The sequence below is a fragment of the Plesiomonas sp. ZOR0011 genome, assembly GCF_000800945.1.
Taxonomy (GTDB): Bacteria; Pseudomonadota; Gammaproteobacteria; order Enterobacterales; family CAMTGL01; genus Plesiomonas; species Plesiomonas shigelloides.
In genome coordinates this window covers 57,672-115,342 of record NZ_JRKB01000072.1, presented here as the reverse complement: position 1 = coordinate 115,342, position 57,671 = coordinate 57,672, and the positions used below count along the sequence as shown (strand labels likewise).

Sequence of the window (57,671 nt, the reverse complement as noted above, 5' to 3'; positions counted from 1 at the left end):
CCAATACCGGCTGCGGGAATGACAGCAACAAAAGAGGCCTGCGCCTCACTCTCGGGATGGGTCATCATTGTGTATTTGTCGGTTTATCCGCCGGCAACAGGCGGTAGAAGGTTTCTCCCGGTTTCACCATACCAAGTTCATCACGGGCACGCTCTTCAATCGCTTCCAGACCACTGGAAAGATCATCGATTTCAGCAAACAACTGTTCGTTGCGGCTTTTTAATTTGGCGTTGCTTGCTTCTTGTGTCGCGACTTCTTGCTGGATACGGGTATAAGTATGGATACCATTTTTACCCAGCCACAGGCTGTACTGTAACCAGCCCAATATCACGAGTAAAAGTATGCTCAGTTTACTCATCTTATCCCCCCAGAAAAACCCGGCTATCATCCCATATCTGCTGGTTTTCTACCACTGCCATAACAGTCTGGCTCTTGAGGGGAAAACTGTAAAATAATCACGACGCTGCCGGTTTACGTTATCAGCGTTTTACGACGCTCATTTTATGCCCACTGATGCTTAAATTAGTACGGTGACACGGCATCCATAACGGCTATTTTTTAATCCTGAGAATTCATACCACTTGTTAATAGCTGCGTGGTAACACAGACCTTTATGCCGGCAAACGGGCAAAAAAAAGCCGCCCAATGGGCGGCTTTTCTGCATCAGACTTTACGGCACCAAACAATGCCGTAAAGGGGTTTCAAGCTAAAGCGGCAATTAAGCCTGGCCTTTCACTTCTTTCAGACCGTTGTATGGTGCTTTTTCGCCCAGCGCTTCTTCGATACGGATCAGCTGGTTGTACTTAGCAACACGGTCAGAACGGCTCATAGAACCGGTCTTGATTTGGCCAGCCGCAGTACCTACAGCCAGGTCAGCGATGGTCGCATCTTCAGTTTCACCAGAGCGGTGAGAGATAACTGCAGTGTAGCCAGCGTCTTTCGCCATCTTGATAGCAGCCAGAGTTTCGGTCAGAGAACCGATCTGGTTGAACTTGATCAGGATGGAGTTAGCGATACCGTTGTCGATACCACGCTTCAGGATCTTGGTGTTAGTTACGAACAGGTCGTCACCAACCAGTTGGATCTTGTCGCCCAGGATCTTGGTCTGATAAGCAAAACCTTCCCAGTCAGACTCGTCCAAACCGTCTTCGATAGAAACGATTGGGAACTTGGTGGTCAGCTCAGCCAGGTAGTCAGAGAAAGCGTTCGCGCTGAACACTTTGCCTTCGCCTTTCAGGTTGTACTCTTTCTTCTCTGCGTCGTAGAACTCAGAAGCTGCGCAGTCCATCGCCAGAGTCACGTCTTTACCCAGAACATAACCTGCAGCAGCAACAGCTTCTGCGATCACTTCCAGTGCTTCAGCGTTAGACTTCAGGTTTGGCGCGAAACCACCTTCGTCACCAACTGCAGTGTTGTAGCCTTTAGACTTCAGTACCTTAGCCAGGTTGTGGAACACTTCAGAACCCATACGTACGGCTTCTTTCAGAGTCTTCGCGCCAACTGGCTGGATCATGAACTCTTGGATATCAACGTTGTTATCAGCGTGCTCACCACCGTTGATGATGTTCATCATTGGCAGAGGCATAGAGTACACGCCTGGAGTGCCGTTCAGTTCAGCGATGTGCGCGAACAGTGGCATACCTTTAGCAGCAGCTGCTGCTTTGGCGTTCGCCAGAGATACCGCCAGGATAGCGTTCGCACCAAAGTTAGACTTGTTCTCAGTACCGTCCAGATCGATCATGATCTGATCGATTTCAGCTTGCTGCTTAGCATCTTTGCCCAGCAGAGCTTCAGCGATTGGACCATTAACAGCACCAACAGCTTTCAGAACGCCTTTGCCCATGAAACGTGACTTGTCACCGTCACGCAGTTCCAGTGCTTCACGGGAACCGGTAGATGCACCAGACGGCGCAGCAGCCATACCTACAAAGCCGCCTTCCAGGTGTACTTCGGCTTCAACGGTAGGGTTACCACGGGAGTCGATGATTTCACGAGCCAGTACTTTAACGATCTTGGACATAACTTTTCTTCCTATTAAAAGTGAGCCTGAACTTTAAGCTGAAACACCAAAGTGTGCCGCATCAACAGCGGATACCGCACACTCCATGATTTTCGTTACTTAATCTGGCGCGCCTGATAATCCCCTGCGGCTTTCACAAAGCCTTCGAACAGTGGGTGGCCATCACGCGGCGTTGAAGTAAACTCTGGGTGGAATTGGCAAGCCACAAACCATGGATGGTTAGGCACTTCAACAATCTCAACCAGTTGTTTGTCCGCTGAACGACCCGTTACACGCATACCGGCTTTCTCAATCTGCGGCAGCAGATAGTTGTTGACCTCGTAGCGGTGACGGTGACGTTCATGAATTGTCGGCTGACCATACAGTTTACGTGCGGTGCTGCCTTCTTCCAGGTGGCACAGCTGTGCACCCAGACGCATGGTACCGCCCAGATCAGACGCTTCAGTACGAACTTCAACGTTGCCTTCTTCATCTTTCCACTCAGTGATCAGCGCAACAACAGGGAATTTGCTGTTGGCATCAAACTCGGTGGAGTTGGCACCTGTCATACCGGCTACGTTGCGCGCGTATTCGATCATCGCAACTTGCATGCCCAGACAGATCCCCAGATACGGAATATTGTTTTCACGTGCGTAGCGGGCCGCCATAATCTTGCCTTCTACGCCACGGTTGCCGAAGCCACCCGGAACCAGGATTGCATCCAGGCCTTTCAGCAGGTCAGTACCTTTGCTTTCCACATCCTGCGAATCAATATAGCGGATGTGAACAGTCAGACGGTTTTTCAGGCCGCCGTGCTTGAGCGCTTCGTTCACGGACTTATACGCATCCGGCAGCTCAATGTACTTACCGACCATACCGATGGTCACTTCACCGGTCGGATTGGCTTCTTCGTAAATCACCTGTTCCCATTCAGACAAGTCAGCTTCCGGACAGTTCACACCGAAACGCTTACAAATGTACTGATCCAGGCCCTGTGATTTCAGCAGAGCAGGGATTTTATAGATGGAATCCACATCTTTCAGTGAGATAACCGCCTTTTCTGGCACATTACAGAACAAAGCGATCTTCGCACGTTCGTTGGCCGGAATAACACGGTCAGAACGGCAAATCAGGATATCTGGCTGAATACCGATAGACAGCAGCTCTTTTACAGAGTGCTGAGTCGGTTTGGTTTTCACTTCACCGGCAGCGGCCATGTATGGCACTAAAGTCAGGTGCATGAACAGCGTGTGCTCACGGCCTACTTCAACCGCCAGCTGACGGATAGCTTCCAAGAATGGCAGGGATTCGATATCGCCCACGGTACCGCCGATTTCAACGATAACGACGTCGTGGCCTTCGGCACCGGCGATAACACGCTCTTTGATCGCATTAGTAATATGCGGAATAACCTGAATGGTCGCCCCTAAGTAATCACCACGGCGCTCTTTGCGCAGCACGTCGGCGTATACGCGACCGGTAGTGAAGTTGTTGCGGCGGGTCATCTTAGTGCGAATAAAACGCTCATAGTGGCCCAAATCAAGGTCTGTTTCCGCACCGTCTTCCGTTACGAATACTTCACCGTGCTGGATTGGGCTCATGGTGCCCGGATCCACGTTGATGTAAGGGTCCAGTTTCATGATGGTGACATTGAGGCCACGCGCTTCGAGAATCGCGGCCAGTGATGCTGCTGCAATGCCTTTACCTAGCGAGGATACAACCCCACCGGTCACAAAAATATAATTTGTTGTCATGCTGAACCTGAGAGTTAGGTTTATGGGAGAAAAGGAAGAACAAAGACGGGATAATAGTATACCAGAGCTCCCCCCCGACCACAAACGGGAAGCGAGCCGGTTATCCCGACGCCATGTTGTTCTTTACTTCTCTCGGCAACGCACTGCCAGTATCTACTGCTCGCTTAAGAGGGCTCGCGGCGCTTGATCTCTTGCCACAATGCTTCCATCTCTTCCAGCGACGTTTCGCTCATCAACGCCCCTCTCGCCGCAACAGCCTGTTCAATTTGACGGAACCGCCGTTCAAATTTGTCACACGCCTGTTGCAGTGCCAACTCAGGACGATGCCCAAGGTGACGACTGAGGTTTACGGTAGCGAAAAGCAGATCTCCGATTTCTTCCGCTAATTTTACCTCATTTTTTGTCACCTGACACGCTTCAGCTAGCACTTCATCGATCTCTTCGTGCACTTTTTCGACAACTGGGCCCAAAGTATCCCAATCAAAGCCCACTGTTGCACAACGTTTCTGCATTTTATAGGCCCGCATCAAAGCCGGTTGCGCTTTCGGAATGTCATCCAGCACCGACGTTTGCGCTTTAGCCGCACGCTCTTGCTGCTTGATAGTCTCCCAACGCTCGCTGACCGTCTCCGGCGCAATGGCCTCAGTGGTGAGCGCATCTGCCGGCACCACCGCTTCACTATCACGATTATCTTGAGCTTGGTTAGCTTGATCTTGGTTATCCTGATCTTGGTGATCTTGGCCCGCAAACACGTGCGGATGACGCCGCTCTAATTTGTCGCTGATGGCGGCGCAGATATCGTGAAAATCAAACAAACCTTGCTCGCTGGCCATCTGGGCATAGAACACCACTTGATACAGCAAATCGCCTAGCTCGCTTTTCAGCTCGGTGTAATCTTCGCGCGCGATAGCGTCGATCACTTCGTAGGTCTCTTCCAGGGTATAAGGCGCGATGCTGGCGAAGGTCTGCTGCTTGTCCCACGGACAACCAGCTTGCGGATCGCGCAGACGCTGCATGATGGAAAGTAAACGGGATAAGGAGTCCGAAGAAGACATGCGATGTTCTACCTGTAGTTAAAAACGCTGTAGTGAAAAAGCTCACTGATGAAAAAAACGAAATTGATGGATAAACCGATAGATAAAAAAACGGGCGCTAAACAGCGCCCGTAGTCATGAGTGTCATGTTGCGTCATGCCGCGCATTGAATTAGCGTACTGACCAACACCGGTGCACCGAAGCAGACTCAGCCACGCAAGCGACGGGCTTCAATCACATCCGACAGCTGCCCGATACGAGTCAAAATCCGGCCCAACGCCTGCAGGTTATACAGCTCAACTTCCATATCGATGGTCGCCAGCTGCTTTTTAGTATCGCTACGGCTGGCCACACCCAGCACATTGACCTTTTCGTTGGCCAAGATGGTGGTGATATCGCGCAGTAACCCACTACGATCATTGGCCAGCACCCGCAAACTTAAGGTATAACCGGAGGAGTAGCACTCGCCCCACACCGCTTCCACCACCCGCTCCGGCGCGTGATTGAGCAGCTCATGCAGCTGTTCACAATCCGCGCGGTGGATAGAGATTCCGCGCCCTTGGGTGATGAAACCGACAATCTCATCGCCCGGAATGGGCTGACAGCAGCGGGCGATGTAGTGCATCAGGTTACCCACCCCTTCAACCACAATCCGCCCCGGCTTGTGCTCGGTGGCTTTGTTGGCCGCCGCATGTTGCGCCTTAGCGGCAATGGTGCGCAGCGCTTCTTTATCGGCCGTTTCGGCATCGGGCTTCATCAGCCGGTTTTGCAGGAAGTTGACCAACTGGTTCAGGCGCAAATCGCCGCCACCAATCCCAGCCAGCACCTCTTCCATGGTCTTGACGTTAAAGCGCTCCAGCACCAGCTTTTCGACATCTTTCACGCCCAAGCCCATGCGCGACAATTCGCCTTCCAGCATCTCTTTACCGGCGGCGATGTTTTTATCGCGATCGAGCTTTTTAAAGTAGGCATGAATTTTCGCCCGGCCACGACTGCTGTTCACAAAGCCGAGGTTCGGGTTCAGCCAGTCACGGCTCGGGTTCGGGTTTTTCTGGGTGATGATTTCAATCTGATCGCCCATCTGCAGCTTGTAGGTGAAAGGAACAATCCGGCCACCTATCTTGGCCCCGATACAGCGGTGCCCGACATCGCTGTGAATGTGGTAGGCAAAATCAAGCGGCGTCGAGCCAGCCGGCAAGTCCACCACATCGCCTTTTGGCGTAAACACATACACCCGGTCATCGAACACTTGGCTGCGCAGCTCATCAAGCATCTCGCCCGAATCGGAGATCTCTTCTTGCCAAGCCAGTAACTTACGCAGCCAAGCAATACGCTCTTCGTAACCGGAGCGCACGTTGCCGCCGCCTTCTTTATATTTCCAGTGCGCCGCCACCCCGAGCTCCGCATCTTCGTGCATCTGACGGGTACGGATCTGAATCTCGATGGTTTTGCCTTGCGGCCCTAACACCACGGTATGAATTGACTGATAACCGTTTGGCTTCGGGTTGGCCACGTAATCGTCAAATTCACTCGGCAGATGTTTAAAGTGGGTATGCACCACCCCGAGCGCCGCGTAGCAGTCTTGCAGGCGTTCGGTGATGATCCGAATCGCCCGCACATCAAACAGCTCATCAAATTCCAGCATCTTTTTCTGCATCTTGCGCCAGATGCTGTAGATGTGTTTTGGGCGGCCATACACTTCGGCCTGTACGCCAGACTCTTTGATATAACGGCGCAGCGTATCGACAAAAGTGTCGATGTACTGCTCACGATCGATACGACGCTCGTGCAGCAATTTCGCAATACGCTTGTATTCGGCAGGATGCAAATAGCGGAAGCAATAATCTTCCAGCTCCCACTTGAGCTGACCAATCCCTAAGCGGTTGGCCAGTGGCGCGTAAATGTTGGTACACTCTTTGGCCACCAACACCCGCTGTTCTTCATCGGCGTCTTTGACTTCCCGCAGGTGCGCGATGCGCTCGGCGAGCTTGATCACCACGCAGCGGAAATCCTCTACCATCGCCAGCAGCATGCGGCGGACGTTGTCCACCTGCTCGGACGAAGTAGAGCCGTTTTGTGTTGCATTCAGCTGGCGGATAGCATCCATTTCCATCACGCCGCTGATCAGGTTCATGATCGATTTACCGCACTCTTCCTCGACGCGTTCCGGCGTCAGTACCCCATCGGAGACTAACGGGAAAATCAAGGCGGCACGCAGGCTGTCGATATCCATGCTGAGGGTGGCCAAAATCTCCACCATCTCAAGGCCTCGGGATAACAACACGCCAGCATGCTCAGGATCGGCAATCTGAGCCTCACAATAACGCCAAGTTTCGGATACACGGGTTCCGGCCTCTGGGCTTAACCCAAGGCTGTTAATCCATTTTTCGAGCGCAAACACCCCGTCTTTATTTAGGTGCGCACCACGAACTGCAACCATAATTCATCCCTATCGCTTGGCTTTCATCGTTATATTTACCGGACGGCTCCTCTTCGCGAAGCCGTCCGTGCTTTGCATACTGTTTTTAACAGAAAAAAACCGGCCTCGACTACTGATTATTGCGCAAAAGTATTCTTAACGGATGCAGGAGGGCGTTTTTTTCCCTTTCGCACAAACAGCGCCATCGACTCCAGATGCGCCGTATGCGGGAACATATCCAGCACTCCCAGTTGTACCAGCTGATAACCAGCTTCAATCAATACTTTACTGTCGCGCGCCAGTGTCGCCGGGTTACAGGACACATAGACAATCCGCTCGGGTTGTAAGTTCACTATATGTGGCATCACCGCCAACGCGCCGGCGCGTGCCGGATCCAGCAACACCTTATTGAAGCCTTCTTGCGCCCACGATTGCTGGGTCAACGGCTCATCCAAATTGCAGGCATAAAACCGCACGTTAGCCAGCGCGTTGTCGGCGGCGTTACGGCGCGCTTGCTCGACCATCGCCTCAACCCCTTCCACACCGACCACATCTGCTGCCAGTTTTGCCGCTGGCAGGGTGAAGTTACCCATGCCGCAGAACAGATCCAGCAGGCGGTCTTGCGCATCCAATTCTAACCACGCCAGCGCTTGTGCCACCATTTGCTGATTCACATTCGGATTAACCTGAATGAAATCACGCGGCGAAAAATGCAAATTCAGGCCATCAATACGGTACAGCGGCCATTGCCCGTACCAGCAAGTGAGCTGTTCACTGTCTGGTGCCGAAAACAAGTTCAGTTGGCGAACTTGCGCCAAGGCCAGCAGCGCTTGTTTGTCACTCTCCGGCAGCGCTTGCGTATGGCGCACCACCAGTAAGATGCCGTTATCCGCGGCCACCAATTCGATATGGCCAATCGCGCGTACCGCCTGCAAGTTGCTTAAGCATTCACGCAGCGCAGGCAACAGCGCCGAAAGCTCAGGCTGCAACACCGGACAGGTATGAATATCGACGATGTTATCGGAGCCGGCCTGTCGAAAACCCAGCTGCAACTGACGCGTTTTTTTATCCACCCGCACACTTAGGCGAGCACGGCGACGATAGCCATACTGTGGCCCCTCAATCACCCCGCCATTGACGCGCAGCTCGGCAAGCCCAGTTTCGCGGCTCATCATGCGCTGCAGCGCTTGCTGCTTACTGGCCACCTGCAACGCATAATCGACATGCTGCATCTGGCAGCCGCCACACTGGCGGTAATGCGGACACGGCGGAGTCTGGCGCTGGGCGCTCGGTTGCAAGATTTTCTGACAATGCGCCTTGGCGTACTGCCGTTTATCTTCATAAATCCGGGCGATCACGCGCTCCCCCGGCAGTGCACCACTGACAAACAGGGTCTTCCCCTGCCAACGGGCCACTCCCTGCCCCTGATAATCCAGTGAGAGGATCTCGGTTTCTGCGCTTTGGGTCGCAGAAGGACGTTTTTTTGCCGGAGTATAAAATTGCGCCATGAATGTCTAGCCGGAATCAGGTAAATTATGCGGTTAAATAGTATTTTCCCACAGATAGCGACCGATGACCAATTACGGCCTGCGTGCTCGGGTAATTACAATGACACTGGCGCCAACCCTGATCATCGGGTTGCTGCTCAGTGCCTTCTTTGTGGTGAACCGCTACCGCGATCTTGAACAGCAATTGATTGATGAAGGCACCGCCATCATCGAACCTTTATCCGTGTCCACGGAATATGCGATGACCTTTCGCAACCGAGAGTCAGTCAAACAACTGATCAATCTGTTGCATCGCCGTCACTCGAATATTGTCCGCTCGATTGCGGTGTTCGATGCGGATAACCGCCTGTTCGTCACCTCGAACTTCCATCGCAACTTTTCGGTTTTGCAGCTGGAGGATGCCAGCCATATTCCGCTGCAAGTGATGTTAAGTCGCCAAGATCAGATGCTGATTATCCGCACGCCGATTTTCGCCGATGCAACGCTATCTGATGCCGCGACCAACGATCCGGACAAAACCCGGCCACTTGGTTACATTGCAGTCGAGCTTGATGTCCGGCCGATGGAGCTGCAGCAATACCAAGAAATTGGTGCGGCCTTGGGCATGTTGGTGTTCTGCTTGATTATCGCCGGCGTGTTCGCCTATCGCCTGATGCGTGTAGTCACCGTGCCAATTACCCACATGGTGCATACGGTGGATCAAATTCGCCGTGGCCAGCTCGATAGCCGCGTGGAAGGCAAGATGCTGGGCGAGTTGGATATGCTGAAAAATGGGATTAACTCGATGGCCGTCTCCTTGACGGCCTATCACGAGGAGATGCAGCAGAGTATCGATCAGGCCACTTCGGATTTGCGCGAAACCCTTGAGCAGATGGAGATCCAGAATGTGGAGCTGGATCTGGCCAAAAAACGGGCGCAGGAAGCGGCGCGGATTAAATCTGAATTCTTGGCCAACATGTCGCACGAACTGCGCACCCCACTCAATGGCGTGATTGGCTTTACCCGCCAGATGCTCAAAACTCGGCTCAGTCCAAGCCAAACCGATTACCTGCAAACCATCGAGCGTTCGGCAAATAACCTGCTGACGATCATCAATGACATCCTCGATTTCTCCAAACTGGAAGCCGGTAAGCTGGTGCTGGAGCAAATTCCGTTTGGGGTGCGCGACACCATCGATGAAGTGATGCTGTTACTGGCCCCGAATGCCCATGAAAAAGGCATTGAGCTCACCCTAACCTTAAGCCAAGAAGTACCGGAATATGTGGTTGGTGACCCGCTGCGCATCCAGCAAATTCTGACCAACCTGATTGGTAACGCCATCAAGTTTACCGAGCACGGCAATATTGATGTGCAAATCGAGCAGCGCAGCCGCACGCCGGGAAGCGTCGAGCTCTTATTGCAGGTGAAAGATACCGGTATCGGGATCTCCGAGCGCCAGCAAGCGCAGCTGTTCCAAGCCTTCCGCCAAGCCGATGCCAGCATCTCACGCCGCTATGGCGGGACCGGTTTAGGCTTGGTGATCACGCAAAAGCTGGTCAAAGAGATGGGCGGTGAAATTGGCTTCCAAAGCCGTCTGCACAAAGGTTCGAGCTTCTGGTTTACCGTGCCGCTGGCGCTGACCGAAAGCGCCCACCATGACGCGCCGAAACTGCAATCGTTGCAAGGCCAGCACATTTTACTGATTGAGCCGAACGAGAATGCGGCCCAAGCGGTGATGAGCATGTTCGAGCACCAGCCGGTGCACATTGAGCATGCCGACTCGTTAGCCAGCGCTCCGCCAGAGAAAGTGGAGATCGTGCTATTGTGCTTTGCCGCCACGCTGACCCACGACACCGCCAGCATGGTGCAACAAATTCGCGTCGCGCGGCGCTATGCTGGACGCGTTGTCATCGGCTTGCCGAGCAAAGATCTGAACATTGCCGATGAGCTGGTTCAAGCCGGAGCGGAAGCTTGCCTGACCAAACCGCTGGCGCGTACCCGTCTGTTCCATACGCTGCAAGATGGTTGTTTGGTCGCCCTGCCCGATCAGGTGCTAACGCCGAAACTGCCGCTGCGCGTGATGGCAGTCGATGATAATCCGGCTAACCTCAAGCTGATCGGTACCTTGCTCGGCGAGATGGTCGAGCAAACCGTATTGTGCAGCAGTGGCCAAGAAGCTCTGCAACAAGCCGGTCAACATGCCTTCGACATTATCCTGATGGATATTCAGATGCCAGAGATGGATGGTATTCGCACTAGCGAGTTGATCCGCCAGCTGCCAAACAATGCCGACACTCCAATTGTGGCGGTCACCGCCCATGCCATGAGCGGTGAGCGTGAGCGCCTGCTCGCCGCGGGCATGGATGACTACCTGACTAAACCAATAGATGAAAGTATGCTGCAACGCATCATGGCCCTGCATACCGGCCAAGGACTGCGTCAGGCCACGCTCACCAGCTCACAACCACTGACCGAACCAAACCTGAGCACGCCGCTCGCGCTGCCGGAGCCTAGTACGGTGACACCAACATCGCTTGTCGCCCCTGCAGCACCCGTCACCCTAGGAGTGCCAAGCAGCGCGGAAGATGTCTCACTAAGCTGGCCACTGGCGCTACAGCAAGCCGGCGGCAAAGATGATTTGGCCCGTGAGCTGCTGCAAATGCTGCTCGATTTTCTCACTGAGATCGAACAACAAGTAAATGCGGTGCTCAATGACCAGCCGGTAGTGGATATCACCGCCAGCATCCACACCCTGCACGGCAGTTGCAGCTACAGTGGCGTTCCTCGTTTGAAAAAGCTGTGTCGCGAGTTAGAGCAACAGCTACGCCACGGCGTGGCCCCCGCAGAGCTAGAGCCAGAATGGCTGGAGTTACTCGATGAAATTGCCAATGTGCGTCATGAGGCGGCCGAAGTTTTATCCTGACGCCAGCGCAAGCATCAGCGTATATCGCTCGTAGGATGAGGCATTCGCGTTTAGTCGATGCATCCGCCGATATAAAAAAGCCCACCGCTTTCGCTTGTGGGCTTTTTTGTGGCTCGCCGTTGTGATGAGCCAGTTTATACCATCAGTGATACCCAGTACTGGCATCACACGCCGGTCAGCACTCTAACAGCACCGTTGCGACCGCATAGTGCCGTTCATCGGCAATGGTGACATGCAGATGGGTAATGCCATAGCGCGCAGCCATCTCGGCTGCTACGCCGTGCAAATGCAAACAGGGTTTACCAAGCGCATCATTGCACACTTCAAACTGATTAAACGCCAACCCACTGCGAATACCGGTTCCTAGCGCCTTCGCCGCCGCTTCTTTGACCGCAAAACGCTTAGCCAAAAATCGCACCGGCTGCGCACTGGCCTGATATTGCGCCAACTCATTAGCCGTTAAAATGCGCTGCGCCAACCGATCGCCAGAGCGCTCATGCACCTTAGCAATCCGCTCGATTTCAACGATGTCAGTCCCTAGGCCGAAAATCGCCATTATGCACGGGCGTTTTGCATGATTTGCTTCATGTCGGCCACGGCATTTTTCAGGCCATCAATTACCGCGCGACCAATAATGGCATGCCCGATATTCAGCTCATGCATTTCTGGCAGCGCCGCAATAGCCGCCACGTTGTGATAGGTCAGGCCATGTCCGGCGTTCACCTTCAGGCCACGACCGGCGGCATATTCAGCGGCGGCAGCAATCTTGGCCAGCTCCATCGCTTGCGCATCTTCGGTTTCGGCATCAGCGTACGCGCCGGTATGCAGCTCGATAAACGGCGCACCCACCGCCACGGCAGCATCAATTTGCTGCATGTCAGGATCGATGAACAGAGAAACTTTAATGTCTGCGGCTTGCAAACGCGCCACGGCAGCAGTCATTTTTTCCAACTGACCAGCCACATCCAGACCGCCTTCGGTAGTCACTTCTTCGCGCTTTTCCGGCACCAAGCAGCAGTAATGCGGACGAATCTCACAGGCGATGTCCAGCATCTCCTCGGTCACGGCCATCTCCAGATTCATACGGGTCTGCAGCGTCTGGCGCAAAATCCGCACATCACGATCGGTAATGTGACGACGATCTTCGCGCAGGTGTACCGTGATCCCATCGGCACCGGCTTGCTCGGCAATAAACGCCGCATTCACCGGATCTGGATAAATCGTTCCGCGGGCATTACGAATAGTGGCGATATGATCGATATTCACGCCCAGCAACAGCTTAGACATTTTTCGTCTCCTTGGAAAAATGACGGAAAAGTTCCCGACTTTTTAATGGTTTGCCGCCAAGATACGGTTTTAGCGCCATCCGTGTAAAGCGTTTCGCCGCTTTGAGCTGCTCGGCGCTGTCAAACTGACGTGCCGCCAACGCTTGCAACTGATCGCCGGTAAATGACAAGGGATCGACAATCATGGAGGCGATAAAACCTTTTTCGCTACGATAGCGATAAGTCATGTTCGGCTCGACCGCGAGCCCGCTACCGGCACAATGCAGAAAATCCACCCCATAGCCGAGCGCTGGCAGTAACGCCAGTTCAAAACGGCGCAATGCCGGCTCTGGATTTTTTGGGTATTGGGCCAGCTCGCGCAGGCAGGTGAGATAATCGGTGAAGACCCCGCTATACGGAGTTTGTGGCTCCAGCACGCGGGTAACCAGCTCATTGACATACAACGCGCTGTACAGTGCGATGCCACTGAAAGGCAGCGCTAAAGCAGCCGGCTCGGCGCTGCGTAAGGTTTTCACCTCACCACGACCGCTCCAGCGTAATAACAATGGCGTAAAGGGCTGCAAGCAGCCCTTTAACTGAGAACGACGACTTCTGGCACCTTTGGCCAGCATCCGCACCCGCCCCTCTTCTTCAGTGAAAATATCCAGCAGTAAACTGGTTTCACTGTAAGGACGTCCGTGCAACACAAAACCGCGCTGCCAGCCTTCCATCGCAAGCCTCGTCAGTGAGGCTTAGAGATCGTCGGTGTAGCCCAGACTGCGCAAGGCACGCTCGTCATCGGCCCAACCGGATTTCACTTTCACCCACAGTTCAAGGTGAACTTTGGTGTCGAACATCTCTTCCATGTCGCGACGCGCTTCGGTACCGATGACTTTGATTTTGCTGCCTTTGGCACCAATCACCATCTTCTTCTGACCATCACGCTCCACCAAGATAGCGGCATTGATGTCATAGCCGCCCATCTCGTTTACCACAAAGCGCTCAATCTCAACCGTTACCGAATACGGCAGCTCTTCACCCATAAAACGCATCAGCTTTTCACGGATGATTTCAGAGGCCATAAAGCGCTGCGAGCGGTCGGTTACGTAATCTTCTGGGAAGTGGTGAGTACCTTCCGGCAGATGGTCATGCACGATACGCGCAATTTCATCAACCCCAGTGCCATTTTCCGCAGAAATTGGCACCACTTGCAGGAAATTCATCTTCTCGGACAACATTTGGATATGCGGCAGCAAAATCTCTTTTTGCTTGATGCAATCCACTTTGTTGATCGCCAAGATCACCGGGCAACGCGCTTGTTTTAGCTTGCCCAGCACCATTTCGTCATCGTCGTTCCAGTTGGTGCCTTCGACCACGAAAATGACCAGCTCCACATCACCAATCGAGCTGCTGGCCGCCTTGTTCATCAGGCGGTTAATCGCACGCTTTTCTTCGATGTGCAGACCCGGGGTATCCACATAAATTGCCTGATAAGCGCCTTGCGTATCGATACCGACAATCCGGTGCCGCGTGGTTTGCGCTTTACGCGACGTGATGGAGATCTTCTGTCCCAGTAACTGGTTCAGCAGTGTCGATTTACCCACATTTGGGCGACCGACAATCGCCACAAATCCGCAATGCGTTTTTTCAGTTTCGGTCATACCTGCTCCAACTGCTTCAGTGCCAGATCGGCCGCGGCCTGCTCGGCTTTACGTCGGCTTGATCCCACGCCCACCACTGGTTGCGCCATTCCTTCGACTGAACAATGGATGGTAAATTCCTGATCGTGCGCTTCACCACGCACCTGTATTACCTGATAGACCGGCAACGGTAAACGACGCCCTTGCAGATACTCCTGCAAACGGGTCTTTGGATCTTTTTGGCGATCGCCCGGACGAATTTCTTCCAAGCGCGCCTGATACCAGCGCAAAATCAGCTCACGTACCGCTTCCAGACCGGTATCCAGATACACGGCGCCAATAATGGCCTCCACGGTATCGGACAGAATTGATTCTCGACGGAAACCGCCGCTTTTCAGTTCACCCGGGCCCAGACGCAAGTATTCGCCCAGCTCAAACTCACGCGCCAGCTCAGCCAGCGTATTGCCACGCACCAATGAGGCACGCATACGACTCATATCACCTTCGTCCACTTTCGGGAATTGGTGATACAAGGCATCGGCAATCACAAAGCTCAAAATGGAATCGCCCAGAAACTCTAGGCGCTCGTTATGTTTACCGCTGGCACTACGATGGGTCAGTGCCAGTTGCAGGAAATCAATATTTGTAAAGGTATAGCCCAGCTTACGCTGCAGCGTATTTAATGATGCATTCATCAACTACATAACCGATTAATGAATCGCCCCAATCCGGTTCAGGCGCACACCGGTCGGCCACTGGCCCGGTTCTTTATCAAAACTCATCCAGATAGCGACCGCTTTACCTACCAGATTAGCGCTCGGGACAAAGCCCCAGAAACGACTGTCCTGACTGTTGTCACGGTTATCCCCCATGACAAAGTATGACCCCTGTGGCACGACCCACTCACCCACCGGCTCACCCGGCTGTGTGTAGTAATAGGCGGTAGCCTCTGGAGCATACGGATTGATCAGGATATTGTGCGCCACCGGCCCCAACTGCTCAGTTGCTTGAATCAACTGCTCATTACGTTGGAAGAACTGACTCGGATGCACATTGCTGTACTCGAGTTTGGTCAGCGGCTGACACTCTTTTCCTGATGGACAGGCTGGCTTGATATACAGCTGTTTATCTTTATAAACCACTGTATCGCCCGGTAATCCGACTACGCGTTTGATGTAATCTAAGCTCGGATCTTCTGGGTATTTAAATACCGCAATGTCACCGCGCTTAGGTTCACCCGTTTTAATCAGCGTTTTCTGGAAAATCGGGTCTTTAATACCGTAGGCGAACTTCTCCACTAGGATGAAGTCGCCTACCAGTAAGGTTGGCATCATAGAGCCGGACGGAATTTGGAACGGCTCATAGATGAAAGAGCGCACCACCAACACCACCGCAATCACCGGAAAGACGGAAACGCACGTTTCGACCCAGCCCGGTTGTGGAGCCACACTGTTGAGTGTGGCCTCATCAATATTGCCGCCGGCCTTCGCGCGAACGTCCTCGACTTTGGCTTTACGCTTGGGGGCCCAAACAAATTTGTCCAGACACCACACGATCCCGGTAAATACAGTCACCAGCACCAGAATCAGCGCGAAGGTGTTAGCCATGCCCACTCCTTAATTAATCTTTACCAACATGCAGAATCGCCAAGAAGGCTTCTTGCGGCAGCTCGACGTTACCGATCTGCTTCATGCGCTTTTTACCTTCTTTCTGCTTCTGCAACAGTTTCTTCTTACGGCTCACGTCACCACCGTAACATTTGGCCAGTACGTTTTTACGCAACTGCTTCACGGTAGAACGGGCAATAATTTGGTTACCGATCGCCGCTTGAATCGCAATATCAAACTGCTGACGCGGGATCAGTTCTTTCATCTTCTCAACCACTTCACGGCCACGGCTCTGTGCGTTGGCGCGGTGGGTAATGATAGCCAGGGCATCGACGCGATCGCCGTTCACCATGATATCAACACGCACCATGTCAGCCGCTTGGAAACGCTTGAAGCCGTAATCCAATGACGCATAGCCGCGCGAGGTTGATTTCAGACGGTCGAAGAAGTCGAGCACCACTTCACCCATCGGAATTTCGTAGGTCAGCGCCACTTGGTTGCCGTGATACACCATGTTGGTCTGCACACCACGTTTTTCAATACACAACGTGATCACGTTACCCAGATATGGCTGTGGCAACAGCATGTGACACTCAGCGATTGGCTCGCGGATCTCGGCAATGTTGTTCAGTGGTGGCAATTTAGCCGGGCTGTCTACATAGACAATTTCGCCGCTGGTCATCGCCACTTCATACACTACGGTTGGCGCGGTGGTGATCAAGTCCAGATCGTATTCACGCTCCAGACGCTCTTGGATGATCTCCATGTGCAGCAGACCCAAGAAACCACAGCGGAAGCCAAAGCCCAGCGCCGTTGAGTTTTCTGGTTCGTAGAACAAGGACGCATCGTTCAGGCTAAGTTTACCCAGCGCATCACGGAAAGCTTCATAGTCATCCGAGCTAATCGGGAACAGACCGGCATACACCTGCGGTTTTACTTTCTTAAAGCCTGGCAGAGCTTTTTCCGCCGGGTTACGTGCCAGCGTTAGGGTATCACCTACTGGCGCGCCCAGAATGTCTTTAATACCGCACACAACCCAACCTACTTCGCCACAGTTCAGCTCAGTACGGTCGATTTGTTTCGGAGTGAAGATCCCCAGACGGTCAACGCCCCATGTCTGGCCGGTGCTCATCACCTTGATCTTGTCGTTTTTGCGCAGGCAACCGTTCTTGATACGAACCAGAGACACCACACCCAGATAGTTATCGAACCAAGAGTCGATAATCAGGGCTTGCAGTGGCGCTTCCGGATCGCCTTCTGGCGCAGGAATGCTTTGTACCAGACGCTCCAACACATCCGGCACGCCAACCCCGGTTTTCGCCGAGCAGCGCACCGCATCGGTGGCATCGATGCCCACGATGTCTTCGATTTCTTCCGCTACCCGCTCCGGCTCAGCCGCTGGAAGGTCAATCTTGTTCAGAACCGGTACCACTTCCAGATTCATATCCAAAGCGGTATAGCAGTTCGCCAGTGTCTGGGCTTCTACGCCTTGACCGGCATCCACCACCAGCAGCGCACCTTCACAGGCGGCCAGTGAACGGGATACTTCATAGGAGAAGTCAACGTGGCCCGGCGTGTCGATGAAGTTCAGCTGATATACCTGACCATCACGGGCGGTATAATCCAGCGTCACACTCTGTGCTTTAATGGTAATACCGCGCTCACGCTCCAAATCCATGGAGTCCAGAACTTGGGCTGCCATTTCACGATCAGACAAGCCGCCGCAGATTTGAATGATACGGTCAGACAGCGTCGACTTACCGTGGTCAATGTGGGCTATGATGGAAAAGTTACGAATATGCTTCATCAGTATTTGCGCGACCTTTGCTAGGAATCAGAGCAGAATCAGGATTAATAATTTAAGTGGATGGATTCTACCTGAATCACCGGTCAGTCGCTATCCTTGCGCACATTCACTTGCAGATTCACTGCGTCGGCAGAATTACAGCTCAGCGGCACCCCTAAATTTCGCAGGATCACCGGTTGATATGTGGCCTGACGGCTCAGATGACGGGCTAAATAACGTGACACGCCAATCCCGACAGCCGTTCCGGCCATCGCGACAGCAATAATAGGCAGCTCATTGGCAGTAAAGAGTGATGCCAGCACCGCACTGAGAATCAAACCGAGGAGCGGCACACAGTACATCACGAAGGCAGAAGAGAGCAGGCTGCGCTCGGAAATCCCGATTTCAACCTGCTGCCCGACCTGCAGCGGCTCGCGGCAGGTCAGTTGCAGAGTATGTTGATGCGGATTATCGCCCGTGAGTTTTTCCAGTGCACTCATGCCGCACTGGCTGGCGCTAGCGCAGCCACTACATCCGGACTTTTGCTGGCAACTGACAGTCGCCACCCCGTTTTCATACGCCACTACCGTGGCTAATTCGCGGATCATAACGGATGGCTCATCAGGTGATTACACATAAACCCGTTGCTCGGTACTTTCAGCACAACTACTCTCGGCACAATCACACATAGCACAGTCACACTCTGCAAAATCACGTTCGACACAATTAAGTCAATTATGACGCAAAGCGCCCACTATTGCGCGGCTGGTGCAGAGCTACCGGCGAACTTCACGCCGTGGGCAATACGCTTCGCGGTTGCCGGCGGCAATTCACCAACAACGGTCACCTCGTACTGGCCTTGCTGCTCAGTCTGTACCGTTCGGCGGCCTTGACGCACCAGCTGTTCGCGAATATTGCGCCCTTCGGCAGGCGAAACATACACGGTAAAGCTAAACAGCCCATCGGAGTACAATTTAGACTCCACCGGAACATCGACATTTGGCAGACGATGACGGCTACGCGAGATCTCCGCAAAGCCCCCTGGCAACCATGACGGCGACCAGCTCATATCCAGCTTGGTTTGCGGCTCGAAGGTGATCACTGGCGGCAATGCCACTTCATTGAGTTTGGCCATGGCTTTCGACAACTCAGGCGCAATCAGGTAGGAAATCACCCGATACTGCTCCAGCGTTTCACCATCGCGATCCAACAAATCAGCCCGCAGCAGTAATTTACTCTCTTCGTCTAACCACACCACATAGCTGTAGCGAAAATCATCGCGCGGCACAATGCGTACCACTTGTGCAGGGCGATCGACCACCCGCGCCCGCCCGACCGGCACAAAATCATAGTACTGGCTGAGCAGTTGGAAATCGGCATGTAGCACTGATGGCATGGAATCAACGATATGCGAGCTGCGGATCGTAAACGGCTCCACGCCCGGCTCGAAATAGCTTATCTCACCACCGCGTTGCAACACTTCACGTCGCGGGCCATCGAGCTGCAACATCTGGCTCAAATCCAGATTGTTCACGCGCGCATGGCGATAACGCATAGCGTCGATACTGCTTTTGTTCACGCGAATAAACGACATCTCATAGCTGAGATCCTGCGCCGCTTGCGTCATGCGCTCCAGCATTTGCTGCGCCGAAGGTGACGCCGCCGTGGTACTCGCACTGGCAGAAGAGGTAGCGGGAGTCGTTGCCGTTTCAGCCACTGGTGCTGGCACAGATGAGGATTCGGCAGGAGACGGAAGTGGTTTAGACACCACAGAGGACGGATCGGCCGTCCCCTGTGAGGAGAATGCGGAGGTGCTGTAACAACCCAGCACCGCAAGCAAAAAAACAACCCATTGCTTCATTATCGCTGCGCATTCCCGACTTGCTGTGCCATGTCGCCCTGACGCTGCTCGATATTTTCGGCATTCAGACGACGTTGTAACTCATAATCTTGCAGCATGGCGCTGATGCGCTTGCGCTGCTCTTGCAGTTGCTGATCGCTTGGCATACCGGAGGTCGGTACGCTGTAGCTCACCGGCGATGCTTGTCCGCCAATCGGTAAGGTATTGAAGACTGGCATGTCTTGCGCCGCACCGTCTGGCTGATTGTAATACTGTACGCCCACGATCACGCCCAGCGATACGCACGCCGCCAGCCCTAACTGGCTGACATTGCTCAGTACCGGACGGATCTTGTTCCAGAAGGACAGCTTGTGCCAGGTTTCCGGCGTCGGCTGCTGCTCTGGTACCGCATTAGGCACCAACAGGGTTGGCTCATTTTCCAACTCGGCGGCAACCCGGGCAGTAATATCAAAATGCAGTACCTCTGGTACGTCACCGCGCAGAGTATCACGGATTAAATGATAGTCGCGCCACGACTGCTGCAGTTCACGGTCAGCGTACAGTTCACTTAACAGTGCGCTATCTACCGTTTCGCCGTCCATCATGGCGGAAAGTTGCTCTTTCTGCATGCCTATTACCTATTATTGCTTATCCTACCCGAGGTTACATTCCAGTACTGTCTGCGCCATTCAAACCACTCACACACTTCACATAACAGGAGCACACAGAGAAAAACCGGATACGCACCAACCTCTTTTCATTTTGATATTGCTGCTATTAGCGCTGAATTAACGGCTGGATCTTACTGTCGATAAATTCACGCGCACGGAAGATCCGCGAACGAACCGTTCCCACCGGGCAATCCATGATACTGGCAATCTCTTCATAGCTTAGGCCATCTAGCTCACGTAAGGTAATTGCCATTTTCAGGTCTTCCGGTAAGGCTTCAATAGCACCAAATACCACCCTCTTCAGTTCATCTGACAACATCAGATTCTCTGGGTTCGATATTTCTTTTAACGCACTACCCGTTTCGTAACTTTCTGCGTCTTCAGCATCGACATCACTGCTTGGTGGACGCCGCCCCTGAGCGACCAAGTAGTTTTTGGCCGTATTGACCGCCACACGGTACAACCACGTATAAAAAGCACTCTCGCCACGGAACGACCCCAAAGCACGGTATGCTTTGATGAAGGATTCCTGCACAACATCAGGCACATCGCCCTGTGGGACATAACGGGAAACCAATCCAGCCACCTTATGCTGATAGCGGGCAACCAGAAGATTAAAAGCGCGTTTATCCCCCTGCTGAACACGTTCGACCAACACTTGGTCTGTCAACTGCTCGCTCATCCGAGGTGTCTTCTCCAAAACATTCTTTGTACAGCATCTCGTATTACTCCGCCGCCCACGGGGTGACACAGCGTAATATTGAGCCAGCTGATTTATTTGATTTAATTATCCCGCAGAAGTTCAACGTTGTACTAAATTCTGTGAGCTGAACTTCGCTGATGCTGTAAAAACGGTAACAAATATGGGGTGAGCTGATCTACCATACGCTCACTTATTAGTCATCTATCAGTATCTATCATACGTTATGGAACAATCCCTTGAACATCTTTGTGATGTGCTCGTGATCGGAAGCGGCGCTGCCGGTCTCTCTTTTGCCCTTCGGGTCGCGGCACACAGCAAGGTGATCGTACTGAGCAAAGGACCGCTTGCTGAAGGTGCCACATATTACGCCCAAGGCGGCATCGCTGCGGTGTTCGATGAAACTGACAGCATTGAATCACACGTTCAGGATACACTGATTGCCGGTGCTGGGCTGTGCGATAAAGCAGCAGTTGAATTCATTGCACAAAATGCACGTGATTGTGTGCAATGGCTCATTGATTATGGCGTACCGTTTGATGTGGAAGAGCACGATGGCGCGCAAAAATTCCACTTAACCCGCGAAGGCGGCCACAGCCACCGCCGTATTTTGCACGCCGCCGATGCCACCGGCAAAGCGGTGCAAACAACCTTGGTCGATAAAACCCGTCTACACCCTAACATCCAGCTGTACGAACGCTACAACGCTGTTGATCTGATCACAACCGCTAAACTGGAATTGACCGATAGCACGCAGCAACCCAATCGGGTGCTGGGCGCCTATGTTTGGAACCGTGAGCTGGAGCGAGTCGAAACCATCCGTGCGAAAGCGGTGATCTTGGCCACTGGCGGTGCGTCCAAGGTATATCAGTACACCACCAATCCAGATATTTCCTCCGGTGATGGCATCGCTATGGCGTGGCGTGCAGGCTGCCGCGTGGCCAACATGGAATTTAACCAGTTCCATCCGACTTGTTTGTACCATCCACAGGCACGTAATTTTTTGCTGACCGAAGCTCTGCGCGGAGAAGGCGCCTATCTGCGCCGCCCTGATGGTAGCCGTTTCATGCCAGACTTCGACTCGCGTGCTGAACTGGCTCCGCGGGATATCGTGGCGCGTGCCATTGACCATGAGATGAAGCGTCTCGGGGCTGATTGCATGTACCTCGATATCAGCCATAAACCGGCAGAATTTGTGCAGGCGCATTTCCCAACCATTTATGAAAAATTGCTCACGCTAGGTTTGGATCTGACCGCCGAGCCCATCCCGATTGTACCGGCAGCACACTACACCTGTGGTGGGGTGATGGTCGACCAACACGGACGTACCGATGTCGATGGGCTATATGCCATTGGTGAGGTCAGTTATACCGGCTTGCATGGTGCCAACCGGATGGCGTCCAACTCGCTGCTAGAATGCGTGGTCTATGCCTGGTCAGCGGCGGAAGATTTGCTGCAATGGCTACCGTATGCCGATGTGGTCGATACCCTGCCAGCATGGGATGAAAGTCAGGTTGAGTGTTCGGATGAAAAAGTGGTGATCCAGCACAACTGGCATGAGCTGCGCCTTTTTATGTGGGACTACGTCGGGATCGTGCGTACCACCAAACGGTTAGAGCGCGCACTGCGCCGCATCAACATGCTCAAGCAAGAGATTCAAGAGTATTACGCGCATTTTCGTGTCTCGAATAACCTGCTAGAGCTGCGCAATCTGGTGCAAGTGGCCGAGTTGATTGTGCTGTGCGCCCTGCAGCGTAAAGAAAGCCGCGGTCTGCACTACACGCTCGATTATCCACAAACGCTGGATGAATCGCGGCCGAGTGTGTTGACCCCGTCAACCAGTCAGCCAACTGAGGCGCTTTCCGACGCAAATCTTTTCCAGTAAGCCGCCTCTCACCCTGTATTGGCGCGATGTCGGTCGCGCCACTATCTGGCGATCAATATCGTGCAATATCGCACGAATATATGTCGCTAACTATCACTGACTGAAAGCAACGCAACAACCAAGATTGCGTAGTTATCTCAGGGGAACATCGGTGAGTGAGTCAAGGATGTAGCAGACAGAGCCGGATTTAGCGATACTCCGCCAATAACTGTTCGGTCTGTACTAACTTACCACATAAGCGTCGCCACTCGGCGTTCGACAGCATATCAGGCAATAACCAAATCGGCTCGCGGCTAAAACGCACAAACTGCGGCCAACGTGCCGAGCTTCCCTTTGAAGTATCGGCTGAGTTATCCGCTGCTGTATCGATATCCGTTGAGGCATCGATATGCTCACGACGCACCCAAATCACGACGCCCGCTCGCCCTAAAAACAAGGCGGAACGATACGACCAACGCTGACCTTGCCAGCTGATGCCAAGCCCCTCATCCCACGCCAAGATGCCGTGTTGTGCTCTCAAGCGCCGATAGCGATGCCGAAACTCAAGGCTAAGGGCCACTAACAACGCGCCGCCCAATAGCCACCACAGCGGACTGAGCGACTCGCTGAACAATGTCTCAGAGACTAAGTAATAGCACGCCAACAGCGCCAATACACCATAACCGGCGCTCAGAAGTTGTACGCTGCGGCGTGAGGGCCGCACATTAAACGGCAGTAAATCCACGCGCTTTATTCCGCGCTTTAATCAACGCGACCATGGCTTCCAGCGCCGGATCTTCTGGACGGGTATTGTTCATAAACCAGCGGAACAAATCCGGATCGTCACGCTCCAGCAAACGGATAAAGGTCGCTTTATCTTCATCGCTCAAGCCTTCGTATTCATGCTCAAAAAACGGCATGATCACCACATCCAGCTCCAGCATACCGCGGCGGCACGCCCAGCGAACCCGGGCACTATTATTCACATCAATCACAACTTAAACTCCGTCCCGTCATTAAAAAGGGCTGCCCCTTTTTGCACAGCTTTCGATCCTAGCACTGATCTTGAAAATTACCGCCGCGCAGCGCCCAAAATTTGTGACTAAGTTCAGTGTTTTGAGCTGTTTTCAGCGACAGAATTTCACCCTGCCCCGTAGTCAGCTCAGCAGCAGGACGCTATATTGAGAGCCATAAGCACACCTTTTCTGCATGTAACCCGGCCCTCAACTATCGGGCCGCACTCAGATTATCAGATGATACGGACACCACTATGACAGCCTCTGTTACTGCTCCTTTTGCCGCCGCCCCGTTGCTACCGGCCGCTCAATTGCCATTGACGTTGATGTCTTTGGAGCATTTGGCGTTATTGACCATCACCGGACCGGATGCGGCCAAATACCTGCAAGGTCAAGTCACCTGTGACGTACAAGCACTGGCACCCGAACATTACACGCTGGGCGCACATTGTGATGCCAAAGGAAAAATGTGGAGTGTTTTCAAATTGTTCGCGCTGGATGGCGGCTTTGGCTGGTTGCAAGCAGCCGACTTAAATGAACGCCAACTGCCAGAGCTGAAAAAATATGCCGTGTTTTCCAAACTGACGATCAGTGAAGATAATAACTACACCTTGCTGGGATTAGCGGGCGCTGATGCACGGCAAGCCTTAGCGGCGCTGTTTAGCCGTTTACCGGATGCTGATGCGCCGTGTGTTAGCAGCGACCACTGCACGTTACTGTGGCAAGCGCAGCCTCAAGAGCGTTTTACGTTGTTGGTGCCACACACTGAGTTAAGCCGAGTGTTAGATGGCTTACAGCAAGCCGCGCCGGGCTACAACAACCACCAGCAGTGGTTAGCGCTGGATATTGAAGCTGGGGTACCGCAATTATCCGCTGCTACCTGCAATGCGTTTATCCCGCAAGCACTGAATCTGCAGGCGCTGGATGCGGTCAGCTTCAGCAAGGGCTGTTACGCCGGTCAAGAGATGGTGGCGCGCGCCAAATACCGCGGCGCCAACAAGCGCGCGCTGTATACTTTAGCCGGTCATGGCCATACCGCGCCGCAAGCCGGTGATAGCTTAGAGCTACAACTGGACGAGAACTGGCGTCGAACCGGTACGGTGCTGGCCGCAGCACTGTTGCAAGACGGTCAACTGCGGGTACAAGCGGTGCTGAATAACGAGCTAGATAGCAATGCACACCTGCGCGTTGTCGGTGACAGCGACAGCAGCCTGCATCCGGTCGCGCTGCCTTATAGCCTCGAATAAATAGCGTCAACTAATCTCGCCCGCGCCACGGCATACAAAACAGCGCGCGATAGGCTTAGGTTAGCGATAAAAAACCCCGCAATGCGGGGTTTTTACTGTGGCAGCCACTAAGGCTTCTATCTTTAAGACATCTATCTTTAAAACGTCTACCGTCGAGCCTTCATCGATTGGTGCTCGCGATTAGCTCACTTTTTTCCATGCACCAGACTGGCTGCTTCCCGGCACTTCACCTTGTGTCCACCACTGTGCCTGCCAAGTCGCGCCGTTATAGGTTACTTTGGCGCCGCCCGAGTAAGCGGTAGTCGCATTCCAGCTCGCCACCGTCGCACTGCCACCGCTGCCATTACCGGAAGAAGAGCTCACCGCCTCCCATGGACCGCCTTGGTCTGGCTGATTGCCTTGCGTCCACCACTTGGCTTTATACTGCACGCCGTTAAACAACACGGTATCGCCACCAACATAGACTTTGGCCGGATCCCAGGTAGTCTGGCCGGTATTACCGCCAGTCGATGGTACGTCTTTCACTGTCACTACCACCGATTTGGTCACGCTGAGCTTGCCATCACTGACCGTTACCGACACCGTGTAGTTACTGTCAGCGCTCACGCTTGGCGCGGTCAGCGTAATACTGGCGGCATTGGTGGCATTGGCCGTTAAACCGGCAGTATTCCAGCTGTAGGTCAACGGATCGCTTTCGGCATCTTTAGCGTCCGCGGTCACCACTAACGTTTTCCCTTCATCAACGGTTAACGTTGCCGGCAAGGTCAGGGTTGGCGCGCTATTCAGTGGTGGCGTCACCGCCGCTTTGACCGTGACAGCAATGGTTTTGCTCACCACATTGCTGCCATCGCTCACTTTCAGCACCAGATTATAGACGGCGTCTTTATCGACCTGCGGCGCAGTTAAGGCCAGTGTCGCTTTGGTGAGATCGGGCGCGCTAAAGCCGGCCGGTAATGTCCACGCATAGGTGAGCGTTTGGCCTTCCGGATCGGATGCCGATGCCTGTACGTTGATACTCTTACCACTATCTACGCTCAGTGCACTGCTGACACTCACCACCGGCGGTTGGTTGGAGGTGCTGCCACCGCCACCACTGCCGGCGACAGGGTGTGCCAGTGATTCATGCATCGCATTAAGGATATCGCCGTTATCACCGTCAATCTCCCATGAGAACAAACCGCCCAATCCATTGGCTCGTACATAATTGCCCTTGGCCAATACCGAGCGTGGGTTATCGTATGTGATCAGCTCACCGGTTGACTGATTCCAAACGTACGGGGCTTGCGCTTGCTCATCATACCCATACTGAAAACCGTTCACGCCAGTGCCATTGGTCGAGCCTAATGCGCGTTTGAGAATATCCCAATAATCCACCACACCCGCTTCGAAGGTGCCTTTAACCGCGCCAGCTCCGGTGCCAGACATCGGGTTACCAGCAATCTTCAAGCTCGCCGGCATTACCCCATTCCAACCACGGCCATACATAGCAACGCCAACGTTCAACTTGCTGGCTAACACTTTTTTCGCCAACATCAGTTTGATGGCGTTATCGGTGTTGTAATCCGGCTTGTTGGTGTAATCCTTCCCGCTGGAGTCTTTACCCGTGCCTTGGCAGCGAGCAGCTTCCAAGTGAGAGCCACAGTACAGCGCCGCCTGATGGCCTGGCTCATTATTCCATGCCCCATAGAAGTCATAGGTCATCACATTGAAGCGATCGACATACTGCGCCGCATCCGCATAATTGATGATGCCAATTTTGTCGTAACCGGAGCCAATCGCGGAAGTCAGCTCATAGCGTTTACCGGTTTCAGCGCCCACGCGATCCAGCATTTCACGCAGCTCGCGCATCAAGGTGACATAAGTGGCACCGTCTTTAGCCGGATCGCCCAGTTTCGGATTCGCCCCCTTGCCGCCCGGGTATTCCCAGTCAATATCTACCCCATCAAAGAATTTCCAAGTACGGATAAACTCCTCCACCGAATCAACGAACACTTTACGTTTCGCATCATCGCCAAAGAAGAAGAACGGATCGGAGAGCGTCCAGCCGCCGATAGAAGGCAGGATCTTCAGATTTGGATAGCGTTTTTTCAGCGCCATCAAACTGCCGAAGTTACCCTTATAGGAATCAAACTGCCCTTGCCCAGGTTGTGGCATTTGCAGCGCAGCCCACGGATCATGGATAGCAACTTTGAAATCCTCACGCCCCAAGCAGGCACGCTGCAAGGCATTGAAGCTGTTCCCGTTATCCACCTCTTTCAGGCCATCATTGATACCATTGCCGCCGCAAATCGGGGTAAAACCGTAATAAATGTGGGTCAGGTTCTGCGCGGGGATTTTCGCTACCGGATATTTGCGATCGTATACGCCCCACTCAACAAAGTAGGTACCGACCTGCGTGCCACTGGTATTGGTGTAGGTTTTGTTATTCGGATCAACGCTCATGGTCAGCGGATCTAAATGGCTACCATCGGTATCTGCCACCACGATCGCTTTGGCATCACTCAACGTACAACTCTCGCTGGCGCCACTGCCGCTACACAGCGCAACCTGCATCTGGTATTTGCCGCCTTTTTTCACATACACGGTGGCACTGTCTTTTTGCGAGGCGGCCGCGCTAACACTTTTTTCAAATACTGATTGACCATTGAGCAACACTTTCCAGCGATCGCCTGCCTCGCCAGACCAGCGATCCCACGCGACCGGCACCGGCGCGCCATCTTTATTGACCTTCACCAGCGCGTTGTACGATGTCGCTTCCTGATTGACTTGCACAATCGCAAAGTTGGTTTCACTCCAGGCCAATACCGGTTTACCGGGCGCGGCCTGCGCCTGACCAATGCCTGCTAGCATCAGCGAACAACATAGAGCAGAAAGGGGGAATCCTTTAGATTGCATTTACCCGTATCCTTGTAAGGTAGAGCAAACATAAATGACGGTAAGCGGGCTACAGCCGCGAAGGGTACAACGTAATAACCAGCAGAGCTCTCTCACCATCCCAACAGGTGTCACATTGTCTTGGCTTATTTTTAGACAATAAAAATGATTGTCTGCACTTAACAAAAAAGCAACATAGGAAGGTGTGAAAAGCGGGGCTTACAAATTTGGCATGCGCTGACAGCGAAATGCTTCTCATCTTAAGGCAAAACCGCCGGTGCACAGTGGCAATCCAGCGGTTTTAGGCTACGCAAATAACAGCGAAATCAGCAACGTTAGTCAGGTTATTTTGCAATATAAAAGTATATCGCGAGGAAGTGACACACAGCGCCGCCGAGGACAAACAAATGCCAAATGGCATGACTAAACGGCAGGCGTTTGGCCAGATAGAAGATCACGCCCAAACTGTATAGTGCGCCACCCGCCGCCAAAAGAACTAAGCCGCCGAGCGGTAACGAGATGGCCAGTTGATAAATAACTACCAGAGATAACCAGCCCATCAGCAAATAGGTGCTGACCGACAGAATCTGAAAGCGGTGCACGAAAAACAACTTAAACACGATGCCCACTGCCGCGAGCGCCCAAATCACCACCATCAAACCTGTCGCTAACGGGGTATCTAGCGCCACCAGCAAAAAGGGAGTGTAGGTACCGGCAATCAACAGATAAATGGCACAGTGATCAAAGGTTTTCAGCCAACGCCGCGCTTTGGGGATCAAAATAGCATGGTAGAGGGTCGAGGCCAGAAACAGCACTATCATACTGCTACCGTATACCGCATAACTGGCTAGCGCTCGGGTCCCCTGATGCTCTACGGCGCCCTGCATCACCAGCAATACCAACGCCACAATCCCAAAAATAACCCCTAACCCGTGAGTGATACTGTTCACCCATTCTTCGTGAACAGAATACGCCGTAGATGAACTAACCGATGACATACAGTGACTCCGACACTCAACAATACCTGACCTGATGGCCATCCATCATGCTGCATGACGCGCTCAGCACGTCTGCGATGATGACAGTATACCTTTCTCGGCGTACACGTGTAAGCTGAAAATACAAAAACTGCACGGCCTCGCCATTCAGCATGGCAGTAGCGAGAAACCCCCCGTAAGCAAACCAATAAGAAAAGTAGATAAGCAAAATGACGTGAATGAAATGCAGCAAATCCGTGACGTAGGCGCAGCCATCAGACGATGACTGCATCCACAAAGGCGCGCCGCGCAAACCTCGCTATCACAGAATTAGACGTGGTCAGTGATGGCTTCAGCGTGCTGTGCTGCCGCCAGCGCGACTTGTGCGCGTCGAAAGGCAGCAAAATCAATTCCCGGCGCGGGGTAACCTTGGTTGGTCATCACCGCTGAGATTTGGCCGCGATGGTGCACCGCATGCAAAATGACTTCACAGATTTGAATATCGGCGTCATGGCGCTGGCTTGGTGCTAATTCCGCCAGCTGAGTGGTGATCGCCAGCCACTGGTCGCAGGTCTGCTCCAGTTGCTCAAACAAGGCCGCAGTATCGATAGTGACAATGGTATCCGGCGCCAAATCCGGTACCGGCTGGTGCAGCACTCGAGCTAATTGCTGACGTTCAGAAACCAACAAATGATTGAGTGTATTGAGAATTGAGCCAAATGACAGGCCACTGTCTTGTACGAGCAACGCGGTGGGTAACCCACGTAACTGACGCTGCAAAATACGGTATGCCCAGCGGTGGTAGAGCAGTTGCTGCTGAAGGTGATGCGGTAACATACTCACAATGCGCTCACTCCTTGGCTGACAGATCTTCACGGGCAAAGAGGCACCGGCGTGGTGCGACTCTTTGGCTGGGCGGATTCTAACCGTTAATATACGAGTTGTTAACGTTTAAGATTTGTACAACAGATAAAGCCATCCAAAGATAGAAAAAGATCACAAACTCCTGTCGCACCTGTTCACGCTAGTGCAACTTTCCATTGTGGTGATGCTGGAATTTTTAGTCACAAAAAACGATTGAACATTCAGTTTTTATTCACTACATTGCCAAAATCAGACCGCACAAAGCAAATGCAGGGAGCAGAGATGACCACACTGAACACGGACGCGTTGATGACCATAACCCACCGGCCGGAGCTCTATTTCACCCATGGTAAGGGACACTGGCTGTACAGCAGCGATGGCACTGCGTATTTGGATTTTGTCCAAGGCTGGGCCGTGAACTGTCTGGGCCATTGCCCTGATGAGCTGGTCCAAGCGCTAACCCAGCAAGCACAAACCCTGATCAATCCAAGCCCAGCCTTTTTTAACCAACCCATGGCGCAATTAGCCACACGCTTAGCGACCCTGTCAGGACTGGATCAGGTGTTTTTTACCAACTCAGGCGCCGAAGCCAATGAGAGTGCCATCAAGCTGGCTCGCCGCTACGGGCAAAAATATAAAAATGGCGCTTATCAAATCATCACCTTTGACAACAGCTTTCACGGACGAACATTGGCCACCATGTCCGCCACCGGTAAGCCTCAATTTGCGGCGCTGTTCGAGCCAAAAGTGCCCGGTTTTATCAAAGTGCCGTATAACGATTTAGAGGCCGTGCGCCAAGCGGTCACAGACCAAACTATTGCGGTAATGCTGGAGCCAATCCAAGGTGAAGCGGGCGTTATCCCAGCCCAGAAAAGCTTTATGCAAGGGCTACGCGCACTCTGTGACGAGCTTGGTTTATTGCTGATTGTCGATGAGGTGCAAACCGGCATTGGCCGTACCGGCACCCTATTTGCTTTTGAGCATTACGATATCGTGCCGGATATGGTTACGCTGGGTAAAGGGTTAGGCGGCGGGATCCCGCTGGCCGCGCATTTGGCGCGTGCGGAGGTCGCTTGCTTTGAGCCCGGCGATCAAGGTGGTACCTATTGCGGTAATCCGCTGATGTGTGCCGGTGGGCTAGCCGTAGTGAACACGGTGGCACAGCGCGACTTTTTACAACAGGTGCGCGACAGCAGTGCGCAGCTACGCGCGGGTCTGGAAGCGTTAAGTGCCGAACTGGGAATGGGCGAAGTGCGTGGTCACGGTTTATTGCTGGCGCTGGATGTGAAATACCCGATAGCCGAAGAGGCGGTTGCGGAAGCCCGCTTGCAGCAGTTGCTGCTAAACGCACCGCGTCCGAACCTGTTGCGCTTTATGCCTGCGCTGACCTTGAGTGGGCATGAAATTCAGTTGATGCTGGGGCGTTTGCAGCTGATTTTACGCAGCCTGATGGCGCAATATCAGAAAAAACCACAACCAAATCTGGCCTAAACAGACGCAAAGTAACAATCACCACGCGCGTCTTACCGCCATCGGAATAGCAGCAACACTCGGTTATCCCGCAAAAAGATGCCCTGCTATCACGGCAGACAGCAGGGCATTACCATTACATGGTTATCTTATACCTAAGATCTCTATATCTAAGAGACAGGCTTATACCGGCACCATAATCTCGGTTGCGATAATAACCACAATCAGGCCAACCAGTACGGGCACTGAAGTACGCTTCACCACTTCAAACGGTGACAGTTTCGCCATACCGGATGTCGCCACAATAACCCCAGAAACTGGAGAAATGGTACGACCCAAGTTGGACGCCTGCAGCATCGGGATAATCAGGAAGGCCGGGTTAATCCCCATCTGCGCCGCCAGTTTAGGGATCAGCTCCACAAACGCATAGAAAGGCGCGTTACCTGAACCGGTAGTGAAAGCAGCCAGTGTGGTAATAATCACCAACACCATCATCATCACAAAACCGCCGTTACCGAACGATTGTGCCAAGCCGAGCAGGTTGTTGATAAAGCCCACGGTAGTCAGGCCTTGCGCAAATACCCCTGCTGCCACCAACAACATCACCACGCTAGCAAACGCATCGGCCATGCCGCGGTATGCCACTTCCAGACCTTTGAACACCTCTTGCGCGCTGAACTTACGAATAAATTCAATCAGCGCAGTCATGATCATACAGATGACCAAAATAGTGATGATGTGCAATTTCGGGCCCAGATCACCGTTAAAAATCAGTACCCCGATAATCGGCGTAAAAGGCAAAATCGCGTAGAACGATGGGGCATTAACTTGGATTTCGCTCACATCCAGACGCTCATGGCTGACGCCTTCTTTGTTATCCAGATAGCGCTGCCAGAAAAAGTGCGCCACTGCCATACACAAAATCGCCACGATGGAGATTGGCAGCGTGGTTTTAAACGCAAAATCAATCAGATCCAAACCAGCGGCGTTGGCTGCTACCACCACATCACCGGAAGTTGGAGACAAAATAATCGCTGCTGGGGAGGCACAGATTGCCGCCGCCGCGCCACGGCTGATCCCCACGTTGACCATTAATGGGAACAAGGTAGCCATCAACAACACGCCCAAGCCGGTTGCCGATGACACCGCCAGTGACATCAGACAAGCCACAAAATAGGCCGCTACCATCAGTACATACGGGGATTTGATCTTCTGCAGTGGCTTAGAGGTCAGCTTCACCACCATGTCATTCGCCCCGATATGGGTCATGTAGGTAGCAAAACCGCACAGCATCATGATCATCATGCCAAGATCGCCACCGCGATTCATCAGCAGATATTTCACATACTCCACCACATCGGTCGCCATATTACCGGTGGATTCCACCCCTTTTGGCAGCACCGAATGCCCCAACAAGGCGGCAATAATCAGCAGCAACAGGCCACCGGTCATCAGTACACCGGTGGCTGAATAACCTTTGAAGATATACCGCCCCACGCCGGCGGCCACAAGAATGCCGATTAACAGCTCCAGCATAACAATCCCTCGATATGATTCAGATTCAAGTACAAATTAAAGATAGGCTAACAACAGTGAATAACTCTAAATGAGCCGGTTTATGCCGACTATCTTTTTACGAATGCCGCGTGATGAATATCTCTATTTATCAGACGAATTAGAAAGCATAGCACGCTTTCAAACAATTATGTAACAGTCAGACCGGTTAATGGCCGGTATCACGGTGCATTGTGCTGGCAAAATCGGCTGTTTCACGCGTATCGCGTGCTTGTCATCAAGGAAGATAAAATGAGTGTTTATCGCGCATGCTAGCGATTTTCCACTGGTTAAAATCGAGTTTACACTGCGCAATACGTCATAAAATGGCGTCCGGACACCAAAATATGCGCCAAGCGATTAAAACTCATAGCTAAGCCCACAGTAAGAACGAATATTGGCGCAAAAATCACGGAGCCAAAAAGCACCAGAGAAAAGAAAAACGCCGACAGCATGTCGGCGTTATAGCAAGAGCGTGGGCGCTACGACTTAGCGTGATTACGCAAAGAGCGGCACGAAGTACTACGGCAAAGTACTACGCTAAATGACTCTGCGAAATTACTCCGCTGACAATGCACCATATTCGGCAGTTGGAATACAGGCACAGAACAGGTTACGGTCACCAAACACATCATCTAAGCGCTTCACTGTTGGCCAGTATTTATCACTGCGTAAACCCGCAACGGGAAATGCGGCAACCTCACGCGAATACGGATAAGACCACTCATCGGCGCACAGCTCAGCTTGAGTGTGCGGGGCATTGACCAACGGATTATTATCACGCGGCCACACGCCCTGCTCAACCTGAGCTATCTCGTTGCGGATCGCCAGCAAAGCATCGGCAAACCGATCCAGCTCCGCCAAACTTTCCGACTCCGTCGGCTCAATCATCAAGGTTCCCGCAACCGGGAAGGACATCGTTGGTGCGTGAAATCCGTAATCAATCAAACGCTTGGCCACATCCATCTCGCTGATCCCGGAACGCTCTTTCAGCGGACGCAAATCCAAAATGCACTCATGCGCCACCCGCCCTTGTCGGCCGCTATAGAGCACCGGATAGGCCGCCGACAAACGGCTAGCCAGATAGTTGGCATTCAAGATGGCCACTTCGGTAGCGTGACGCAGCCCTTGGCTACCCATCATCCGGATGTACATCCAACTGATCGGCAAAATCGAGGCCGAGCCAAACGGCGCCGCCGATACCGCAGGGCCATTGCCACACAAGCCCGGCAGCTGCAGGCAGGCATGGCCCGGTAAGAACGGTGCTAAATGGGCTTTGACACCGATTGGCCCCATACCCGGTCCGCCACCGCCGTGTGGAATACAGAAGGTTTTATGCAAATTAAGGTGCGAAACATCCGCGCCAATATAACCCGGGCTGGTCAGCCCAACCTGCGCATTCATGTTGGCGCCATCAAGGTATACCTGTCCGCCAAGGCTATGCACAATCTGGCACGCCTCGCGAATGGTTTCTTCATACACGCCATGGGTTGAAGGATAAGTGACCATGATGCAAGAGAGCGCTTCACCGGCTTGCTCGGCTTTGGTGCGTAAATCGGCCAAATCGATATTACCCTGCCGATCGCAGGCCACCACCACCACCTGCATGCCCGCTAGCTGTGCCGAAGCCGGATTGGTACCATGCGCCGACGCGGGGATCAGGCAGATATTGCGCGCCGCTTGCCCTTGCGCACAGTGATACTGACGAATGGCCACTAAACCGGCATATTCTCCTTGCGCGCCGGAGTTCGGCTGTAAGCTCACCGCATCATAACCGGTTAACGCGGCCAGCCAGTCGGCCAGTTGACGCAGTAAAATCTGATAACCTTTGGCCTGCTCTGGCGGACAAAATGGATGCAACGCCGCAAACTCTGGCCACGTGATTGGCAGCATCTCGGCGGTGGCATTGAGCTTCATGGTGCAAGAGCCCAGTGGGATCATGGCGCGATCGAGCGCCAAATCGCGGCGCGCCAAACGCTGCAAGTAACGCAGCATTTCGGTTTCGCTGTGGTAACGATTAAACACCGGATGCGTCAATATTGGCGCACTACGCACCGCGCCCAAACGTGATTGCGCAGCCACCAGCCCGTCGAGCACCGCCCACTCTGGCACCTCTTGCTCACGACCGCTGACGATCTGATACAGATCGGTTAAATCCGCCAGCGTTGTGGTTTCATCTAGCGTGCTCCCTACGTGGCCAGCACGATCGAGGCGCAAATTGATGCGCCGCGCCAACGCACGTTCGCGAACCGCGGCGGTATCACTCAGGGCAAAGGTTAAGGTATCAAACCAGCGCGAATGAAGCGGCGCGATCCCGATATCCGTCAAGGCTTGCGCGAGCATGCCGGTCAACCGGTGTACCCGCTGCGCAATACGGCTAAGCCCCTTAGCGCCGTGATACACGGCGTAGAAACCGGCCATGTTGGCCAGTAACACCTGTGACGTACAGATATTGGAATTGGCCTTTTCGCGCCGGATATGTTGCTCGCGTGTTTGCATCGCCATACGCAGCGCAGGCTGACCAGCGGCATCACGAGACACACCAATCAAGCGCCCCGGCATGGCACGCTTATACGCATCACGGGTGGCAAAAAAGGCCGCATGTGGCCCACCGTATCCCATCGGCACCCCAAAACGTTGCGCCGAGCCAAACACAATATCAGCGCCCAGCCGCCCGGGCGCTTCTTGTAACACCAGCGCCAACGGATCGGCGGCCACACTCAGTAAGATCTGCTCCGGCTGCAAGAAAGCCGACAATGCGGCCAGATCTGGAATATCGCCACTGCTAGCCGGATATTGCACCAAGACGCCACACAGCATCGCACGCTCGCCGCGCTCTAGCGCCATCAGCGCATCCAACGAGCCACGCTGTAAGCTGATTCCTAACCCCTCGGCACGAGTTTGCAGCACGCCCAATGTTTGCGGGTGAATATCGTCCAGCACCCAAAATTGCTGCGCGCCTTTACGCTTACAAACACGCGCGCTCATCGCCATTGCTTCCGCCGCCGCTGTGGCTTCATCCAATAATGAGGCCGAGGCGACATCCAAACCGGTGAGATCGAGGGTCAGCTGCTGGAAATTCAACAAAGCTTCTAAACGCCCCTGCGCGACTTCCGGCTGATACGGGGTATACGCGGTGTACCATGCGGGGTTTTCCAGCACATTACGCAAAATCACCGGCGGCGTGACTGTGTTGCTATAGCCCATGCCGATAAAGCTGCGAAAAATCTGGTTTTGCGCGGCGATGCGTTTGAGTTCTTGCAAAGCCTGCGGCTCATCCGCAGCCGGTAGCGACACTGGAGGTCGCGAGAGCAAAATATCCGCTGGTACGGTCTGAGTGATCAGTTCTGATAAGCTGGCGACACCGAGGCTATGTAGCATCTGCTGCTGCGCCTGCTCATCTGGGCCGATGTGACGGGCAATAAATGCATCGGGGGCAAATAACGCCGGCGCCAACGGGGTCGGCTGCGAGGAAGTGGTCATAAGTGGCAGTCCTGAATCAGCCGAAGCGGCCTCGTCCAGACCGACTTTCGGCAAAGCGCACGAGAAAACAGCCATCGCGCAGGCGAAGGCCGCCATACCTAAACTGCCGAGCAACGCGATGCTGACGATACCATCGCACAATAATACAATCGGCGACTAACGTATCGCCGGCACCGGTTGCTCGGGCATATCGCCATCAATGGCGCGAATTACTCTTCGTCTTCGCCGCTGTCATCATCTTCGGCAGCGATCAACTGGGCGTACTCCTCGGCGCTCAACAAATCATCGAGCTCACGCGGATCGTCAATGCGTAATTGGAACAACCAGCCATCGCCATACGGATCGCTATTGACCAACTCAGGCTGATCGGCCAGATCCTCGTTGACGGCAATCACTTCCCCTGCCAGCGGAGCATAAATATCCGATGCCGCTTTAACCGACTCCGCCACCGCACAATCATCTCCGGCAGCCACGCTGGAATCGGGATCCGGTAAGTCAATAAACACCATGTCACCTAACAGGGCCTGCGCATGATCGGTGATACCCACGGTATAGCATCCGTTGCCGTCTTCACGCACCCATTCGTGGGTGTCGGTATACCGTAATTCAGAGGGAATATGGCTCATAACAAAATCCTTTCGTATCGGTTAGAGACGTATATTTTAAGACTCATATTTAAGGCTCAGCGGACTATTGCTTTGCCATGGCGCACCCAACCTGGTGCGCTGACCGTGACCGGCAACGCGCGGTTACGGATCAGCACGCTAGCCTGCGGCGGAATATCGGCCGGCACGCGAGCCAGCGCGATGCTATAACCTAATGTAGGCGAAAAACTACCACTGGTGATCACGCCTTGCTCTTCGGCGCCCAAGGCATTGATAAAATGTACCGTCTGACCGTGGCGCAGCACCCCTTTTCCCTGCAAAGTGAGCCCCACCAATTTGTGCGATCCTTGTTCACGCACCTGCTCTAAGGCATGGCGGCCAATAAAGTGGCGATCTTCCGGTTGCCAGCTGATCGTCCAACCCATATTGGCGGCCAGCGGGGTTACGCTCTCATCCATATCCTGCCCATAAAGATTCAGCCCCGCTTCTAAGCGCAGCGTATCGCGCGCGCCTAAGCCACACGGGGCAACGCCTTGTTCACAAAGCGCTTGCCACAGTGCTGGTGCTTGCTCGGCTGGCAGCATAATTTCATAGCCGGCTTCACCGGTATAACCGGTCGCCGCCACCAACCATTCGCCCATCGGCAACGCAAAGAAAGGTTTCAGGTTTACAAAGGCACTGCGCTGTTCAGGCGGTAACAGGGGCTGTAACAGGGGCTGTAACTTTGTCTGTGCCTGCGGGCCTTGTAGGGCCAGCAACGCCAAATCATCGCGTAGACGCACATCCACTTGGTAATTGCGCGCATGGGCGCGGATCCACGCCAAATCTTTGTCGCGCGTCGCGGCATTCACCACCAAACGGAAATAATCTTCGCGCAGGAAATAGACAATCAGATCATCGAGCACCCCGCCTTGCTCATTGAGCATCGCGCTGTATAGCGCTTTACCCGGCGTAGTTAGCCGCGCGACATCATTGGCCAGCAAGATGCGTAAAAATGGGCGGCAATGTTCGCCATGCAGGTCAATAATGGTCATGTGTGACACATCAAACACCCCTACACTGCGGCGAACCTGATGATGTTCTTCCAACTGCGAACCGTAGTGCAGCGGCAGCTCCCAACCGTGGAAGTCAACCATGCGTCCACCGGCGGCCAAGTGCTGCCGATAAAGAGGCGTATGCTTTGCCATGATAGCCATCCTTCTTCTGTGGTGCGGTGTTGTTATCATGCCGTTTAACCGCTGAAAGGTGGCCTTGCCACCTCTCGCTATAGACACCCAGTCACGGCCAGTATCACTGCATTATGTTACAAACACATCTTCGTATTGATATTAAAACGTTAACAAACTATATACCGGCTTGTCCGAGAACCCTATCGGATAAATAACAGGCAGTGAGCCGGATCAAATGCAAAATTGCAGTGCGCCTTTTCCCTACCTCCAAATGGAAATAACCACAGAGTGAGGATCAAGAGATAAGACAAAGCGATAAGCGCAAAGACAGAAGACAGAAGACAGAAGACAGAAGACAGAAGACAGAAGACAGAAGACCAAAATAAAACCGGCGCTACTGCGAAGACAGTAACGCCGGTTCAATCTTTTTAAATTCAATAAGGTACAGTGATGGCCCTTAACGCTATAGCCGTTAAGGACGCGCCAGTTGCGGTAACTCACCACTCAGGCCACAGGCATGACGGATCAGCTGTGGTTTAACGCCCGGTAATTGGCCGGCCAGCACTAAACCCACATCGCGCAGCAGTTTTTTCGCTGGGTTATCGCCAGCAAACAGATCGCGAAAACCCTGCATAGCCGCCAACATCAAGGCCGCTTCGCTTTTACGCCAGCGTTCATAACGGCGCAAATGCGCATGCAAGCCGATATCGCGCCCACTTTGATGCAAACGCACAATCTCCTGCGCTAGCGCCGCGGCATCTTGTAAGCCGAGATTCACGCCTAAACCCGCCAGTGGGTGAATGGTGTGCGCGGCATCCCCCACCAACGCCACACGGTGCGCGGCAAAACTGCGCGCGTAACGGGCGGTCAGCGGGATCACCTGACGCTCAGAGACCAGCTCACACAGCCCCAAACGCAAATCAAATGCCGCGCTTAGCTGAGCATTGAACTGTTCGGTAGGCAGTGCTTGTAACTGAGCCGCCTCTTGCGGTGGTAATGACCACACAATCGAACACAGATTAGGGTCACTCAAGGGTAAAAAGGCCAGTGGCCCTTGCGGACGGAAAATTTGCCGCGCGCAATTCTCATGCCCTTCCGCGACGCGAATATTGGCCACCAGCGCGCTATGGCCATAATCCCAAAACGTCAGAGGAATATCGGCTTGCTGACGCAGCCACGAATGCGCGCCATCAGCGCCAACCAGCAGACGGGTGGTCAGCATCTGACCATCATCCAAGGTGAGGAAGGCTTCATTTTCCCCGAATGCCGCTTGTTTCAGCTGCGCTGGTGCCAGCAGTGTCACGCCCTCTAAACGGCTGACATGCTCCCACAGCGCTTGCTGGATCACGCTATTTTCAATGATATGGCCTAAGTGCGGCGCATTGATTTCGTTCGCGGCAAACGCGATGCGACCAAAGCTGTCTTGCTCCCACACTTCCATCTTGGCATAGGGCGTACTGCGACGCGCCATGATGGCCGACCACACACCTAAACGCTGCAAAATATTCTGACTGGCCAAATTGATGGCCGATACGCGCACATCCGGTTGCGCAGGCAGCGTGCTCGGCGGCAGCTGACCTTCCAGCACCGCCAGACGTAATCCGCTGTCATGCAGGGCCGCAGCGACGGTCAATCCGACCATTCCGCCGCCAATAATCACCACATCATAAGCCTGCACACGGCACTCCTTTTGTTGATTCACTCTCCCCCAGCATTCGGCGCGCGAGTTGGTCACGCCACGGGGTCAGGGCCTGCATTAAGAGCAGACCGGTATTGCGTCCTGCCACTAACGGTGCGTAGCTGTTGGCAAACAGCCGCACCAGTCCGTCAGTAGTATCAATGGTGGTTTGCTGGTCATCGCGGCGGCGGCGTTGGTAGTGGCGTAGCACCTGATAATCACCAATATCGACCGCGGAGTTTTCCGCATTAGTTGGCAACGCATAGGCCAAGGTCTGCGCCAGTGCCATCACATCGCGCAAACCTAAGTTAAAGCCTTGGCCGGCAATCGGATGCAGTGTCTGCGCCGCATTACCTACCAGCGCTAAACGGTGATGCACATGTTGAGGATGCTGATATAACGCCAGCGGATAAGCATGCCGCTCACCGACCGCGGTAAAGCGCCCCAAGCGCCAACCAAACGCCTGTTGTAACTGCTGCAAAAAGGTGGCGTCATCCCACGCCAACACGGATTCACGCTGCGCGCTCGGATGGCACCACACCAGTGAGCAAAGATTGTCGGCCGGCGCACCATCACCGGTCGCTAGCGGCAACAGCGCGAGCGGGCCGTGCGCGGTAAAGCGTTCAAAAGCTTGCCCCTGATGCGCCACGGTACTACGCACATTGGCAATAACGGCAACCTGTTCATACGGCTGCGCGGTAGGGCGAATGCCGCACTGCGCCAACACCTGAGAGTGCGTACCGTCCGCCGCCACCAGCAACTGAGCCTGCAACGCCTGACCATTGTCTAAGGTGACCGTAACCTGCTCAGTTTCTCGCTGCACGTCACGCACACAGGCCGGACAATGCCAGTGAATCGATGGGCGTTTAGCAAGCAGCTGCAGTAACGCCTCACCGGCGCGGCGCAGCTCTACCACCTGACCGAGTGCTGGCAAGGCATAATCCGCGGCGTCCAGCTGCACACGCCCAGCGTGACCGCGATCGGAGACATGGATGCGCCGAATCGGTGCCGCATGGGTGGCTAATGGCGCCCACAGCCCCAATTGATCGAGCTGCTGACAACTGCCATGCGCCAACGCGATGCAACGCGCATCAAAGCCGCTACCGCTCATCGCTTGCGGTAACTGCGCCTCAATGACATCGATACGCACTCGACCTTGACTCAAGGTATCAAGCGCCAAGGCCAGCAGAGTACCGGCCATGCCACCGCCGGCAATGATCACGGAAGGCTGCATCCTACTTCTCCTTCACTTGTACTCACTTAACGGAATAAGCAACTCTGCTCATGTACACGAATAATTAATGCGCACTAACGCTGTGGCGTGCCGCAGCCATCAGCGCTTCAATGGCATCGGGGTCTTTCGGCGCGCCAGCGGTCAGCACCTGATTGCCCCCTTCCACCATCAGCAGGTTATCTTCGATACGAATACCGATCCCGCGATAGGCTTCGGGGACATCCGCATCCGGCGCAATATACAGCCCCGGCTCGACCGTCAGCACCATGCCGGGCTGCAAAATACGCTCGCGGGCAGGAGTGCTGTAATCGCCCACATCATGCACATCCAAGCCTAACCAATGGCCCAGACCGTGCATATAAAATGGTAAGTAGGCTTTCTCTGCGATCAGCTGCTCGGTTTCACCGTGCAAAATGCCCAGCGCCACCAGCCCTTCGACCATAATGCGCAGCACCAGATCGTTGGCTTGCTTGATGCTATGCCCTGGCACCAACACCTCAATCGCGGCCAACTCGGCGCGCAATACGATGTCATACAGCGCGCGCTGGGCAGCGCTAAACTTACCGCTCACAGGGAAAGTCCGGCTGATATCACCGGCATAACCTTGGTATTCGGCGCCCGCATCGATCAGCACCAAATCACCATCGCGCAGCTCGCTCTCGTTTTCGGTGTAATGCAAAATACAGGCGTTATCACCACTACCGACGATGCTGTTATAGGCAGCAAAGCGGGCACCATGACGGGAAAACTCGTGCTGAATTTCCCCTTCCAGATGGTATTCGAACAAGCCTGCGCGCGCTTTTTCCATCGCGCGGCAATGGGCTTTCGCCGAAATCTCCGCCGCGGTGCGCATCAGGGCAATTTCCGCCGACGATTTGAACAGGCGCATCTCGTGCACCAGCGGACGCCAATCCATCTGGGTATTGATGGCACGCAGCCCTTGGCGAAAACCGTTACGCAGCGTAGTTAACACTTGCGCCACCGCTTGGTCGGCGTAGTCATACTCGCCTTCAGCGTGATACAACACGTCCAAACCACTGAGCAAAGCTGGCAGCTCTTGTGCCAGCGCGGGATAGGCAAACGCCTGATCCACCGCCAGCGCGGCGGGTGCGGCACTTTGGCCTAAACGGCGGCCATGCCACACTTCCGCCAACGGATCTTTTTCCCGATTGAACAACACACTACGAGAACCATGCGCGTCTTTGATCAGCAGCAGTGCTGCTTCCGGCTCATTTAACGGACAGAAATACCAAAAATCACTGTTTTGGCGAAACAGGTAGTCGCTATCACGGCTGCGAGTCCGCTCCGGTGCGGCAAAAAAGAGCGCCGCACTGTTCGGTGCCATCTTAGCCAAAAGGGCCTGACGGCGGTTAATCCATTCTTGAATATCCATTGTGTTTATCCTCACATAACCTGATGCGCGATGACCTGCTCGCTTATGTTCTGCACCTGCTTTTCTGTAGTTGCGCGTTATTTTTTCCGTGGCCTAGAGCCATGGCATCAATCCATGGCATCGCCGTGTTCAGCAGTGAATCATCAATGCAGCGTTGGTTTGGCGTTCTCACCGGCCAATGGCGCACAAGCAAAGGTGTTAAAGCACAGCATCGCGCCCATACGGACGTATTCGGCCACTTCTTCCAGTGACTGCTCCAGCTCTTCTTGATCTTCATCCAGATCGTAACCCAGCTGCGAAATGCTGGTGAGGTCATCAATCATCTCACCCACTTCAGCGTGCCCTTTTTTCAGGCCCGGCTGCGCCACGCCCAATCCAACCAGAAATTGGCTTACCCATTCGGCCAGCGCATCCACGCGATCAAACACTGACTCATCATCTTCTGGCAGCAACAAGCTGAAACCAAACTCTTCCTCATTCAGGGTTTGTTTGATTTGCAGATACATGGTGCGGGCCACTTTCGCCAGTTCAGACGGATAAGCTTGACCATCGTTGGTCAGATCGTGCATCCAGACCTGCCAGCTGTCATCTTTAATACCGCCACACAGCAAACCGCTCAGCAGGCCGTGCAATTCTGCCGCGCTGATGGCGATGCCTTCGGCCATCAAAGAAGCGGTCAGGGAGGAGTAATCTGGAAGCGCGCTCGTATTCATCTGTTGAGATCCCGTTTTTGCGGTATAAAGCTAAGAGTGATATTGGTATGCTATCACCAGCCCACGCCTGCCGCCAGAAAGCGCTTGAATCTTATGAGGTCCGCCGATATAGTGGCGCCCGCTTGTCATGGGGCAACCCGGTGTCATGTACGAAATATCGACACTTCTGGTACAGGCTTTTTAACGTAAAAACCAGGCAGGAGCTTGGCATGAGCACAGCAGAACCGGTTGATATTCAGATCCTCGGGCGCGTAATTCGCGTAAATTGCCCGGAAGAACAAAAAAATGCGCTATTTCGCTCTGCTGATGAGTTGAATAAGCGCTTGCAAGAGCTAAAGCAACGCTCTAAAGTGACGAATACCGAGCAACTGGCTCTGATCGTGGCCCTGAATATGGCTAACGAACTGGAGCTGGAACGCCGTAAGACTCAAGAATATGCTGCCAGCATGGAGCAGCGAATTCGGATGCTGCAAAGCACCATCGAGCAGGCACTCGTAGAACAGGGACAGTTAACGCATACGCGTCATGGCACAAGATTCGAATAATCTGCTTGTCTGTCGCGAATAAGCTGGTATAACAAACGTAAGGCCGATATCTGATATGCAACGCGTCGGGTATCACCGTCTGATTAGCTAATATGATTTAGCTAATGTAGACAAGGCCAGTCAGGGATTGACGCCAGCCGTTGAACAAGAATTTGTCCCTGAGATGTTCGCCAGTGGGTTCGTCCCCTGAGCCGATATTCAACATCTCCAGAGTCCGTCGACTATGCGGCCTGTGAGCATGCTCAGTTCGCTGAGAAGCCTAATGGTTGTAACGATGGGCTCACCTTGAACCGCGGGTTCAAGGGCTACTACCCGCAGCGGCATCTTGGGGACTCTCGCTTTTCTTCCGTATCACTCTTCTCTTTATCCTTTACTCCCTAGTTTTACTCGCACACTCGCGCTACCGGCTCATATTCTCAGTATTTTCTGATACCCCCACACCACTGATATACCGTTGACACAATTTTTGTACCTCCCGATTGGCACGCAGACTTAAGCTGCTATGCTGGCATAAACCGTCATGCTCATCGCTTTCCCATCCGCATGATGGCTCGTTAACTTTATTTTCTTTTGACCAGCAGGACTGCCTTGATGAGCGCCCATTCCGTTACCCCAAACGTGCCGCATGCATTGTCACCGGATCCGCACAGCGCGGCGCTGTGCCAGCAACTGCGCCGGACGGTACGTGAACGACGCCGTCGGTTGTCAGCACCGCAACAGCATGCCGCGGCCCACGCACTGGCTGAGCGGGCATTGCAGCATCCGCGTTTTCAGCAGGCGCAGCACATTGCGCTGTATTTGGCGGTCGATGGTGAGCTAGATACCCAACCGCTGATCGAAGCACTGTGGCAGCGCGGCAAGCAGGTCTATCTGCCGGTGTTACATCCGTTTAGTCGCGGTCATTTATTGTTTTTGGCCTACCGCCCCGATAGCCCGATGCGCGCTAACTGCTTTGGCATTTTAGAGCCAGAGTTGGATTTGCATGCGGTCTGTCCGCTGCATCAGCTGGAGTTAATCGCCACGCCGCTGGTAGCGTTCGATGCCTACGGCCATCGTCTGGGCATGGGCGGCGGCTTTTATGATCGCACTTTGGCACCAATCCATCACAGCAGTCAGCCGCACGCCTTAAATAGGGCGCATGCCGCGCGCCCTTATCCGATCGGGCTGGCGCATGATTGCCAGCAGGTGGCACACATCCCTCGCCAAATTTGGGATATTCCATTACCAGAGATTTTAACGCCGACGCGACATTGGGATTGGCGCAACAGCTAAGCTGACTTACCGGCAAAACCACGCTCTACACACCAACCACGGTGATGACGCTTTATCCCTTTCTTTAATTCGCTGTGCCGGTTCTTGAACTTAAGAGCTTGAACGCCGGCTGACTATCAATCACACGAATCGCAAAACCTTGTTACATTATTGCTGCGACAATAGCGCACCTCATCATCAGGACGAGCATTTAATAAGGTTGTTGCATGAAGTTGCGCATTGCTTTGCCCCTTATCACCCTGACCCTGTTACTGCAGGGCTGTAAACCGGATGCCGAAGCACCTCAAGTGCCGGTATCACGCCCCGTGAAGCTGTATACCATCGCCACCGAAACCCATAACACCGCGACCCTGCCTGGTCGTCTGGAAGCGGGACAACGGGCGGAGCTAGCCTTTGAAGTGGCTGGCCGACTGGTACAGTTACCTGCTCAGGAAGGGCAAGCCATCAAGGCCGGTCAGGTACTGGCGCAACTGGATAACCGCGACTTCGCCAGTAAAGTGCGTAGCGCGGACGCAGAATATCAGCGCGCCCATGCCGATTATCTGCGTGGCCAGACGCTGTTTAATGGCAAGCAAGCCATTTCCCGCGCCGAGTTAGAAAAGCTGCGCACCCAATCAGCGGTGGCAAAATCTGCGCTGGAGCAAGCCCGTAAAGCGCTGCGCGATACGCAAATCTCAGCGCCGTTTAATGGCATCGTGAGCCGCGTGCTGGTCAACAACCACGAAAATATCAATGCCAAGCAGCCGGTCGTGATTGTGCAGGATGTCAGCTATTTTGAGATCCGCTTGCACGTTACCGAGCGTAATTTGCTGGAGCGCCATGACCGCAATACGCCGCTGTTTGCCCGTATCGAAGGCATTCCAGGACGTGAATTTGCCTTAAGTTTCCACTCTGTGGCGAAAGAGCCTGATCCGCTGACCGGTACCTATGAAGTGGTGCTGCGCATGCCTGCACCAGCCGATTTGAATCTGTTCTCCGGCATGACGGTGACCGTTGGCGCGGGTAATCCACCGGCCAGCGACCAAGCCAATGCACATTGGTTGATCCCCGCGGTCGCCGTACTGAGTGACAGCGACAACGGTGAGCACTATGTCTGGCGTTATAACCCGACCACTCAGTTGACCGAAAAAGTGCCGGTAAAAACCGGACAGATTCAGGGCAACAACATAGAAGTTATCAGCGGCCTGAGCGCCGGTGAACAAATCATCATTGCTGGCGTGCACGCGGTGCAGGCAGGCATGCCGGTTCATCCGTTGGTCACGCAATAAGGAGCGCGGATGAATCTCGTCAGATTCTTTATCGATAAAAAAGTCGTCAGCGCCTTTTTGGTGATCTTGCTGCTGCTGGCTGGTTATTCCAGCTTTCAAAAGCTCGGCCGCTTTGAAGACCCTGAATTTACCATTCGGGTTGCCGCCATCACGACGCCATTTCCGGGCGCCAGTGCCGAGCAAGTCGCCACCCAAGTCACCGACAAAATTGAAGAGGCGCTGCAACAGCTGCCAGAAGTGGATGAAATCCGCTCTAACTCTTATCGCGGGCTCTCCAGCGTGCAATTTGAAGCGCGCGTAGCCTACGACAAAGAGAGCCTGCAGCAAATCTGGGACAAACTGCGCCGCAAAATGCAGGCGGTGGAACGTCAATTGCCGCCGGGCGCCGGCCCAATCCTGATTGATGATGACTTCGGGGATGTGTACGGCCTGTTCTACGCCTTAACGGGTGAAGGCTACAGCTTTAGCGAGCTCAAACAAACCGCCGATATGCTGCGCAAAGAACTGGCATTAGTGCCGGGGGTGGCGAAAGTGGCGCTGTGGGGCGATCAGCCCGAGCAAGTGTATCTGGAGATCCCAACCGGTAAGCTGGCTAACCTTGGCTTGCAACCGGAGCAGATTTATCAGCAACTGCGCAATGCCATTACCCCGACAGCCACCGCCAATATTGATGTCGGTCCTGAGCGACTGGCCGTCGGCCCGATGAACACCATTGCGGATGTCAGCGCGCTGAACGAACTGCTGCTCAGTGATGGCAAAGGCCAGACTTTCCGTCTTGGCGATATCGGTCAGGTGTCATTGGGCTATCGCGAGCCAGCCACCAGCCTGCTGTACTTTGATGGTCAGCCGGCGATTGGTCTGGGGATCAGCAATATCTCCGGCGGTAACATCGTGACCCTCGGTGAAAAGGTTAGCGCCCGTTTGGCCGAGCTAGAATCACGCATTCCGCTGGGAATGCAGCTTAAGGTTATCTCCCATCAGGGCGAAACCGTAGATGCCTCAATTGGCGATTTCGTCGATAACCTGATTGCCGCGGTACTGATTGTGGTGGTCACCTTGCTGCTGTTCATGGGCATGCGCTCAGGCTTGCTGATTGGTTTTGTTCTGCTGCTGACCGTGGCGGCGACCTTGATCATCATGCAGTTCGATGGCATCGACATGCACAGGATCTCACTCGGCGCGCTGATTATCGCCCTCGGCATGCTGGTGGATAACGCCATCGTGGTGACCGAAGGGATTTTGATCCGCAGCCAGCAAGGCGAATCGCCGCGCGATGCAGCGCTGAAAATCGTCAAGCAAACCCAGTGGCCACTGCTCGGTGGTACGGTAGTCGGCATCATGGCGTTCAGTGCCATCGGCCTGTCGCCGGATAACACCGGTGAATATGCCGGTAGCCTGTTCTGGGTGATTTTGTACTCCATGCTGATGAGCTGGCTGCTGGCCGTTACCCTAACGCCACTGTTCTGCGTATTGCTGTTCAAAAACACCAAGCCAAACCCGAATGCCGGTACCGGCAAGTTTTTGCTCGGTTATCAGCGTCTGCTGGCGGCCTGTATCCGTCTGCGCTGGCCAACGCTGGGCGCGTGTTTAGTCCTTCTGGTTCTGGCGGTAGTCGGCCTCAAATACGTGCCGCCGGGCTTCTTCCCGGCCTCAACGCGCGCGCAATTTGTGGTGGATTACTGGTTGCCGCAAGGCACCAACATCGAGCGTACCAACAAAGAAGTCGGCGAAATTGCCGAGTTTGTGCAGACTCTGCCGGATGTAACCGCCACCACCACACTGGTCGGTGCCGGTGGCCTGCGCTTTATGTTGGTATATGGCGCGGAAGAGCCGAATACCAGCTACGCCCAGTTACTGGTGGATGTGGATGACTGGCGCAAGATTGATGCCCTGATGCCGCAAATTCGCAGCTTCATCGAGCAAAACTACCCAGATGCAATGCCGAAAGTCTGGAAGTTCCAGCTCGGTCCAGGTGGCGGCTCGAAGATTGAAGCGAAATTCAGTGGTCCAGATCCGAAAGTACTGCGTTCACTGGCTGCCAAAGCCCGTCAGATTTACATCGATGATGGCGGCATGACGGCGATTAAAGATGACTGGCGTCAGCCGGTGAAAGTGATCCAACCGGTCTGGAATGAAGCGAAAGCGCGTCAAAGCGGCTTTAACGCCAGCGATTTGGATCTGGCCGCCAGCAACTACTTTAACGGCACTACCATTGCCCAATACCAGCGCGGTAGTGATCTGCTGCCAGTGGTCGCGCGTCCGCCAGCGGCGGAACGCGATCAGGTCGATGCGCTGTATAACGTGCGCGTCTTGCCGGCTGGCAGTCAGCAGACCGTGCCGCTGAGCCAGTATTTGCTGCGTCTGGAGCCGCAATGGGAAAACGCCATTATCCGCCGCGTCGATCGCTTCCCGACCATCAAGGTACAAGGCGATCCGGCCACCGAGCTCACTGGGGTGGTGTTTAACCGCGTGCGCGCGAAAGTCGAAGCGATCCCACTGCCACCGGGTTACAGCCTGAGCTGGGGCGGTGAGTTTGGTGATTCGTCCGATGCCAACGCGGGGATCATGCAAATCCTGCCAATCGCGTTTGCAGCGATGGTGTTTACTGTGGTGGCGCTGTTTAACGCGATTCGCCAGCCGCTGATTATCTGGATGATCGTGCCATTGGCGGTCGTGGGGGTGAGCTTTGGCTTGGTGGTGACGCAAACGCCGTTTGAGTTTATGGCCATGCTGGCGTTCCTCAGCCTCACCGGCATGCTGATCAAAAACGCCATCGTGTTGGTCGATCAGATAGATTTGGAGATCCGCGAAGGCAAACCGCGTCTACGCGCGGTGCTGGAATCATCCCGCTCGCGGGTGCGACCGGTCGCCATGGGGGCTATCACTACCATTTTGGGGGTGGCGCCACTGCTGTTCGATCCGTTCTTCAAATCCATGGCAGTCACCATCATGTTCGGTCTGGGCTTCGCGACAGTTCTGACCTTGTTTGTGGTGCCAGTAGTGTACACAGTGTTGTTCCGCATTCGCGCTAATGAGATGACGCACAGCTAATCTCGGCTAACGAGCGATGCGAGTACGCTTGCTATGCAAGTAAGTTAGTCAACTAAGCTATGCTCGCAGGCGTAACCAAAAACGGCCATCTATGGATGGCCGTTTTTTTATTCTCCGTTCCATCGCACCTATTCCATCGCCGCCCTGCAATTTATGCAGCTTATGCCGCTTTCGCCAGCATGCGTGGGAACAGAATGTTGTTTTCCAGATGGATATGCTGGTGCAAATCGGCCTCAAACTCGGCCAAGGTCGCCAAACACACCCGCCACGTAGTGCACGCATACTCTGGTGGAACAAAACCTTGGGTCATTTCCCGCAAACGCGCCATGATTTGGCCGGCATCTTGATGTTCATGCTCCATCGCGCGGATTGGGTTACCGATATGACCAAAGCAGGTTTCACGCACCACACCTTGACTCAAATCTCGCATCGCCGGGAACAAGATTTGCTCTTCTTTCATCAAATGCGGCACTAAGTCATCCATCAACGCCCGGATAAATCCCGCCAACGGACGAATTTCCGGATAACGCTCACCGTGAGCGCGCACCATCTTCTCGCTGTATTCCAACAGCAGCGGCGCGGTACGGCGAATGTAAGCATGGTGGGTATCCACAATATGCTGGATCAGCGCATCATCCGTGAGTTCAGCCCACACCGTTTCTGCGCTACCTTGTTCGGTCAGCGCATTGAGTTCTGCCACCACCGCCTGTGGCTCGGCACCCGCCCGCTCACACGCTGCCGCCAAGGTGCGACCACCACCACCACAAAAATCCACGCCAAAACGGCTAAACACATGTGCCGCGCGAAAATCTTGCGCCACGAGCTCGCCCACGCGGCAAGTCAGCCAATCCATATATCCTCCTGTTGCCTTGGCTCTTGTGTATTGATGCATCTAGGTATTGAACTAGAACTTGGGTATTGAATTAGCACTTGGCTGGTGACTCGCGCACATCACGCGTTGCTCATACCGGCCAGCGCAATACCGCACCAACACAGAGCACGACATAAACGGTATTTAAAATGCATTATTAACATGCATATTATATACGCCTTTTATTTTGTGCAAGCGCAACAACTAACCGGAAAGAAAAACGACAGCAAATGCAGAGATAAAAAAACCGGCCTTAAACAAGACCGGTGGGAAAAGATACGCAAAGACTGCGCAAAACAGGGAGAGAGGATCAGTACAAAATTCGGGCGCGAATGGTGCCCGGGATCTGCTTCATGCGCAGCAGCGCCCGTTCCGCCTGCTCGGTTTCCACATCAATCACCACATAACCAATCTCTGGCGTGGTTTGCAGGTATTGCGCGGCGATATTGGCGCCTTCTTCGGCAAAAATCTGGTTAATCTGGGTCAAAATGCCCGGACGGTTTTCATGAATATGTAGCAGACGGCTGGCATTGCCATGCCCTGGCAACGACGCTTCAGGGAAGTTCACCGCCGACAAGGTTGAGCCGTTATCCGAATACTTGATAAATTTACCGGCCACTTCCAGCCCGATATTTTCCTGCGCTTCTTGGGTTGAACCGCCGATATGCGGCGTCAGCAGCACGTTATCAAACTCGCACAGTGGCGAGGTAAACGGATCTTTATTGGTAGCCGGCTCAGTGGGGAACACATCAATCGCCGCCCCCGCCAGATGACGCGAAGCAAGCGCATTACACAGCGATGGAATTTCCACCACCGTACCGCGCGACGCATTGATCAAAATCGAGCCCGGCTTCATGAACGCCAGCTCCGCCGCGCCAATCATCTCTTTAGTCGACGGAGTTTCCGGCACATGCAGTGACACCACATCACTCATGTTCAGCAAGTCAGTTAAGCTAGAAACTTGGGTGGCATTACCGAGCGGCAGCTTGGTTTCGATATCGTAGAAAAAGACATTCAACCCCACCGCTTCGGCCAAAATACCAAGCTGGGTGCCGATATGCCCATAACCGATGATCCCCAGCTTCTTGCCGCGCGCTTCATAAGAGCCATCGGCGGCCTTGTTCCACTCACCACGGTGGGCACGCGCATTGGCTTCTGGGATACGACGCAGCAGCAGTAAGATCTCCCCCAGCACCATTTCAGCAACCGAACGGGTATTGGAGAATGGCGCGTTGAATACCGGGATCCCGCGTTTTTGCGCGGCAACTAAATCCACTTGATTCGTCCCGATGCAAAAGCAACCGATTGCCACCAATTTCTCAGCCGCCGCAATGACCTCGGAAGTCAGTTGGGTGCGCGAGCGCAGTCCGACAAAGTGAGCATCGCGGATCGCCTCTTTCAACGCCGCGGTATCCAGCGCACCTTTGTGGTATTCGATATTGCTATAACCGGCCGAACGCAATAAATCCACCGCTTTTGGATGCACCCCTTCCAGCAGTAGGAATTTAATCTTGTCCTTCTCCAGTGAAACCTTGGCCATACTTACGTCCTTACATCATTCCTTTAATGTTGATTTTCTTGCGCTGAATCACATCCGCACAATCTTAAAATCAACATAACAGAAAAATTCCACAGGAGTAAGTACACATTTCATCCATTGTGGTAGAAAAATAACCACGGATTTAAGAGGGATTTAGAGACAAACAAAAAGGCATTGCTCTTTGCTCGGCTACCGAAAAATAGCACGACAAAAAACAATGCCTTATCGACCGGCGCCACCTCATCAGCCTGCGCCAGCCACGCTAAACGCGACCGCGCTTAGTCTTTCAGGGTTTTCACGCCATCGGCGGAGCCCACCAGCACTACATCGGCACCGCGCTGTGCAAATAGACCCACGGTCACCACACCCACGATGTTGTTAATCTGGTTTTCCAAGCCTTTCGGATCGACAATCGACAAGCCATGCACATCCAAGATCACGTTGCCGTTATCAGTCTTCACGCCCTGACGGTACACTGGATTACCGCCCAGCTTCACCAACTGACGCGCCACATACGAACGCGCCATCGGGATCACTTCCACCGGCAGTGGGAACTCACCCAGCACATCCACCTGCTTGCTCGCATCCACGATACAAACAAACTGCTTAGCAATGGCAGCCACAATCTTCTCACGCGTCAGCGCTGCGCCGCCGCCTTTGATCATCTGCATGTACGGGTTGATTTCATCCGCGCCATCCACGTACACATCCAGTGAGCCCACTTCGTTGGCATCGAACACTTCAATGCCGAGCGCACGCAAACGCGCTGTAGAGGCTTCCGAGCTGGATACCGCCCCTTTGATCTTATCGCTCATAGTACCGAGCGCATCGATAAAGTGGTTTACGGTGGATCCTGTACCTACCCCGACAATACTGCCCGGCTGCACATAATCAAGTGCCGCCCAGCCAACTGCTTTTTTCAATTCGTCTTGTGTCATCCCGCTATCCTCCGAGAATGGGTGTGCGGCAATTATACCGTCATCCGCCGCCCCCTGCTTGCTTCTCTTAATCGGCGAACCTGCCTCCACTGGGAAGTGCGCTTTACTGGCGCTTTTACACTCGCTCGACCCACGCCATTCAATGACATCACGTTACCAGAACAAAGCTGCATAAACACAACAGGCGCCAAACGGCGCCTGCTTTTACACAATGTCAGCCGATACCGGCTTATTTGTTCAGCGTGTAAACCACATCCACCTGATCGGTAAAGTGCAGGTTTTGCTGCTGATAAGTTTCGTTCACTTTAGCGTTATCTGGCGCAGCAAAGGCTGCCATACGTAGCATCGGAGGCATTGGACGCGGCTGCGGATTGGTGTCATAGCGAATGCGATACACTTCCCCCAACTTCACGCCAAAACCACTGGCTACTGATTTGGCTTTGCTCTGGGCATCTTTAATCGCCGCTTCACGCGCTTGCTGCTGGTACGCCGCCGGATCAGATACGCCCATCTGAATGCCCTGAATGTCATTGAGGCCCGCTTTCAGTGCGCCGTCCATCAGGGTGTTCAGCTTGCTCAAGTCCATCAACTTGACTTCCACGTTACGGATAGCGCGGTAACCGATGATTTTCGGGCTCTGATCTTTGACGTACTCATATTCAGGCTGAGTCTGCAAATTGGCCGCATTGATGTCTTTGGTCGCTACTCCATTTTTCTCCAGGAAGCTAAAGTAGGCCGCCACTTTCTCATCCGCCAGCGCCTTGGCTTTGGCGGCGGTGGACGCGGTTTGGTTGACCTCAATAGACAGCGTTGCCATATTCGGCTTGGCATCAATCACGCCATACCCGACAGTGGCCAAAGTTGGCAGTTCAGGTAACTCGGCCGCCATGCTCACTGCTGGCGCCATGGCCAACACTACTGCGATGGTTAATGCTTTCAGATTCACATCAGACTCCTTGCTATCGCCTGTTTGGGATGGTTCACGCTGGCGCTGTTATTCATACCGTTTTTATCCATGAGTGTATACCCATGCACCCTGTACCTAGGATCTCATGCGTTTTCATGTGTACCTAAGCCTAAGCTCTGCGCCATAACACGTGAACAACCGCATTTATCTAGAGCTCATACTGTGCTGATTAGACTGCAAAAAAACAGCCCTATTCCATTTTTAATGTAACCAGAAATAACCTGCTACGGACTAGGCCGCTTAGCGACAATGACGCCGCATTTTCTATCATCACTCGCCTTGTGTTAAACCAACATTGGCCCAGAAAAAAAGCGCCTAACGGCGCTTTATATTCTGATTCATCATCGCACTCGCACACTCAAACACTCGACGCGTTATCAGGTTAAACGCTACCGTTTCAAAAACAGCGAGAATATCGAAAGTGTCGAGGCAAAATACCCACCTAGCATGAATTATTACAACGCTATCAATAGCGCCTATTTATTCAATCTCAGCCGGTATTTTACGCACTGGGTAAAACTTAAATTAGTTTCACCCAGTGATTATTTTCCATCAGACAATCGCGTATTAGTGCTTATTCGCTCAGCGATTATTGATCGTTACTAACGGTACGCATATGGACATCCATCTGCGGATACGGAATATTAATTTTGTTGGCATCCAGCGCCTTTTTAATATTCTCCATCAGGTCAAAATACACCGCCCAATAATCGGCATTTTTCACCCACGGACGCACCACAAAATCCAGTGATGACGCACCCATAGTCATCAGACGAATAGTGCAATCCATATCGGCCAGCACGCGAGAGTCGGCTTTTACCACCTCAGTCAGCACCGCTTTTACCTGATCGATATCGGCTTCGTAGCCTACGCTGATCACCAGATCAATACGGCGCTTCTCTTCCAAAGAGAAGTTGATAATGCGACCGCTCATGATGCTGGCATTCGGGATAATCACGGTTTTGCGGTCTGCCGTGCACAGCACGGTAGAGAAAATCTGTACGCTCTCAACGGTACCGCTCACGCCGCCCAAATCCACCACGTCACCGGCGCGGAACGGACGGAAGCCGACAATCAGCACACCCGCCGCGAAGTTAGACAGGGAGCCTTGCAGCGCCAAGCCCACTGCCAAGCTCGCCGCACCGATCACCGCAATCACTGACGATGTCTGTACCCCGACGCGACCTAATGCCGCCACCAAGGTGAAGATAATAATGGAGTAACGCACCAAAGAGCGCACAAAATGGCTGACCGCGCGATCCAGGCCTTTTTTCTCCATCAAGTTATGCACGCCATTAGAAACAATGCGCGCCACTAACCAACCGAAAATAAAAATCAGGAATGCCGCAACCAGATTCACAGCGTACTGGATCAGTAATGCCTGATTATCAACAACCCAACTACTGGCATGCTGAATACTGTCCACCACATCAAGCGGCTTAAGAACGGACGGGTCAATATTTTTCATGAATTTGCCTTACCATTTTACTATTCGCTTTGCATATCAAGCGGAAGAAGAAATAAAGAAAAAATACAGCCTATTGCACCAAGAATAATAATGTCACTGTTTTAAAAAATGGTGAATATTACAGCTGCAATGCGGGCGAATAGTATCGCAAATAATGCACGGGGGAAATACAGATATGCAGATTAATGCTGACAGGTTTTTATCTTTGCGTAAAAAATAACCCCAGCATTTCTGCTGAGGTTAGAATATATCACTGATATTAAATCAGATTACAGAACATCAATCGCGTTCAGTTCTTTGAATGCTTTTTCCAGACGCGCAATCATGCTGGTTTGCGCAGAACGCAGCCATACACGTGGGTCATAGTATTTTTTGTTCGGCTTATCCGCGCCTTCTGGGTTACCCAGCTGGCCTTGCAGATACGCTTCGTTCTTCTTGTAGTACTCCAGAACGCCTTCCCAAGTCGCCCACTGGGTATCGGTGTCGATGTTCATCTTCACCACACCGTAGCTGATAGACTCGGAGATTTCTTCTGCAGTAGAGCCTGAACCACCGTGGAATACGAAGTTCAGAGACTTAGCTGGCAGACCGAATTTCTCGGAAACGTACTTCTGAGAAGCATCCAGAATGGATGGAGTCAGTTTCACGTTACCTGGCTTGTACACACCGTGTACGTTACCGAAAGATGCCGCGATAGTGAAACGTGGGCTGATTTTGCTCAGACGCTCGTAAGCGTAAGCTACGTCTTCTGGCTGAGTGTACAGGGAAGACTGGTCCAGATGGCTGTTATCTACGCCATCTTCTTCACCACCGGTGCAACCCAGTTCCAGCTCCAGAGTCATGTTCATCTTCGCCATACGAGTCAGGTACTCGCAGCAGATGTCGATGTTTTCTTCCAGAGACTCTTCCGACAGATCCAGCATGTGAGAAGAGAACAGTGGTTTGCCAGTTTCAGCAAAGTGCTTCTCACCGGCAGCCAGCAGGCCGTCGATCCATGGCAGCAGTTTCTTCGCTGCGTGGTCAGTGTGCAGGATCACAGGCACGCCGTAAGCTTCAGCCACTGCGTGAACGTGCTTAGCACCAGATACCGCACCCAGAATGGCGGCTTGTTGACCTTCCAGTTTCAGACCTTTACCGGCGAAGAACTGCGCACCACCGTTAGAGAACTGAACAATCACTGGCGCACGAACTTTCGCCGCCGCTTCCAGTACCGCGTTCACAGAGTCAGTACCGACTACGTTTACCGCAGGCAGCGCAAAGTTGTTGGCTTTTGCCACTTCAAACACTTTCTGAACGTCATCACCGGTGATAACGCCTGGTTTTACGAAATCAAAAATCTTAGACATGTTCCTAGTCCTGTTTCGTCAGCCGTGATTGTAGAAAAAAGTTTTACTCTGTCGGTTTTGACCGCCAACACGGCGGCGCTACCCCGGCAATGCCAGCCTAAAGCCGAGAAAGAAGCGGCACGCGCCGTGTTTCTTTCCATACGCAACCGATTACATAGCAGTATAACCGATGTTGCTTGCCCGATGGCCAAACCTGCCGTTAAACAGAAAACCGGCGTACCTGATGTGCTTGCTATCGCGCTCAAAACAAACAAGGTTGTCTGAGGGATACCAGCGGCACGCCTGAAGAATAGAAGCCGGAGACTCGCCCCGGCTTCAGATTAAATTACGCTTTTGCGCGCGCTTCCAGCATCGCAACCGCTGGCAGTACTTTACCTTCCACGAATTCCAGGAAAGCGCCGCCGCCAGTAGAGATGTAGGAAACTTTGTCTGCGATACCGAACTTGTCGATAGCGGCCAGGGTGTCACCACCGCCAGCGATAGAGAACGCTGGAGATTCAGCAATCGCTTTAGCGATCACTTCAGTACCTTTAGCGAACTGATCAAATTCAAACACGCCAACTGGACCGTTCCACAAAATGGTCTTCGCGTTCATGATGATGTCAGCCAGCACTTTTGCTGAATCAGGGCCGATGTCGAAAATCATGTCATCATCAGACACTTCAGCAACCGCTTTGATGGTCGCTGGGGTTGATTCAGAGAACTCTTTACCCACCACTACGTCAGTGGTCACTGGGATATCACACTGAGCGGCCAGTGCTTTAGCGGTGTCAATCAGATCGTTTTCGCACAGGGATTTGCCCACATTGTGGCCCGCTGCAGCGATGAAGGTGTTAGCGATACCGCCACCTACCACCAGCTGATCGGCGATAGTCGACAGAGACTCCAGCACAGTCAGTTTGGTAGACACTTTAGAACCACCCACGATAGCAACCATCGGACGAGCAGGGTTCTTCATTGCTTTACCCAGTGCATCCAGCTCAGCAGACAGCAGCGGACCGGAGCAAGCAATTGGTGCAAACTTAGCCACACCGTGCGTAGACGCTTGTGCACGGTGAGCAGTACCGAATGCATCCATCACAAACACGTCACACAGCGCAGCGTATTTCTTAGACAGTGCTTCGTCGTCTTTCTTCTCG

47 protein-coding genes and 1 other RNA gene (2 of these 48 cut by a window edge) are annotated in these 57,671 nt (G+C 53.5%); 10 read left to right on the top strand and 38 right to left on the bottom strand.

The window, feature by feature from the left end; translation table 11 throughout:
- The 7 genes from ispD to rlmD all read right to left on the bottom strand — a co-directional run.
- Positions 1-68, bottom strand: partial view of a 2-C-methyl-D-erythritol 4-phosphate cytidylyltransferase gene (gene ispD / locus L975_RS13320; RefSeq protein WP_369795336.1) — the 5' portion only. The gene continues 664 nt to the left of window position 1, outside the view; 68 of the gene's 732 nt are visible here — the first part of the coding sequence; the start codon lies at positions 66-68; the stop codon falls past the left edge of the window.
- On the bottom strand, positions 65-358 hold the full coding sequence (ftsB, locus tag L975_RS13315) for a cell division protein FtsB (protein WP_010864363.1): 294 nt from the start codon (positions 356-358) through the stop codon (positions 65-67). The genes ispD and ftsB overlap by 4 nt, the downstream gene beginning before the upstream one ends.
- A gap of 360 nt (positions 359-718) precedes the next feature.
- Complete coding sequence (gene eno / locus L975_RS13310; protein WP_010864364.1) at positions 719-2,020, bottom strand: phosphopyruvate hydratase; 1,302 nt, start codon at positions 2,018-2,020, stop codon at positions 719-721.
- 95 nt (positions 2,021-2,115) lie between these two features.
- On the bottom strand, positions 2,116-3,753 hold the full coding sequence (gene pyrG, locus L975_RS13305) for a glutamine hydrolyzing CTP synthase (RefSeq protein WP_010864365.1): 1,638 nt from the start codon (positions 3,751-3,753) through the stop codon (positions 2,116-2,118).
- 164 nt (positions 3,754-3,917) lie between these two features.
- A complete protein-coding gene (gene mazG / locus L975_RS13300; protein ID WP_047709002.1) occupies positions 3,918-4,808 on the bottom strand; it encodes a nucleoside triphosphate pyrophosphohydrolase in 891 nt (296 codons plus the stop codon).
- 187 nt (positions 4,809-4,995) lie between these two features.
- Complete coding sequence (gene relA, locus L975_RS13295) at positions 4,996-7,227, bottom strand: GTP diphosphokinase (protein WP_010864367.1); 2,232 nt, start codon at positions 7,225-7,227, stop codon at positions 4,996-4,998.
- Between the two features lie 116 nt (positions 7,228-7,343).
- On the bottom strand, positions 7,344-8,714 hold the full coding sequence (rlmD, locus tag L975_RS13290; protein ID WP_047709001.1) for a 23S rRNA (uracil(1939)-C(5))-methyltransferase RlmD: 1,371 nt from the start codon (positions 8,712-8,714) through the stop codon (positions 7,344-7,346).
- 64 nt (positions 8,715-8,778) lie between these two features.
- On the opposite strand from rlmD, the gene barA reads away from it, so the two are divergent.
- Positions 8,779-11,616, top strand: a complete 2,838-nt coding sequence (gene barA / locus L975_RS13285) for a two-component sensor histidine kinase BarA (protein WP_047709000.1) — start codon at positions 8,779-8,781, stop codon at positions 11,614-11,616.
- A gap of 175 nt (positions 11,617-11,791) precedes the next feature.
- On the opposite strand, the gene acpS is transcribed toward barA, so the two are convergent.
- The 11 genes from acpS to rpoE form a co-directional block, all read right to left on the bottom strand.
- Complete coding sequence (gene acpS / locus L975_RS13280) at positions 11,792-12,172, bottom strand: holo-ACP synthase (protein WP_010864370.1); 381 nt, start codon at positions 12,170-12,172, stop codon at positions 11,792-11,794.
- Positions 12,172-12,903 carry a pyridoxine 5'-phosphate synthase gene (pdxJ, locus tag L975_RS13275; RefSeq protein WP_047708999.1) on the bottom strand — a complete coding sequence of 244 codons (732 nt, stop codon included), beginning with the start codon at positions 12,901-12,903 and terminating at the stop codon, positions 12,172-12,174. Before pdxJ ends, acpS begins: the two co-directional genes overlap by 1 nt.
- Positions 12,896-13,612, bottom strand: coding sequence for a DNA repair protein RecO (gene recO, locus L975_RS13270; protein ID WP_010864372.1), 717 nt, complete (start codon positions 13,610-13,612; stop codon positions 12,896-12,898). Before recO ends, pdxJ begins: the two co-directional genes overlap by 8 nt.
- A gap of 21 nt (positions 13,613-13,633) precedes the next feature.
- A complete protein-coding gene (gene era, locus L975_RS13265; protein WP_010864373.1) occupies positions 13,634-14,542 on the bottom strand; it encodes a GTPase Era in 909 nt (302 codons plus the stop codon).
- Positions 14,539-15,216: a ribonuclease III gene (rnc, locus tag L975_RS13260; protein WP_010864374.1), complete on the bottom strand. Its 678-nt coding sequence runs from the start codon at positions 15,214-15,216 to the stop codon at positions 14,539-14,541. The genes era and rnc overlap by 4 nt, the downstream gene beginning before the upstream one ends.
- Positions 15,217-15,231: 15 nt before the next feature.
- Positions 15,232-16,128 (bottom strand): signal peptidase I, encoded by an 897-nt coding sequence (gene lepB / locus L975_RS13255; protein ID WP_039045167.1) that lies wholly within the window; start codon positions 16,126-16,128, stop codon positions 15,232-15,234.
- Between the two features lie 13 nt (positions 16,129-16,141).
- Positions 16,142-17,935, bottom strand: a complete 1,794-nt coding sequence (gene lepA / locus L975_RS13250; RefSeq protein WP_010864376.1) for a translation elongation factor 4 — start codon at positions 17,933-17,935, stop codon at positions 16,142-16,144.
- Between the two features lie 83 nt (positions 17,936-18,018).
- Positions 18,019-18,522 carry a SoxR reducing system RseC family protein gene (locus L975_RS13245; RefSeq protein ID WP_010864377.1) on the bottom strand — a complete coding sequence of 168 codons (504 nt, stop codon included), beginning with the start codon at positions 18,520-18,522 and terminating at the stop codon, positions 18,019-18,021.
- Between the two features lie 146 nt (positions 18,523-18,668).
- Complete coding sequence (gene rseB, locus L975_RS13240; protein ID WP_081995696.1) at positions 18,669-19,775, bottom strand: sigma-E factor regulatory protein RseB; 1,107 nt, start codon at positions 19,773-19,775, stop codon at positions 18,669-18,671.
- Positions 19,775-20,383 carry an anti-sigma-E factor RseA gene (gene rseA, locus L975_RS13235; protein ID WP_010864379.1) on the bottom strand — a complete coding sequence of 203 codons (609 nt, stop codon included), beginning with the start codon at positions 20,381-20,383 and terminating at the stop codon, positions 19,775-19,777. The genes rseB and rseA overlap by 1 nt, the downstream gene beginning before the upstream one ends.
- A gap of 148 nt (positions 20,384-20,531) precedes the next feature.
- The gene (rpoE, locus tag L975_RS13230) at positions 20,532-21,107 is read right to left on the bottom strand and encodes an RNA polymerase sigma factor RpoE (RefSeq protein ID WP_010864380.1); all 576 of its coding nucleotides are present in this window, start codon (positions 21,105-21,107) and stop codon (positions 20,532-20,534) included.
- 244 nt (positions 21,108-21,351) lie between these two features.
- Here rpoE and nadB point away from each other — a divergent pair, with 244 nt between their 5' ends.
- Complete coding sequence (gene nadB, locus L975_RS13225; RefSeq protein ID WP_052181472.1) at positions 21,352-23,010, top strand: L-aspartate oxidase; 1,659 nt, start codon at positions 21,352-21,354, stop codon at positions 23,008-23,010.
- A 187-nt stretch (positions 23,011-23,197) separates the two neighbouring features.
- Here the strand turns inward: nadB and L975_RS13220 are convergent, their stop codons facing one another.
- A complete protein-coding gene (locus tag L975_RS13220; RefSeq protein WP_047708998.1) occupies positions 23,198-23,734 on the bottom strand; it encodes a protein YgfX in 537 nt (178 codons plus the stop codon).
- Positions 23,715-23,981 carry an FAD assembly factor SdhE gene (gene sdhE / locus L975_RS13215; RefSeq protein WP_036770508.1) on the bottom strand — a complete coding sequence of 89 codons (267 nt, stop codon included), beginning with the start codon at positions 23,979-23,981 and terminating at the stop codon, positions 23,715-23,717. The genes L975_RS13220 and sdhE overlap by 20 nt, the downstream gene beginning before the upstream one ends.
- A 278-nt stretch (positions 23,982-24,259) precedes the next feature.
- Between sdhE and ygfZ the strand changes: the two genes are divergently transcribed.
- Positions 24,260-25,252, top strand: a complete 993-nt coding sequence (ygfZ, locus tag L975_RS13210; RefSeq protein ID WP_047708997.1) for a tRNA-modifying protein YgfZ — start codon at positions 24,260-24,262, stop codon at positions 25,250-25,252.
- 180 nt (positions 25,253-25,432) lie between these two features.
- Here the strand turns inward: ygfZ and L975_RS13205 are convergent, their stop codons facing one another.
- From L975_RS13205 to L975_RS13195, 3 genes are all read right to left on the bottom strand, one after another.
- The gene (locus tag L975_RS13205; RefSeq protein WP_052181471.1) at positions 25,433-28,147 is read right to left on the bottom strand and encodes a glycosyl hydrolase family 18 protein; all 2,715 of its coding nucleotides are present in this window, start codon (positions 28,145-28,147) and stop codon (positions 25,433-25,435) included.
- Positions 28,148-28,470: 323 nt separating this feature from the next.
- A complete protein-coding gene (locus L975_RS13200) occupies positions 28,471-29,124 on the bottom strand; it encodes a hemolysin III family protein (protein ID WP_047708995.1) in 654 nt (217 codons plus the stop codon).
- Positions 29,125-29,433: 309 nt separating this feature from the next.
- Positions 29,434-29,940 (bottom strand): DinB family protein, encoded by a 507-nt coding sequence (locus L975_RS13195; RefSeq protein ID WP_047708994.1) that lies wholly within the window; start codon positions 29,938-29,940, stop codon positions 29,434-29,436.
- A 309-nt stretch (positions 29,941-30,249) separates the two neighbouring features.
- Here L975_RS13195 and L975_RS13190 point away from each other — a divergent pair, with 309 nt between their 5' ends.
- Positions 30,250-31,458, top strand: coding sequence for an acetylornithine transaminase (locus L975_RS13190; RefSeq protein WP_047708993.1), 1,209 nt, complete (start codon positions 30,250-30,252; stop codon positions 31,456-31,458).
- Positions 31,459-31,620: 162 nt separating this feature from the next.
- On the opposite strand, the gene dcuC is transcribed toward L975_RS13190, so the two are convergent.
- The 8 genes from dcuC to L975_RS13150 all read right to left on the bottom strand — a co-directional run bounded on the left by dcuC (position 31,621) and on the right by L975_RS13150 (position 43,266).
- Positions 31,621-32,973, bottom strand: coding sequence for an anaerobic C4-dicarboxylate transporter DcuC (dcuC, locus tag L975_RS13185; protein ID WP_010864389.1), 1,353 nt, complete (start codon positions 32,971-32,973; stop codon positions 31,621-31,623).
- A gap of 576 nt (positions 32,974-33,549) precedes the next feature.
- Positions 33,550-36,474: an aminomethyl-transferring glycine dehydrogenase gene (gene gcvP, locus L975_RS13180; protein WP_052181474.1), complete on the bottom strand. Its 2,925-nt coding sequence runs from the start codon at positions 36,472-36,474 to the stop codon at positions 33,550-33,552.
- 209 nt (positions 36,475-36,683) lie between these two features.
- The gene (gcvH, locus tag L975_RS13175) at positions 36,684-37,100 is read right to left on the bottom strand and encodes a glycine cleavage system protein GcvH (RefSeq protein ID WP_047708992.1); all 417 of its coding nucleotides are present in this window, start codon (positions 37,098-37,100) and stop codon (positions 36,684-36,686) included.
- 56 nt (positions 37,101-37,156) lie between these two features.
- Positions 37,157-38,266: a glycine cleavage system aminomethyltransferase GcvT gene (gcvT, locus tag L975_RS13170; protein ID WP_047708991.1), complete on the bottom strand. Its 1,110-nt coding sequence runs from the start codon at positions 38,264-38,266 to the stop codon at positions 37,157-37,159.
- A 454-nt stretch (positions 38,267-38,720) separates the two neighbouring features.
- Positions 38,721-39,926, bottom strand: a complete 1,206-nt coding sequence (gene ubiI / locus L975_RS13165) for an FAD-dependent 2-octaprenylphenol hydroxylase (RefSeq protein ID WP_047708990.1) — start codon at positions 39,924-39,926, stop codon at positions 38,721-38,723.
- Entirely contained in the window at positions 39,913-41,160 is a 1,248-nt protein-coding gene (ubiH, locus tag L975_RS13160) for a 2-octaprenyl-6-methoxyphenyl hydroxylase (RefSeq protein ID WP_047708989.1), read from the bottom strand. The genes ubiI and ubiH overlap by 14 nt, the downstream gene beginning before the upstream one ends.
- Before the next feature lie 64 nt (positions 41,161-41,224).
- Complete coding sequence (gene pepP, locus L975_RS13155) at positions 41,225-42,553, bottom strand: Xaa-Pro aminopeptidase (protein WP_047708988.1); 1,329 nt, start codon at positions 42,551-42,553, stop codon at positions 41,225-41,227.
- A gap of 143 nt (positions 42,554-42,696) precedes the next feature.
- The gene (locus L975_RS13150; protein WP_039045179.1) at positions 42,697-43,266 is read right to left on the bottom strand and encodes a UPF0149 family protein; all 570 of its coding nucleotides are present in this window, start codon (positions 43,264-43,266) and stop codon (positions 42,697-42,699) included.
- Between the two features lie 209 nt (positions 43,267-43,475).
- On the opposite strand from L975_RS13150, the gene zapA reads away from it, so the two are divergent.
- From zapA to L975_RS13130, 5 genes are all read left to right on the top strand, one after another.
- On the top strand, positions 43,476-43,811 hold the full coding sequence (zapA, locus tag L975_RS13145; protein ID WP_010864397.1) for a cell division protein ZapA: 336 nt from the start codon (positions 43,476-43,478) through the stop codon (positions 43,809-43,811).
- 152 nt (positions 43,812-43,963) lie between these two features.
- Positions 43,964-44,147, top strand: a non-coding RNA gene (gene ssrS, locus L975_RS17710) — 6S RNA.
- Between the two features lie 255 nt (positions 44,148-44,402).
- On the top strand, positions 44,403-45,083 hold the full coding sequence (locus L975_RS13140; RefSeq protein ID WP_081995694.1) for a 5-formyltetrahydrofolate cyclo-ligase: 681 nt from the start codon (positions 44,403-44,405) through the stop codon (positions 45,081-45,083).
- A 206-nt stretch (positions 45,084-45,289) separates the two neighbouring features.
- On the top strand, positions 45,290-46,351 hold the full coding sequence (locus L975_RS13135; protein WP_047708987.1) for an efflux RND transporter periplasmic adaptor subunit: 1,062 nt from the start codon (positions 45,290-45,292) through the stop codon (positions 46,349-46,351).
- Positions 46,352-46,360: 9 nt separating this feature from the next.
- Positions 46,361-49,402 (top strand): efflux RND transporter permease subunit, encoded by a 3,042-nt coding sequence (locus L975_RS13130; RefSeq protein WP_010864400.1) that lies wholly within the window; start codon positions 46,361-46,363, stop codon positions 49,400-49,402.
- A gap of 160 nt (positions 49,403-49,562) precedes the next feature.
- Here the strand turns inward: L975_RS13130 and ric are convergent, their stop codons facing one another.
- From ric to fbaA, 6 genes are all read right to left on the bottom strand, one after another.
- A complete protein-coding gene (ric, locus tag L975_RS13125) occupies positions 49,563-50,255 on the bottom strand; it encodes an iron-sulfur cluster repair di-iron protein (protein ID WP_047708986.1) in 693 nt (230 codons plus the stop codon).
- A gap of 328 nt (positions 50,256-50,583) precedes the next feature.
- Positions 50,584-51,813, bottom strand: coding sequence for a phosphoglycerate dehydrogenase (serA, locus tag L975_RS13120; RefSeq protein ID WP_010864402.1), 1,230 nt, complete (start codon positions 51,811-51,813; stop codon positions 50,584-50,586).
- Positions 51,814-52,091: 278 nt separating this feature from the next.
- Positions 52,092-52,751 carry a ribose-5-phosphate isomerase RpiA gene (rpiA, locus tag L975_RS13115; protein WP_010864403.1) on the bottom strand — a complete coding sequence of 220 codons (660 nt, stop codon included), beginning with the start codon at positions 52,749-52,751 and terminating at the stop codon, positions 52,092-52,094.
- A 229-nt stretch (positions 52,752-52,980) separates the two neighbouring features.
- Entirely contained in the window at positions 52,981-53,697 is a 717-nt protein-coding gene (locus tag L975_RS13110; RefSeq protein ID WP_039045183.1) for an oxidative stress defense protein, read from the bottom strand.
- A gap of 610 nt (positions 53,698-54,307) precedes the next feature.
- Positions 54,308-55,186, bottom strand: a complete 879-nt coding sequence (gene mscS / locus L975_RS13105; RefSeq protein WP_010864405.1) for a small-conductance mechanosensitive channel MscS — start codon at positions 55,184-55,186, stop codon at positions 54,308-54,310.
- Positions 55,187-55,455: 269 nt separating this feature from the next.
- Positions 55,456-56,532: a class II fructose-bisphosphate aldolase gene (gene fbaA / locus L975_RS13100; RefSeq protein ID WP_010864406.1), complete on the bottom strand. Its 1,077-nt coding sequence runs from the start codon at positions 56,530-56,532 to the stop codon at positions 55,456-55,458.
- A gap of 24 nt (positions 56,533-56,556) precedes the next feature.
- Here fbaA and L975_RS18215 point away from each other — a divergent pair, with 24 nt between their 5' ends.
- Positions 56,557-56,796: a hypothetical protein gene (locus L975_RS18215; RefSeq protein ID WP_156121216.1), complete on the top strand. Its 240-nt coding sequence runs from the start codon at positions 56,557-56,559 to the stop codon at positions 56,794-56,796.
- A 61-nt stretch (positions 56,797-56,857) separates the two neighbouring features.
- Here L975_RS18215 and pgk read toward each other — a convergent pair whose 3' ends face one another.
- Positions 56,858-57,671, bottom strand: partial view of a phosphoglycerate kinase gene (gene pgk / locus L975_RS13095; RefSeq protein WP_047708985.1) — the 3' portion only. Its footprint extends 350 nt past the window's final position; 814 of the gene's 1,164 nt are visible here — the last part of the coding sequence; its start codon lies off the right edge, out of view; its stop codon occupies positions 56,858-56,860.

Coding starts and splice junctions, on each gene's coding strand:
- ftsB (WP_010864363.1), bottom strand. CDS start 358: ATGAGTAAACTGAGCATACTTTTACTCGTGATATTGGGCTGGTTACAG.
- eno (WP_010864364.1), bottom strand. CDS start 2,020: ATGTCCAAGATCGTTAAAGTACTGGCTCGTGAAATCATCGACTCCCGT.
- pyrG (WP_010864365.1), bottom strand. CDS start 3,753: ATGACAACAAATTATATTTTTGTGACCGGTGGGGTTGTATCCTCGCTA.
- mazG (WP_047709002.1), bottom strand. CDS start 4,808: ATGTCTTCTTCGGACTCCTTATCCCGTTTACTTTCCATCATGCAGCGT.
- relA (WP_010864367.1), bottom strand. CDS start 7,227: ATGGTTGCAGTTCGTGGTGCGCACCTAAATAAAGACGGGGTGTTTGCG.
- rlmD (WP_047709001.1), bottom strand. CDS start 8,714: ATGGCGCAATTTTATACTCCGGCAAAAAAACGTCCTTCTGCGACCCAA.
- barA (WP_047709000.1), top strand. CDS start 8,779: ATGACCAATTACGGCCTGCGTGCTCGGGTAATTACAATGACACTGGCG.
- acpS (WP_010864370.1), bottom strand. CDS start 12,172: ATGGCGATTTTCGGCCTAGGGACTGACATCGTTGAAATCGAGCGGATT.
- pdxJ (WP_047708999.1), bottom strand. CDS start 12,903: ATGTCTAAGCTGTTGCTGGGCGTGAATATCGATCATATCGCCACTATT.
- recO (WP_010864372.1), bottom strand. CDS start 13,612: ATGGAAGGCTGGCAGCGCGGTTTTGTGTTGCACGGACGTCCTTACAGT.
- era (WP_010864373.1), bottom strand. CDS start 14,542: ATGACCGAAACTGAAAAAACGCATTGCGGATTTGTGGCGATTGTCGGT.
- rnc (WP_010864374.1), bottom strand. CDS start 15,216: ATGAATGCATCATTAAATACGCTGCAGCGTAAGCTGGGCTATACCTTT.
- lepB (WP_039045167.1), bottom strand. CDS start 16,128: ATGGCTAACACCTTCGCGCTGATTCTGGTGCTGGTGACTGTATTTACC.
- lepA (WP_010864376.1), bottom strand. CDS start 17,935: ATGAAGCATATTCGTAACTTTTCCATCATAGCCCACATTGACCACGGT.
- L975_RS13245 (WP_010864377.1), bottom strand. CDS start 18,522: ATGATCCGCGAATTAGCCACGGTAGTGGCGTATGAAAACGGGGTGGCG.
- rseB (WP_081995696.1), bottom strand. CDS start 19,775: ATGAAGCAATGGGTTGTTTTTTTGCTTGCGGTGCTGGGTTGTTACAGC.
- rseA (WP_010864379.1), bottom strand. CDS start 20,383: ATGCAGAAAGAGCAACTTTCCGCCATGATGGACGGCGAAACGGTAGAT.
- rpoE (WP_010864380.1), bottom strand. CDS start 21,107: ATGAGCGAGCAGTTGACAGACCAAGTGTTGGTCGAACGTGTTCAGCAG.
- nadB (WP_052181472.1), top strand. CDS start 21,352: ATGGAACAATCCCTTGAACATCTTTGTGATGTGCTCGTGATCGGAAGC.
- ygfZ (WP_047708997.1), top strand. CDS start 24,260: ATGACAGCCTCTGTTACTGCTCCTTTTGCCGCCGCCCCGTTGCTACCG.
- L975_RS13205 (WP_052181471.1), bottom strand. CDS start 28,147: ATGCAATCTAAAGGATTCCCCCTTTCTGCTCTATGTTGTTCGCTGATG.
- L975_RS13200 (WP_047708995.1), bottom strand. CDS start 29,124: ATGTCATCGGTTAGTTCATCTACGGCGTATTCTGTTCACGAAGAATGG.
- L975_RS13195 (WP_047708994.1), bottom strand. CDS start 29,940: ATGTTACCGCATCACCTTCAGCAGCAACTGCTCTACCACCGCTGGGCA.
- L975_RS13190 (WP_047708993.1), top strand. CDS start 30,250: ATGACCACACTGAACACGGACGCGTTGATGACCATAACCCACCGGCCG.
- dcuC (WP_010864389.1), bottom strand. CDS start 32,973: ATGCTGGAGCTGTTAATCGGCATTCTTGTGGCCGCCGGCGTGGGGCGG.
- gcvP (WP_052181474.1), bottom strand. CDS start 36,474: ATGACCACTTCCTCGCAGCCGACCCCGTTGGCGCCGGCGTTATTTGCC.
- gcvH (WP_047708992.1), bottom strand. CDS start 37,100: ATGAGCCATATTCCCTCTGAATTACGGTATACCGACACCCACGAATGG.
- gcvT (WP_047708991.1), bottom strand. CDS start 38,266: ATGGCAAAGCATACGCCTCTTTATCGGCAGCACTTGGCCGCCGGTGGA.
- ubiH (WP_047708989.1), bottom strand. CDS start 41,160: ATGCAGCCTTCCGTGATCATTGCCGGCGGTGGCATGGCCGGTACTCTG.
- pepP (WP_047708988.1), bottom strand. CDS start 42,553: ATGGATATTCAAGAATGGATTAACCGCCGTCAGGCCCTTTTGGCTAAG.
- L975_RS13150 (WP_039045179.1), bottom strand. CDS start 43,266: ATGAATACGAGCGCGCTTCCAGATTACTCCTCCCTGACCGCTTCTTTG.
- zapA (WP_010864397.1), top strand. CDS start 43,476: ATGAGCACAGCAGAACCGGTTGATATTCAGATCCTCGGGCGCGTAATT.
- L975_RS13140 (WP_081995694.1), top strand. CDS start 44,403: ATGAGCGCCCATTCCGTTACCCCAAACGTGCCGCATGCATTGTCACCG.
- L975_RS13135 (WP_047708987.1), top strand. CDS start 45,290: ATGAAGTTGCGCATTGCTTTGCCCCTTATCACCCTGACCCTGTTACTG.
- L975_RS13130 (WP_010864400.1), top strand. CDS start 46,361: ATGAATCTCGTCAGATTCTTTATCGATAAAAAAGTCGTCAGCGCCTTT.
- ric (WP_047708986.1), bottom strand. CDS start 50,255: ATGGATTGGCTGACTTGCCGCGTGGGCGAGCTCGTGGCGCAAGATTTT.
- serA (WP_010864402.1), bottom strand. CDS start 51,813: ATGGCCAAGGTTTCACTGGAGAAGGACAAGATTAAATTCCTACTGCTG.
- rpiA (WP_010864403.1), bottom strand. CDS start 52,751: ATGACACAAGACGAATTGAAAAAAGCAGTTGGCTGGGCGGCACTTGAT.
- mscS (WP_010864405.1), bottom strand. CDS start 55,186: ATGAAAAATATTGACCCGTCCGTTCTTAAGCCGCTTGATGTGGTGGAC.
- fbaA (WP_010864406.1), bottom strand. CDS start 56,532: ATGTCTAAGATTTTTGATTTCGTAAAACCAGGCGTTATCACCGGTGAT.